This is a genomic window from Flagellimonas baculiformis, from assembly GCF_033441575.1.
Classification (GTDB): Bacteria; Bacteroidota; Bacteroidia; order Flavobacteriales; family Flavobacteriaceae; genus Flagellimonas; species Flagellimonas baculiformis.
Window position 1 is genome coordinate 230,686 of the sequence record NZ_JAUZVW010000001.1, and the last position, 57,671, is coordinate 288,356.

The 57,671-nt window shown below is 44.3% G+C and carries 53 protein-coding genes, 1 other RNA gene and 1 pseudogene (2 of these 55 only partly in view); 26 read left to right on the forward strand and 29 right to left on the reverse strand.

From position 1 onward, the window contains the following. Positions 1–286, reverse strand: partial view of a DNA topoisomerase (ATP-hydrolyzing) subunit B gene (gene gyrB / locus SD450_RS01090; RefSeq protein ID WP_318342809.1) — the 5' end (the start) only. 1,655 nt of this gene lie to the left of the window's left edge; 286 of the gene's 1,941 nt are visible here — the first part of the coding sequence; the start codon lies at positions 284–286; its stop codon lies beyond the left edge, outside the window. Between the two features lie 259 nt (positions 287–545). Further along, positions 546–2,216 carry an asparagine synthase B gene (asnB, locus tag SD450_RS01095; RefSeq protein ID WP_318342810.1) on the reverse strand — a complete coding sequence of 557 codons (1,671 nt, stop codon included), beginning with the start codon at positions 2,214–2,216 and terminating at the stop codon, positions 546–548. 241 nt (positions 2,217–2,457) lie between these two features. On the opposite strand from asnB, the gene SD450_RS01100 reads away from it, so the two are divergent. Further along, positions 2,458–2,988: a DUF2911 domain-containing protein gene (locus tag SD450_RS01100; RefSeq protein ID WP_318342811.1), complete on the forward strand. Its 531-nt coding sequence runs from the start codon at positions 2,458–2,460 to the stop codon at positions 2,986–2,988. 44 nt (positions 2,989–3,032) lie between these two features. Here SD450_RS01100 and SD450_RS01105 read toward each other — a convergent pair whose 3' ends face one another. From SD450_RS01105 to SD450_RS01115, 3 genes are all read right to left on the reverse strand, one after another. Next, positions 3,033–4,652, reverse strand: coding sequence for an amidohydrolase (locus tag SD450_RS01105; protein ID WP_318342812.1), 1,620 nt, complete (start codon positions 4,650–4,652; stop codon positions 3,033–3,035). Between the two features lie 68 nt (positions 4,653–4,720). Next, entirely contained in the window at positions 4,721–6,469 is a 1,749-nt protein-coding gene (locus SD450_RS01110; RefSeq protein WP_404828216.1) for a TonB-dependent receptor, read from the reverse strand. Positions 6,470–6,481: 12 nt separating this feature from the next. Next, positions 6,482–9,505, reverse strand: a complete 3,024-nt coding sequence (locus SD450_RS01115; RefSeq protein ID WP_318342814.1) for a tetratricopeptide repeat protein — start codon at positions 9,503–9,505, stop codon at positions 6,482–6,484. A gap of 147 nt (positions 9,506–9,652) precedes the next feature. Between SD450_RS01115 and SD450_RS01120 the strand changes: the two genes are divergently transcribed. Further along, the gene (locus SD450_RS01120; protein WP_318342815.1) at positions 9,653–10,336 is read left to right on the forward strand and encodes a cell division ATP-binding protein FtsE; all 684 of its coding nucleotides are present in this window, start codon (positions 9,653–9,655) and stop codon (positions 10,334–10,336) included. An 85-nt stretch (positions 10,337–10,421) separates the two neighbouring features. Continuing rightward, a complete protein-coding gene (gene ppgK / locus SD450_RS01125) occupies positions 10,422–11,186 on the forward strand; it encodes a polyphosphate--glucose phosphotransferase (RefSeq protein WP_318342816.1) in 765 nt (254 codons plus the stop codon). Here ppgK and typA read toward each other — a convergent pair. The 5 genes from typA to SD450_RS01150 form a co-directional block, all read right to left on the reverse strand. Further along, the gene (gene typA / locus SD450_RS01130; RefSeq protein WP_318342817.1) at positions 11,183–12,982 is read right to left on the reverse strand and encodes a translational GTPase TypA; all 1,800 of its coding nucleotides are present in this window, start codon (positions 12,980–12,982) and stop codon (positions 11,183–11,185) included. The two genes, ppgK and typA, sit on opposite strands and share 4 nt — an antisense overlap. A gap of 97 nt (positions 12,983–13,079) precedes the next feature. Further along, a complete protein-coding gene (locus SD450_RS01135; protein ID WP_318342818.1) occupies positions 13,080–13,643 on the reverse strand; it encodes a hypothetical protein in 564 nt (187 codons plus the stop codon). Between the two features lie 95 nt (positions 13,644–13,738). After that, positions 13,739–14,116, reverse strand: a complete 378-nt coding sequence (locus tag SD450_RS01140) for a type II toxin-antitoxin system HicB family antitoxin (RefSeq protein ID WP_318342819.1) — start codon at positions 14,114–14,116, stop codon at positions 13,739–13,741. A 2-nt stretch (positions 14,117–14,118) separates the two neighbouring features. Further along, a complete protein-coding gene (locus tag SD450_RS01145) occupies positions 14,119–14,364 on the reverse strand; it encodes a type II toxin-antitoxin system HicA family toxin (protein WP_318342820.1) in 246 nt (81 codons plus the stop codon). Positions 14,365–14,428: 64 nt separating this feature from the next. Beyond that, a complete protein-coding gene (locus tag SD450_RS01150) occupies positions 14,429–15,013 on the reverse strand; it encodes a hypothetical protein (RefSeq protein ID WP_318342821.1) in 585 nt (194 codons plus the stop codon). A gap of 75 nt (positions 15,014–15,088) precedes the next feature. Here SD450_RS01150 and kdsA point away from each other — a divergent pair, with 75 nt between their 5' ends. From kdsA to SD450_RS01180, 6 genes are all read left to right on the forward strand, one after another. After that, positions 15,089–15,907, forward strand: a complete 819-nt coding sequence (gene kdsA, locus SD450_RS01155; protein ID WP_151890510.1) for a 3-deoxy-8-phosphooctulonate synthase — start codon at positions 15,089–15,091, stop codon at positions 15,905–15,907. Between the two features lie 154 nt (positions 15,908–16,061). Beyond that, the gene (locus SD450_RS01160; protein WP_318342822.1) at positions 16,062–18,401 is read left to right on the forward strand and encodes a TonB-dependent receptor; all 2,340 of its coding nucleotides are present in this window, start codon (positions 16,062–16,064) and stop codon (positions 18,399–18,401) included. Between the two features lie 57 nt (positions 18,402–18,458). Further along, positions 18,459–19,175, forward strand: coding sequence for a DUF4198 domain-containing protein (locus SD450_RS01165; RefSeq protein ID WP_318342823.1), 717 nt, complete (start codon positions 18,459–18,461; stop codon positions 19,173–19,175). 13 nt (positions 19,176–19,188) lie between these two features. Further along, positions 19,189–19,521, forward strand: a complete 333-nt coding sequence (locus SD450_RS01170) for a hypothetical protein (protein WP_318342824.1) — start codon at positions 19,189–19,191, stop codon at positions 19,519–19,521. 3 nt (positions 19,522–19,524) lie between these two features. Continuing rightward, positions 19,525–19,824 carry a hypothetical protein gene (locus tag SD450_RS01175; protein ID WP_318342825.1) on the forward strand — a complete coding sequence of 100 codons (300 nt, stop codon included), beginning with the start codon at positions 19,525–19,527 and terminating at the stop codon, positions 19,822–19,824. 4 nt (positions 19,825–19,828) lie between these two features. Beyond that, positions 19,829–21,397: a PepSY-associated TM helix domain-containing protein gene (locus SD450_RS01180; RefSeq protein WP_318342826.1), complete on the forward strand. Its 1,569-nt coding sequence runs from the start codon at positions 19,829–19,831 to the stop codon at positions 21,395–21,397. On the opposite strand, the gene SD450_RS01185 is transcribed toward SD450_RS01180, so the two are convergent. From SD450_RS01185 to SD450_RS01195, 3 genes are all read right to left on the reverse strand, one after another. Further along, complete coding sequence (locus SD450_RS01185) at positions 21,394–21,762, reverse strand: DUF1801 domain-containing protein (protein WP_318342827.1); 369 nt, start codon at positions 21,760–21,762, stop codon at positions 21,394–21,396. The genes SD450_RS01180 and SD450_RS01185 overlap by 4 nt on opposite strands. A 17-nt stretch (positions 21,763–21,779) precedes the next feature. Next, complete coding sequence (locus tag SD450_RS01190) at positions 21,780–22,655, reverse strand: DUF808 domain-containing protein (RefSeq protein WP_318342828.1); 876 nt, start codon at positions 22,653–22,655, stop codon at positions 21,780–21,782. 101 nt (positions 22,656–22,756) lie between these two features. Then, the gene (locus SD450_RS01195) at positions 22,757–23,215 is read right to left on the reverse strand and encodes a COG2426 family protein (protein ID WP_318342829.1); all 459 of its coding nucleotides are present in this window, start codon (positions 23,213–23,215) and stop codon (positions 22,757–22,759) included. Positions 23,216–23,421: 206 nt separating this feature from the next. Here SD450_RS01195 and SD450_RS01200 point away from each other — a divergent pair, with 206 nt between their 5' ends. Beyond that, positions 23,422–24,543: an Sb-PDE family phosphodiesterase gene (locus tag SD450_RS01200; protein ID WP_318342830.1), complete on the forward strand. Its 1,122-nt coding sequence runs from the start codon at positions 23,422–23,424 to the stop codon at positions 24,541–24,543. Here SD450_RS01200 and SD450_RS01205 read toward each other — a convergent pair whose 3' ends face one another. Together SD450_RS01205 and SD450_RS01210 are read right to left on the reverse strand one after the other, a co-directional pair. Continuing rightward, positions 24,544–24,843: a hypothetical protein gene (locus tag SD450_RS01205; protein WP_318342831.1), complete on the reverse strand. Its 300-nt coding sequence runs from the start codon at positions 24,841–24,843 to the stop codon at positions 24,544–24,546. It lies immediately after the preceding gene. Positions 24,844–24,901: 58 nt separating this feature from the next. Beyond that, positions 24,902–26,107, reverse strand: coding sequence for an NAD(P)-dependent oxidoreductase (locus tag SD450_RS01210; protein WP_318342832.1), 1,206 nt, complete (start codon positions 26,105–26,107; stop codon positions 24,902–24,904). Positions 26,108–26,403: 296 nt separating this feature from the next. On the opposite strand from SD450_RS01210, the gene ssrA reads away from it, so the two are divergent. Both ssrA and SD450_RS01220 read left to right on the forward strand, forming a co-directional pair. Next, positions 26,404–26,803, forward strand: a transfer-messenger RNA (tmRNA) gene (ssrA, locus tag SD450_RS01215). Between the two features lie 139 nt (positions 26,804–26,942). Continuing rightward, positions 26,943–27,164 (forward strand): annotated as a pseudogene (locus SD450_RS01220) (tyrosine-type recombinase/integrase); the annotation flags it as partial. A 263-nt stretch (positions 27,165–27,427) separates the two neighbouring features. On the opposite strand, the gene SD450_RS01225 reads toward SD450_RS01220, so the two are convergent. Further along, a complete protein-coding gene (locus SD450_RS01225) occupies positions 27,428–28,072 on the reverse strand; it encodes a porin family protein (protein ID WP_318342834.1) in 645 nt (214 codons plus the stop codon). Between the two features lie 595 nt (positions 28,073–28,667). Between SD450_RS01225 and SD450_RS01230 the strand changes: the two genes are divergently transcribed. From SD450_RS01230 to SD450_RS01250, 5 genes are all read left to right on the forward strand, one after another. Next, the gene (locus SD450_RS01230) at positions 28,668–29,348 is read left to right on the forward strand and encodes a sensor histidine kinase (RefSeq protein WP_318342835.1); all 681 of its coding nucleotides are present in this window, start codon (positions 28,668–28,670) and stop codon (positions 29,346–29,348) included. A gap of 6 nt (positions 29,349–29,354) precedes the next feature. Continuing rightward, entirely contained in the window at positions 29,355–30,119 is a 765-nt protein-coding gene (locus SD450_RS01235) for a LytR/AlgR family response regulator transcription factor (RefSeq protein ID WP_318342836.1), read from the forward strand. Positions 30,120–30,270: 151 nt separating this feature from the next. Beyond that, entirely contained in the window at positions 30,271–30,714 is a 444-nt protein-coding gene (locus SD450_RS01240; RefSeq protein WP_318342837.1) for a DUF6515 family protein, read from the forward strand. 74 nt (positions 30,715–30,788) lie between these two features. Beyond that, entirely contained in the window at positions 30,789–31,481 is a 693-nt protein-coding gene (locus SD450_RS01245; protein WP_318342838.1) for a hypothetical protein, read from the forward strand. Between the two features lie 199 nt (positions 31,482–31,680). Beyond that, positions 31,681–31,908 carry a hypothetical protein gene (locus SD450_RS01250; protein ID WP_318342839.1) on the forward strand — a complete coding sequence of 76 codons (228 nt, stop codon included), beginning with the start codon at positions 31,681–31,683 and terminating at the stop codon, positions 31,906–31,908. A gap of 245 nt (positions 31,909–32,153) precedes the next feature. Here SD450_RS01250 and SD450_RS01255 read toward each other — a convergent pair whose 3' ends face one another. Genes SD450_RS01255 through SD450_RS01280 form a run of 6 tightly spaced genes read right to left on the reverse strand, consistent with a single transcriptional unit; the run spans position 32,154 to position 37,833 of the window. Then, entirely contained in the window at positions 32,154–33,035 is an 882-nt protein-coding gene (locus tag SD450_RS01255) for a DUF6268 family outer membrane beta-barrel protein (protein WP_318342840.1), read from the reverse strand. Positions 33,036–33,046: 11 nt separating this feature from the next. Then, a complete protein-coding gene (locus SD450_RS01260) occupies positions 33,047–33,727 on the reverse strand; it encodes an ABC transporter ATP-binding protein (RefSeq protein ID WP_318342841.1) in 681 nt (226 codons plus the stop codon). Positions 33,728–33,730: 3 nt separating this feature from the next. After that, entirely contained in the window at positions 33,731–34,978 is a 1,248-nt protein-coding gene (locus SD450_RS01265) for an ABC transporter permease (RefSeq protein WP_318342842.1), read from the reverse strand. Then, entirely contained in the window at positions 34,975–36,048 is a 1,074-nt protein-coding gene (locus SD450_RS01270) for an efflux RND transporter periplasmic adaptor subunit (protein WP_318342843.1), read from the reverse strand. Before SD450_RS01270 ends, SD450_RS01265 begins: the two co-directional genes overlap by 4 nt. Before the next feature lie 19 nt (positions 36,049–36,067). Beyond that, entirely contained in the window at positions 36,068–37,405 is a 1,338-nt protein-coding gene (locus tag SD450_RS01275; RefSeq protein WP_318342844.1) for a TolC family protein, read from the reverse strand. Beyond that, positions 37,402–37,833 carry a DUF2147 domain-containing protein gene (locus SD450_RS01280; protein ID WP_318342845.1) on the reverse strand — a complete coding sequence of 144 codons (432 nt, stop codon included), beginning with the start codon at positions 37,831–37,833 and terminating at the stop codon, positions 37,402–37,404. The genes SD450_RS01275 and SD450_RS01280 overlap by 4 nt, the downstream gene beginning before the upstream one ends. 292 nt (positions 37,834–38,125) lie before the next feature. On the opposite strand from SD450_RS01280, the gene SD450_RS01285 reads away from it, so the two are divergent. The 3 genes from SD450_RS01285 (at position 38,126) to SD450_RS01295 (ending at position 40,372) form a co-directional block, all read left to right on the forward strand. After that, positions 38,126–38,485: a hypothetical protein gene (locus SD450_RS01285; protein WP_318342846.1), complete on the forward strand. Its 360-nt coding sequence runs from the start codon at positions 38,126–38,128 to the stop codon at positions 38,483–38,485. 86 nt (positions 38,486–38,571) lie between these two features. Then, positions 38,572–39,624 carry a sensor histidine kinase gene (locus SD450_RS01290; protein WP_318342847.1) on the forward strand — a complete coding sequence of 351 codons (1,053 nt, stop codon included), beginning with the start codon at positions 38,572–38,574 and terminating at the stop codon, positions 39,622–39,624. Continuing rightward, positions 39,599–40,372 carry a LytR/AlgR family response regulator transcription factor gene (locus SD450_RS01295; RefSeq protein ID WP_318342848.1) on the forward strand — a complete coding sequence of 258 codons (774 nt, stop codon included), beginning with the start codon at positions 39,599–39,601 and terminating at the stop codon, positions 40,370–40,372. Before SD450_RS01290 ends, SD450_RS01295 begins: the two co-directional genes overlap by 26 nt. Here the strand turns inward: SD450_RS01295 and SD450_RS01300 are convergent, their stop codons facing one another. Further along, positions 40,373–41,299 carry a zinc metalloprotease gene (locus tag SD450_RS01300; RefSeq protein WP_318342849.1) on the reverse strand — a complete coding sequence of 309 codons (927 nt, stop codon included), beginning with the start codon at positions 41,297–41,299 and terminating at the stop codon, positions 40,373–40,375. Positions 41,300–41,522: 223 nt separating this feature from the next. Here SD450_RS01300 and SD450_RS01305 point away from each other — a divergent pair, with 223 nt between their 5' ends. Together SD450_RS01305 and SD450_RS01310 are read left to right on the forward strand one after the other, a co-directional pair. Then, positions 41,523–42,299, forward strand: a complete 777-nt coding sequence (locus SD450_RS01305) for a sterol desaturase family protein (protein ID WP_318342850.1) — start codon at positions 41,523–41,525, stop codon at positions 42,297–42,299. A gap of 121 nt (positions 42,300–42,420) precedes the next feature. Continuing rightward, positions 42,421–43,194: a hypothetical protein gene (locus tag SD450_RS01310; protein ID WP_318342851.1), complete on the forward strand. Its 774-nt coding sequence runs from the start codon at positions 42,421–42,423 to the stop codon at positions 43,192–43,194. Positions 43,195–43,771: 577 nt separating this feature from the next. On the opposite strand, the gene SD450_RS01315 is transcribed toward SD450_RS01310, so the two are convergent. The 4 genes from SD450_RS01315 to SD450_RS01330 form a co-directional block, all read right to left on the reverse strand. Continuing rightward, positions 43,772–44,629 carry a HipA domain-containing protein gene (locus tag SD450_RS01315; RefSeq protein ID WP_318342852.1) on the reverse strand — a complete coding sequence of 286 codons (858 nt, stop codon included), beginning with the start codon at positions 44,627–44,629 and terminating at the stop codon, positions 43,772–43,774. A 58-nt stretch (positions 44,630–44,687) separates the two neighbouring features. Further along, positions 44,688–45,002: a HipA N-terminal domain-containing protein gene (locus SD450_RS01320; protein ID WP_318342853.1), complete on the reverse strand. Its 315-nt coding sequence runs from the start codon at positions 45,000–45,002 to the stop codon at positions 44,688–44,690. Next, positions 44,999–45,214 (reverse strand): helix-turn-helix domain-containing protein, encoded by a 216-nt coding sequence (locus SD450_RS01325; RefSeq protein WP_318342854.1) that lies wholly within the window; start codon positions 45,212–45,214, stop codon positions 44,999–45,001. The genes SD450_RS01320 and SD450_RS01325 overlap by 4 nt, the downstream gene beginning before the upstream one ends. A gap of 582 nt (positions 45,215–45,796) precedes the next feature. Next, positions 45,797–48,259, reverse strand: a complete 2,463-nt coding sequence (locus tag SD450_RS01330) for a glycoside hydrolase family 95 protein (RefSeq protein ID WP_318342855.1) — start codon at positions 48,257–48,259, stop codon at positions 45,797–45,799. 349 nt (positions 48,260–48,608) lie between these two features. Here SD450_RS01330 and SD450_RS01335 point away from each other — a divergent pair, with 349 nt between their 5' ends. The 4 genes from SD450_RS01335 to SD450_RS01350 all read left to right on the forward strand — a co-directional run bounded on the left by SD450_RS01335 (position 48,609) and on the right by SD450_RS01350 (position 55,701). Beyond that, entirely contained in the window at positions 48,609–49,724 is a 1,116-nt protein-coding gene (locus SD450_RS01335; RefSeq protein WP_318342856.1) for an alpha/beta hydrolase-fold protein, read from the forward strand. 20 nt (positions 49,725–49,744) lie between these two features. Next, the gene (locus SD450_RS01340; protein WP_318342857.1) at positions 49,745–50,932 is read left to right on the forward strand and encodes an esterase; all 1,188 of its coding nucleotides are present in this window, start codon (positions 49,745–49,747) and stop codon (positions 50,930–50,932) included. 60 nt (positions 50,933–50,992) lie between these two features. Further along, complete coding sequence (locus tag SD450_RS01345) at positions 50,993–53,704, forward strand: alpha/beta hydrolase-fold protein (RefSeq protein ID WP_318342858.1); 2,712 nt, start codon at positions 50,993–50,995, stop codon at positions 53,702–53,704. 65 nt (positions 53,705–53,769) lie between these two features. Beyond that, positions 53,770–55,701 carry an SMP-30/gluconolactonase/LRE family protein gene (locus tag SD450_RS01350; protein WP_318342859.1) on the forward strand — a complete coding sequence of 644 codons (1,932 nt, stop codon included), beginning with the start codon at positions 53,770–53,772 and terminating at the stop codon, positions 55,699–55,701. Positions 55,702–55,704: 3 nt separating this feature from the next. On the opposite strand, the gene SD450_RS01355 is transcribed toward SD450_RS01350, so the two are convergent. Continuing rightward, complete coding sequence (locus SD450_RS01355) at positions 55,705–56,919, reverse strand: cupin domain-containing protein (RefSeq protein WP_318342860.1); 1,215 nt, start codon at positions 56,917–56,919, stop codon at positions 55,705–55,707. A 29-nt stretch (positions 56,920–56,948) separates the two neighbouring features. Next, positions 56,949–57,671, reverse strand: partial view of an outer membrane protein assembly factor BamB family protein gene (locus SD450_RS01360; protein ID WP_318342861.1) — the final stretch only. 1,485 nt of this gene lie beyond the right edge of the window; the window shows 723 of its 2,208 coding nt (coding positions 1,486–2,208); its start codon lies beyond the right edge, outside the window; its stop codon occupies positions 56,949–56,951.

The window sequence follows — 57,671 nt, forward strand, 5'->3', positions numbered from 1 at the left end:
CAAGAGCAGAAACTCCTTCTTTTTTGTGCAGATCGACAGGGATACCCCTACCATTGTCCTTAACGGTTATGGAGTTATCTTCATTAATGACCACATCAATCGCATCGCAATAGCCGGCCATGGCCTCATCGATGGAGTTGTCCACCACTTCATATACCAAATGGTGCAACCCCCTGACCCCTACATCACCAATATACATGGAAGGTCTCATACGCACGTGTTCCATGCCCTCGAGGGCCTGGATACTATCCGCCGAGTATTGTTTCTTGTTCGCTTCTTCGCTCATATATTCTTAGTATTTGCCTTGAATTTTTCAAATCCTACAAATATAAGGAATAGCCAGTGGAATTAGGCCATAGAGGGACAATGAACCCCCTAAGTTATCAACAAAATCTGTGGAAAACGAAGGCCTGTACAAATGTTCTGGATCATAACCCGACCACCAACGAAAAACCCCTTGTCGAAGGGGTTTTTCTGACTAATTGAAAATGAAACAAAACAGCATCTTCCTGCTCCATATCGTTGGTTGGTTATTATAGGTTGGGTTATTTTACATAAGCATCGGCATGTACTTTGGCAACGGCCCTACCTGATGGGTCGTTCATGTTCTTAAAGGCCTCGTCCCACTCCAGGGCTATCCTGGTACTGCAGGCGACCGAAGGTTCTTGTGGAACGCTCAGCGCAGCCGCATCCGAAGGAAAATGTCCCTCAAAAATGGAACGGTAATAATATTCCTCTTTGGTGGTGGGTGTCTGTATCGGGAACTTGAAGTGGGCGTTCTGCAATTGCTCATCGGTCACTTCTTCCTGCACCATGGATTTTAGGGTGTCTATCCAACTATACCCTACTCCATCAGAAAATTGTTCCTTTTGTCTCCAGGCCACACTTTCGGGAAGATAGGACTCGAATGCTTTTCGCACCACCCATTTTTCCATGCGCTCCCCGTTGATCATCTTGTCCTTTGGGTTGATTCGCATCGCCACATCCATAAATTCCTTGTCCAAAAATGGAACCCTGCCCTCTATTCCCCATGCCGCCAAGGATTTGTTGGCCCTGAGGCAATCGTACATATGGAGTTTGTCCAACTTGCGCACGGTTTCTTCATGGAAGTCCTTTGGACTTGGTGCCTTGTGGAAATACAGGTAACCTCCGAACAACTCATCAGCACCCTCTCCGGAAAGCACCATTTTGATCCCCATCGACTTGATGACCCTTGCCATCAAATACATCGGCGTGCTCGCCCTGATGGTGGTGATATCGTAGGTCTCGAGGTTGTAGATGACATCCTTTATGGCATCCAAGCCTTCCTGGATGGTGAATTTTATCTCGTGGTGTATGGTCCCGATATGTTTGGCCACTTTTTGGGCAGCGGCCAAATCGGGCGAACCTTCCAATCCCACTGAAAAGGAATGCAATTGTGGCCACCAGGCATCGGCGGTATCACCGGATTCAATCCTTTTTTGGGAATATCTTTTGGCGATGGCCGAGGTCACGGAAGAGTCCAATCCACCGGAAAGCAGCACCCCATAGGGCACATCGGACATCAATTGGCGGTGCACCGCGGCCTCCAAGGCCACTTTGATCTCCTCAATGCTGGTCTTGTTTTCCTTGACGGCATCGTATTCCATCCAATCCCGTTGGTACCATCTCTTGAACTCCCCGTCCGAACTGTGCAAATAGTGTCCGGGAGGAAAAAGTTGGATCTTGGAACAGGTGCCTTCCAAAGCCTTCAATTCGGAGGCCACATAAAAAGTACCGTTTTTGTCCCAACCGATATACAACGGAATGATCCCCATATGGTCACGGGCGATGAAATATTCATCCTTTTCGCTGTCGTATATGGCAAAGCCAAAAATCCCGTTCATTTCATCAATGAAATCCACACCCTTTTCTTGGTAGAGCGCCAAAATGACCTCGCAATCGGATTGGGTCTTGAACGTATATTTTCCTTCGAACTGTTTTCTCAGTTCTTGATGGTTATAGATTTCGCCATTGGCGGCAAGCACAAGTTTTCCATCGGCACTCAACAAAGGTTGTTTCCCTGAGGCAGGATCCACGATCGCCAACCTTTCATGGGCCAAAATGGCCTTGTCATCCGAATAAATCCCACTCCAATCGGGACCCCTATGTCTCACTTTTTTGGACATTTCCAATAATTGGGGCCTCAACACTTCCGTGCTTTCCTTCACATCAAATGCGCAAACAATTCCACACATACAAATATAATTTATTACAATTTTTATACAAAAATGAATATTCAACTTTTGAAATAAAACAATAATGCATATTTTGGTTACATTTTATTTATATAAAATATAAAAATATATTTTTATGAAACTTTTTTAGCGAAAGAGCATATCAATCTGGAGCATTCTGTAAGGTTCTTCAATTTTAACGTCTTTTTATACAAACAACATTGAATAAATTCTAGTTTTGAAAACAACTAAAATCACAATCATGAAAAATCTATTTTTACTGACATTCTTTGCTTTTGCCATGGTTTTTTCCACAGAGGCCACAGCCCAAAAATTCAGCGGTCTGGACAAGAGTCCCTTGGACATCGCTTCTTATCCAGCTAGTTACAAGGAGGCCGATAAGTCCGTCCGTGTGATCTACAGCCGACCACAATTGAAAGGCCGTAGTTTGGCCGACCTTGCTCCTGAAGGAAAGGTGTGGAGAACCGGTGCCAACGAGGCCACTGAAGTTACTTTTTACAAGGATGCCACCATTGGAGGTAAGACCGTCAAGGCGGGTACGTATTCCTTGTTTACCATTCCTGGGGATGATGAATGGACCGTTATCCTGAACAGTAATTTGAACCAATGGGGGGCGTATTCCTATGACAGCGATGCGGACGTAGCCAGGGTTACCGCTACTGCCAGCACTGACGATGAGGAATTGGAAGCTTTTTCCATTGCTTTTGAAGATGATGGTGAAATGGTCATGGGATGGGGCACCACAAGGGTTTCCCTGCCAATCAGTTTCTAATACAGATTATTCGATATGAAAAAGCGGGGCCTTCCCCGCTTTTTTTATTTTACCCTAACACCATTCAAAAAAACTTGCTCCGCCTTTAAACTTGGGATGTTTTCCACAGGGACGGTCATGATGTCATCGCTGAGGATAACAAAATCGGCAAGCTTCCCCGGCTCAATGCTTCCTTTCTCGTTCTCCTCAAAGTTGGAATAGGCCGCCCAAAGGGTCATTCCCTTTAGGGTTTCTTCCCTGGAGAGGGCATCCTTCATCTGGAACCCTCCTTCCGGATACTGTTCTTGGTCCTGTCTGGCCACCGCGGCATAAAATGTCAGGAAAGGGCTTACCTGCTCCACGGGAAAATCGGTTCCCAAAGCCACGATTCCCGCCTTTTCCAACAATGTTTTGTAGGCATAGGCACCCTTTACGCGGTCGGGACCCAGTCTATCCCCTGCCCAATACATATCGCTGGTGGCATGTGTGGGTTGCACGGATGGAATGATCCCATCTTCAAAATAATCGAAATCCTGCATTGATACCACTTGGGCATGTTCCACTTTCCACCGCCGGTCTTCCTTGCCCTGCAAAGCTTTTTGATAGGCCCTGAGCACGACCACATTGGCAGAATCGCCAATGGCATGGGTGTTCATTTGATAATCAGAAGCGGCAATACGTTCGGCCAGGGCACCGATTTCGGCCACAGGGGTGACCATGGCCCCATAATGCCCGGCTTGATCAGCATAAGGGGCTTTTAATGCGGCTCCCCTAGATCCCAATGCTCCGTCCCCATAAACTTTCACGGAGCGGACGTTCAACTTATCTGTTTTGATGATCCCCTTGTCCAAAAAATAGTCCAGGTTGTCCGGTGTGTTGGAAACCATGGCGTAGATCCTTATGGACAAGTCCCCCGCTTGCTGGAGGCTATCGATGAGTTCTATGGTCTGTCTGCCCAAGCCCGCATCGTTGACCGTGGTGAGGCCATGACCCAAACATATCCGTTCGGCATCTTTCAGGGCTTGGATTTGTTGTTCCTTGGTGGGTTGTGGGATAACGGCATCGACCATACCCATAGGGTTATCCACTAAAACACCAGTGATTGCCCCGTTCTTCTTCACAATTTCCCCACCATCCATTTGGGTTTCCATGGTTATCCCTGCCAAATCCAGTGCCTTTTGGTTCACCAGATAGGCATGCCCATCAATTCGTTCCAGAACCACGGGGATGTCCGGGAACAGTTCATCAAGTTTGTCCTTGGTGGGAAACTCCTTTTCTTCCCAATCATTTTGGTCCCAACCTCTGCCGCGAATATAACTGGCGGGACGTTCTTTTTGGAAAGCGGCCACTTTGTCCACAATTTCATCAAAACTGGAAGTACCTACCAAATCCACTACTTGTTGGTTCAGTCCAAGCCCATAAAAATGGCAATGGGCGTCTATGAGTCCTGGGACGATTGTCTTCCCTTCGGCATCCAACACTTCTTTGGCGTTGTATTTTTTTTGGAGGACTTCGCTTTCTCCCACTTCCAGAAACTTTCCATCCTTGATGACCACGGAACTTGCCTTGGAGAATTCTTCATCTACTGTATAGATGTTGGCATTGTGAACGATCATGTCCACTTCTTGCTTGGAGTTACAGGCCAACAAAAGAGGCAATACTAGAATTGAAAGGATTTTTTTCATTCTTGATGGTTTTTCCAAAAATAGGAAATACATATATGTCTTCAAGAATAAACTATTCTCTACGAGCTTTAAAAATCAAACTTGTAGGACACCCCGGCCAAGGCCTGAAAGCCCTGCACCCTGAAATTGGCCCAGTTTTGATAGTTGTTGTTGGCAATATTGGAAGCCTTCACAAAAATGGAAAGTTGCTCATTGAACCTGTACCCCAGATGGGCATTGGCATCAAAAAAACCGTCCAAGGTCACGATGGTCGATGGAAATTCAGAAGGTACTGCACCATCAATGGCCTGCGATATCAAATCGTCCCGTTCACCCACATAAAACAAATTGGCGCCCATGTACCATTGATCGGTAATCTGGTAATCCATGAACAATGATCCTTTGATGGAAGGAAGGTTCCAAGCAGGATTGTCCGTTTCCGTATCATAATCATAAAATTCCGCATTCACCCCCAAGGTAAAGTTGCGGTTGATATCAACATTGATTTCCCCGAACACGCCCAAGGTCTTCATATCATCATAAAACACCTGAAAGGAATTGCCGTAATAATAGCTTTTCTCATCATCCCTGATATTGATAGGGTTCAGCAAAAACAAGGGCCTTCTGTTCTCTGCGGTATAGGAACCTTTAATGTTGTACCCAACATTGGACATCAACTGTCCCTTTAAACCTAAATAGCCTTCATATTGCTGATCGGTCGGCAGAATATCCAAGGTCGGCGACACGTAAGGGTTGTCATCCACAAAATCGTGATACGAGTTTTGCTTCAATTCCCCCTCTATCCCCCCGTAGGCAATCACATTTTCATCCAAAAGACGGTACGAAGCGGTCACGGCTGGATAGATATAGAAATTGCTGTCACTGTTTTCGGTGTCAAGACCATACACAATGTTCGCTCCCAGATTCAGGGTAAGATCATCACGTAGGATGAGGAGACTCGGGGTCACACCGGCCTGCAAATGGCTGTAATTGATCTCCCCGGTATTGGTCGTATTGTTCAATGATGCATTTTTGAAATTTCCGCCCACATAATCCAACTTGGCAGAAATGGTGATCAGCTCCTCGGTAACAGGCAGTTCAAAGGTCGGGTTGAGCACTAAACGGTTTTCCGCGGATTCCGTGGCATCCCAAAAACGCCTCAAAAGCAGGTTCCCTTGTTTGAAAAAGGAATCCTCCATGTTCAAATGGGCCTTTGCCTCTGCATTGAAATAATTTTGCTGTTCGTCCATGGCGGCAACAACATCCTCGCTATAGGCCCCGTTCTCTATCCCATACCAGTTGTACAGTTGGTGCTGAAGCCCTATACTGGCACCCCAATCCATATATCTGTCCCTTTTGGCGTAGGACGCATCAAGTTTTGTATTGTAGAACTCCGTGTCCAAAGGTGTGGAATCCAGATCGCCCCTTGATGAATTGTGGGTCAGGCCAAAATCCAACAGGTCCTCTCCCCTGTTGAACTCCCTGCTGGTATAAAAATCCACCAAGGCATTGTTATAGTTGCCCAGCCCTACCGAAGCATACGAATTGTACAGCGTGGGTGGCGGGGTCTTCTTCACTCCCGATGCCTTTCCCTTGGCCGGGGTAAAGGTGGACGCCACCGGAACGGAAAAAATACTGTAGTCTATCTTCTTTTTTTGCAGCACGATGGAATCGTTCAGATTGGGTGCCGATTTGATCTTGAAGGCATCCGAAACGGTAGGGGAATACGGTTTCACCACCGTTACCGTCTCCGTGCCGATATCATCGGTCTCCTGACCGAAAAGGGTTCCAAAAAGGCTCAAAAAAAGTAATGGAAATATATAGGTTCTCTTTTGCATGTCGTGTCTCATTTAATTTTGGTTGGGATCTACCGATGAATTGCTCTCTGCTTCCTTCGTCTTGATACTGGCCAGTTCGCTCTTGGCCTCGGTGACAATCTCATCATAGTCCGAAAAATTGGAAATCACGCTTTCCAAAATGTAGGTGGCCTGGAAGGCATCTCCCAAATTGTAGAAATTTTTGGCCATGATCACCAATCCCTTTCCGGCCCATGTCTTGTAGGCCGAGTAATCCTTCGCCAACTTCTGTACCGATGTGTTGGAGGCTTCAAAATCACCCTCCTTATTTTTAAAATACGCATCGTAGTACCACGCTTCGGCAGCGAGTTCCCCCGTAGCGATTTTCTTCACATCCTGATAGGCGGTCTTGGCCAGTGCTTCATTTTCTGTGGCGATGGCCGAGCGTGCAATCATGATCTGCGCATCACTCTTGATCCTATCGTCAATTTTCGGCGCCTTCAACACCTTTTCGGCATAGGCTATGGTCTGCCCATAGTCTTTTTGTCCATAATACCCCTTCATCAAATTGGATTGGGCAAAGGTCCTGTTCTCGGAAATATCGGCCGTGCTTTCCAATCGTTTCAGGTAGGGAATGGCGCTTTGATAATCTTGCTTTTCCACATAAATCTCACAGACACGGGTCAATGCCTGCTCGGTATATTCACCGTTCCCTCCATCGGCCACTGCTTTGTACCGTGGCAGGGCCTTGTCTTTTTGCCCCTTGGCAAAATAAAGCTGGGCCAAGGCAAAATTGGCACTTCCGGAATGAAGGCCGTTCGGGAACTGTTTCAAATAGTCCTCATAGCCTTTGATGGCCACATCGGTCTTACCCTCTATCTGCTTCTTTTCAGCCGATTCAAAACTGGCATTGTCAAGTTCAGAGTCGGTCACCTCCACAAAATCCAGGTTTCTGGCCCATGCGGCATATTCGCTCACCCTACCTTCGTCCACATAGACCAATTTGGCCGTGGCCACCGCCTGTTTGGCCTCTTGGGTGTTCGGATATTTCTGCACTACTTCCTTCAACTTATCCAAAGCCTGTTGGTTTCTACTGGCATTATAGTGCACAAGGCCTTGGCGCAACATGCCTTGGGGGGCAAACTTACTTTTTGCATATTCGGCCACAAGACGGTCATAGGTGCGTAGTCCCAAATTCTCCTGATTGTTTTTGATATAGGAATTGCCGAGTTCAAAAAGGGCATCATCCCGCAACGAAGAGGTGGGATAACGCTCCAGAAATTCGATAAGCCCATCGATCTTGGCCGAATTGTTGCCCAAAAATCCACTGCACAATGTTTTCTGAAACGCAGCATAGTCCCTCTCCGGTCCGTTCAATTTGGAAGATGCGTCGTAGGCGTTCATGGCCAACTGATATTTGCTGGTCACGAAATAGCTGTCCCCCAAACGGAGATAACCATCGTTCTTGCGGTCCTCATCAAGGGCGTTGGAATTGACCACGTTCTTGAAATAGGCTATCGCATTGTTGTAATCCTTCAGTTTGAAGTAGCAATAGCCCAGATTATAGTCCAACTCTTGGTATTCCGGCAACGCTTTGGATGCAGGAAGTTGTTGGAATTTCACAAAATCGACCAAGGCTTTTTGAAAACGGTTCAACCGATAGGCAGATTCCGCCTTCCAATATAGGGTCCTTGCCTCAAAAGTTGCATTATCGGCACTTTTCAAGGATTTGGAAAAACGTTCCAAGGCCGCTTCATAATCCCCATCGATAAAAAGCTCCACCCCGCGATAGTAGGCCACTTTTTGATAGGTTTCCTTGCTCGCATAGTTCTTGTTCTTCTCCAAAAGCTGCATGGCCCCTTCAAAATTACGGGAAGTGATGTATGAGTCCACCAAAAGTTCTTGGATCTCCATTTGGTTTTCATCCTTGGGATATTTCTCCAAATAGGAAGTCAACACCTGAGGAACAGGCTCGTAGGCATTGCCTATTTCGTAGCTCAATCTGGCGTAGTTGAGCATGGCATCTTTCTGGATTTCGGGGCTGTAATCCATTTGTGATGCATTTCGGAAGGCATTGAGCGCTTCGGATTTCTTGTCCAACTTCAAATAGCATTCCGCCAAATGATAGTATGCGTTCTGCGACACATTGTTGGACCCTCCAATGATCTTATTGAATTGCTGTATGGCATTCTGATAGTCTCCTTGCTTGTAATGGCTATATCCCAGCAAATAGTAATCGGTGTTGTTGAACTTGCCCCGTTTGCCCTTATAGCCTTCCAAGTACGGAATGGCCTTTCCATATTGTTCCAGATTGAAATAGCTCTCACCAATGATCTTGTTGAGCTCGGAAACTTCCTGCCGGTCCGATTTGGGCAACTGCTTTTCTGCCATGGCGATGGCTTCTTCGAACTTGCCCAGTTTAAAATTGAGGTCGGCCTGGTAATAGGACAGCTTCTCATTGAGCAGCTCTGGGTCCGTGATCTGGTCAAAACGGGCACTGGCCTGATTGTAATCGTCCTGCTCATAGGCAATGTACCCCAAATAATATTTGGCTTGCGATCCATATTTTTGGGAAGTGGAAACCTTGCTCAGATACCGTTCCGCCTCACCTGGCCTGTTGGAAGCATAAAGGGCATAACCGTTGTTGAAGTTGAACCGCTCCTTGTCTGCATAGGACATGGAAGATTCATCCACTTTTTTGTACCATTTGAGGGCAAATGGGTATTTCCCCGTCTCAAAATAATAATCGGCCACGTCCAAAAAAGCGGAATTGCGTTTGGTGGACGTGGGATAGCGCTCCACAAAGTCCTCCATCATTTTGTCCGCTCCGCGCTGGTTCAACCGTATGGCGGCATTGGCGGCATAATAGGCACTGTTGGCCTCCGTCTCGCCATCCTTGGTACTGGCCTTTACCGTTTGGAAAATGGTCTGCGCGGCCTGGTACTGTTGGTTGTTGTACAGGGCCAGGGCATCTTGATAGGCTTTGTTGTCGTGGGTATAAATTTCGGTTTCCTGTGCACTGAGCACAAAAAAAGTTCCCAAAAAAATGGGAAACACAAAGAGGTTTTTTCGATTCATAGTGTTCTACGCTGTTCTCGACTGACTTTAGTCATAACGTCAAAATTAAGGCCAAAGTATGTTTCATACCCTAAAGATGTAAAAATTGATTGATCAATAATGGGGATTATTTTTGAACTTAGTACCTTTATTTCACAAAATGAAGCTATGCCCGAGACCATCGTAAAATTAGAGGACGTTGCCGTATTCCAAGATGAGAACCTAGTACTGAACCATATCGACCTGGAAGTAAAGAAAGGAGAGTTTGTGTATGTGATAGGAAAAACCGGGAGTGGGAAGAGTAGCTTTATGAAGACCCTCTATGCCGATCTTCCCCTCAGGCAAGGGGCCGGGCAAGTGGTTGAATTTGACCTGAAAACCCTCAAAGAGAAGGACATTCCCTTTCTGCGCAGGAAATTGGGCATCGTTTTTCAGGATTTTAAGTTGTTGCCAGACCGGAATGTGAACAACAACCTTCGCTTTGTCCTGAAGGCTACCGGATGGACAGATTCCACCAAGATGGACGAAAAAATCGAGGCGGTTCTGGATAAGGTCGGCATGAAGACCAAGGGATTCAAATTTCCACATGAACTGTCGGGTGGGGAACAACAGCGCATTGCCATAGCCCGTGCCCTGCTGAACGACCCCGAACTCATCCTTGCCGACGAGCCTACGGGAAACTTGGACCCCCAAACCAGCGTCGAGGTCATGAAGGTGCTCCAGGACATCAACCAAAATGGACGTACCATCATCATGGCCACCCACGACTATGCCCTTATCCTCAAATATCCCCACAAAACCTTAAAATGTGACGGAAGCAAGGTTTTTGAGGTGGTGCAAAAGGCGGTATGACCCATATTTCGGGATTAGATACCGGCTAAGTCTTCTCCCCAAAAAGTTTTTTGTTTCTTTGCCTAAACAAAACACACTGCCATTTATGGAAATTCTTGGTATCGATATTGGAGGAAGTGGCATCAAAGGTGCGCTCGTGAATGCCGAAACCGGCGAAATGTTGACCGAACGGTTCCGCATCCCCACGCCTAAATCCAAAAAGCCACAGGCCATGGCCAAAGTGGTGGCCCAAATTGTGGAGCATTTCAATTATACGGGTCCCGTGGGCTGCGGTTTTCCGTCCATAGTGAAAAATGGCGTGTGCTTGTCCAAGGGCAACCTTCATAAAAGTTGGGTGGGCGTGAACATCGACGAACTCTTCACCGAAGCCACAGGACAGGAATTTACGGTGCTGAACGATGCCGATGCTGCCGGATATGCCTCCATGAACTACGGTGTGGGAAAAGGAAAGAACGGACTGGTGATCATGATCACCATTGGTACAGGACTTGGCAGTGGTGCCTTTTTCAACGGGGTGCTCATCCCGAATTTTGAACTAGGGCAGATTCCTTATAAAAAACATATAAAAATTGAAAGTTGGGCCGCTGCCTCGGCCAAGGAAAGGGAAGACCTGGACTTCAAAAAATGGGGGAAGCGCTTCAATAAGTTCTTGAAATTGGTGGAACTGATCGTGAGTCCCGACCTTATCATTGTAGGTGGTGGCACCTCAAAAGACTGGGACGAGTTCAGTCATATCATTGACATAGACACCCCGGTAATCAAAGCGGAGCTGATGAACCACGCCGGAATCATCGGTGCGGCCGTGGCCTGCCTAAGGGAGCAGCACCACGGGCATCTGACCAAAGGTTAAACTACCTTGTTTCGCTTTCTATCTACCTCTTTCAGGTAAATTTTACGGATCCTAAGATGTTTTGGGGTCACTTCGACGTATTCGTCCTTCTGGATATATTCGAGGGCCTCTTCCAAAGAAAACTTGATGGCAGGTACAATTTTTGCCTTTTCATCCGCTCCTGAAGATCGGACGTTGGACAGCTTTTTGGTCTTGGTCACGTTCACCGTCATATCATCGCCACGGGAATTTTCCCCGATCACCTGACCTTCGTAGATATCCTCTCCCGGATCAATAAAGAACTTGCCTCTTTCTTGAAGCTTGTCAATCGAGTAAGGAATGGCGGTACCGTTTTCCATGGACACCAACGAACCGTTCAATCGCTGGGGAATGTCCCCTTTCAGAGGTTGGTATTCCAAAAAGCGGTGCGCCATGATGGCCTCTCCAGCCGTTGCGGTCAACAACTGGTTTCGCAGACCGATGATCCCTCGGGACGGGATGATGAACTCACACAACATTCGGGAACCTTTGGCCTCCATGCTGGTCATCTCCCCTTTTCGCATCGATACCATTTCCACAGCCTTTCCTGAAACTTCTTCGGGCAGGTCTATGGTCAAATGCTCCACGGGCTCACATTTTACACCATCAATCTCCTTGATGATGACCTGTGGCTGTCCAATCTGGAGCTCATATCCTTCCCTTCTCATCGTCTCGATCAATACCGAAAGGTGCAATACCCCACGGCCAAAGACCATAAATTTATCGGCACTGTTGGTTTCCTGTACCCTTAGGGCCAAGTTCTTTTCCAACTCCCTTTCCAAACGTTCCTTGATGTGCCTTGAGGTCACAAATTTCCCATCCTTTCCAAAAAATGGACTGTCATTGATAGTGAAGAGCATGCTCATGGTAGGCTCATCAATGGCGATGGTCTTCAATTGCTCCGGTTTTTCAAAATCGGCCACGGTGTCACCGATTTCAAAACCTTCCATCCCCACAATGGCACAGATATCTCCTGCTACCACTTCTTGTACTTTTTGGCGTCCCAGACCTTCAAAGGTGAAGAGTTCCTTCACTTTGGTCTTGATGATTTTTCCATCCCTTTTTACCAAGGAAATGTTCTGTCCTTCCTTGAGCGTTCCTCTTTGCAGCCTTCCAATGGCGATACGGCCCGTGAATGAAGAGTAATCCAACGAAGTGATCAACATTTGAGTTGTTCCCTGCTCTGGCTTGAACTGGGGCACATGCTCAATGACCATGTCCAAAAGTGGCTCGATGTTCTGGGTCGGCTTTTGCCAATCCGTACCCATCCAGTTGTTCTTGGCAGAACCATAGACGGTCGGGAAATCCAACTGCCACTCCTCTGCCCCAAGTTCGAACATGAGATCGAATACTTTTTCGTGGACCTCTTCGGGCGTACAGTTTTCCTTGTCCACCTTGTTGATGACCACACAGGGCTTCAGACCAAGGTCTATGGCTTTTTGTAGCACGAAACGGGTCTGTGGCATGGGACCTTCGAAGGCATCCACCAACAACAGCACCCCATCGGCCATATTCAGAACTCGCTCCACTTCGCCACCGAAATCGGCGTGCCCAGGAGTATCTATAATGTTTATTTTGGTATCCTTGTACACCACGGAAACGTTCTTGGAGACAATGGTGATCCCCCGTTCCCGCTCCAGGTCGTTGTTGTCCAATATCAGATCGCCCTTGTTCTCGTTGTCTCGGAACAATTGGCAATGGTACATGATCTTATCCACCAAAGTGGTCTTACCGTGGTCAACGTGGGCAATGATTGCGATATTCTTGATTTTGGACATAACCTGATTTTTAAGCGCGCAAAGATACTGCTATTTTCCACTTGTCCGCACTTCCAAATGTTATTTTTATCTTATTGATTTTGTGCGGGTTTGGGTTTTAAAGTCCCACACACCATCGCTTTTCGCTGATGATCCACCCGATACTGAGGTTCACCACAGGGTGGATGGCCCCTTTGAACGGCCCTGCATAGTAGCCCGCACCTGCATCAATGGAAAAGCTGAGCCCTGAATTATAACTGCGTTGGATACCATAGACCAAGCCACCATATCCATGCAGACCATCAACCAGTTGCCCCTCCACTGTTCGCTCGCCAGGTGAAAAAAGGGCTACGGTGGGAGCGATATAATTCCCAGAGTTTCCATAAATGGACCTTCTGCGGTGGTAGCGTCCATCAAAATTGTGGTAATAGCGGTACTGGGCCGTAATGGCCGGGAAAAAATCCAGATTTTCAAGGTCAAGAGGTTCTGTATGGGAAGGCTCCAAGGCCACTTGCCATGCCACCCTAAAGTCCAAGGTACTGTTCACACCCACGCCCATTTCATATTCAAGCCCTGGATTGAAGATGTTCAATTTTACCTGTCGTATCTCACAGTTCTTGCCATATTGGGCATGGCCCATCATTCCGCAGAACAACATCACCAATAAAAAGGAACGGCGCATAGTAGGTCAATTTGGTCATCTTAATAACAGTTACTTTATCAAAATAGTATTCTTGGCCAAAAAGAAAGAGGAGTTCCTTACTCTCATTAATCTATCTAAATATTATAGTTTTCACCGGATTCGTTAAAGACTATGTCTTCATGCTTGATCAGATAATCAAAGGAGATATTGACCACTTCATTGAGTTTTATATTTCGTTTGCTGGCAATGATGGCCAACTCTCTGTGCCTTTTATTGCTGGTACGGACATTGAACATTCCCTTATAAACTTTCTCCGGTTCTTTGCCCAGTTCCTTACAAGTTTCCAAGTAGTCATTGACAGCCTCTTTAAAGTTTTCGTTCAGTTCATCTATTGAAGTCCCTTCATAGTTGACCAAGTCGTTGATCCCCACTATTTTTCCATAAAGAAGCCTATCTTCACTGCTATATTCAACAGTGCCGTAGTAATTTTTATATTTTAAATAACCTGCCATAACTATATATTCAATTTCTCTATAACCTGTTCCAAAACATAAGTTTTTACAATGTTGCCTGGGTGGGGACGGTGGAGATTGATAATGTTTTTGTCATCATTTGAAAATTTGACCCTAGACCCTCCTGTTTTTCCCTTCTTGGAAATTTCAATATATCCATAATGGTTCAACACTTTTACCAGTTCATCCCAAGTAAAATCCCTAGGAATCGTTTTAAGCCTAACAATCAGTTTTGAAATTTTACTCATGGACAAATATAATCCGAAATTTGTAACTAAAAAACAGTTACTTTTTGATACTGACAATTATCACCTAGTCAAATACAGGCTCCCGCGATTTTCTCTTGGTGGCGACCCATCCGAAGGTAAAATGGACCAATGGGCCATAGCCATCGGGAACACCATCCCCTTTGTAGAATCCAGCGCCCAGTTCCGCATTGAAATTGAACCCATTCTTATACGTCCGTTGGATGCCATACACCATCCCATAAAAACCAAGGTTGAAATCCTTTGGACCTTCAATGTTGGTGGACACCCGTAGTTGTGAAAAGAAAATGGCCTGCGCCACGGCAATGTAGTTGCCCGAATTCCCGGAAACATTCTTATCCATGTCAATCCGTCTCTGGAAATTGTGGTAATAGCGATATCGGTTGTTCATGGTCAACCCAAATGCATAGCCCTCCTCATAAGTGGCCGTGGCCAAGCCCAATCCGGTAGAGATGCTTTGGTTCCTGAACAATCCAAATTCGTAACTAAATCCAGGACTGAGCAGGTCGAACCGGACTTGATGACGTTCCAGATTGACAAGGTCAAAGGTTCTGCCCCGCTCTTGAAACTGGGCAAAAACCCCAAAACAGCTTAACATCAATACGGAAAAAATGAGTAGTTTTTGGATCATGTTAGATGGTTTTGATGCCAATAAATCTAAAAAGGTTACCAAGCTTATGTAGTATATTTGTGCAAACTTTAAGATATGGACATCACCAAAATACCCCAGATAAAACATACGGACAGCAACAACTTTTTCCTCTTGGCAGGACCTTGTGCCATAGAAGGGGAAGACATGGCCATGCGAATTGCCGAAACGGTAGTCTCCATAACCGACAAGTTGCAGATTCCCTACGTGTTCAAAGGAAGTTTCAAAAAGGCCAACCGGAGCCGTATTGATTCCTTTACCGGGATTGGGGACGAAAAGGCATTGAAAATTCTCAAAAAAGTTTCCGATACATTCGGGGTACCTACTGTAACGGACATCCATGAAATTTCGGATGCGGCCATGGCCGCCGAATATGTGGACGTGCTCCAAATTCCTGCTTTTTTGGTGCGCCAGACCGATTTGGTGGTGGCCGCGGCTGAAACTGGAAAGGTCGTCAACCTGAAAAAAGGACAGTTCATGAGCCCGGAAAGCATGAAGCATGCCGTGACCAAGGTGACCGAAACCGGGAACGAGCAAGCTATCATCACCGATCGCGGTACCATGTTCGGTTATCAGGATATGATCGTGGATTTTCGAGGTATCCCAACCATGAAGCAATATGCCCCTGTGGTGCTGGATGTGACCCACTCCTTGCAACAACCCAACCAATCTTCGGGTGTAACGGGTGGAAGACCCGCTTTGATAGGCACCATGTCCAGGGCCGGTATTGCCGCTGGTGTGGACGGACTTTTCATGGAAACCCATTTTGATCCAGCAAATGCCAAAAGTGATGGCGCCAATATGTTGGATTTAAGTTTGTTGGAAAAACTACTGACCGATTTGACCGCCATCAGAACTACCATCAACTCACTTTAGCATTCAAATTTCTAAAAACAACTCATTGAATTACAGGTAGATAAAATTTATTTTAAGTTTTATTTATAATTAGTCTAAATTTTCTTTGGCCAAACAAGTGTTGGGATTTACATTTGCATTCGAAAATTTATTTAGACCTATTATAAATAATAAAATGAAGAATATACTACTCATCCTCAGCTTTGTCACATTTTACAGTTCGCTGGCACAGACCGGCAACATTTCTGGCAAAGTGACCGACCAAAGAAACAATCCATTGGCCAATGTGAACATTGCCCTTTCCAACACCAGTCTTGGAACAACTTCGGACAACTCGGGAAATTACCAAATCGAAGATTTGGCCCCTGGGTCGTACACCCTTACGTTTTCCATGATCGGGTACACTACCCAGACCGCTTCAGTTACGGTCAGGGCCAATAGCACCACAAATGCTCCCTGGGTCGTGCTTGCGGAACGGCAGGAACAACTGAACGAAGTGATTGTGGAAGGTCATCAAAACAAATATGTGGAGAACAAACCGTCCACTTCCCTTCGCCTAAAAACAGAATTGGTGAAACTTCCACAAAACATCCAGGTCATTAGCAGTGAACTTCTCCAGGACCAACAGGTCACTACTATTATGGACGGACTTACGCGTAACGTCAGTGGGGTTACCATGTTGGAACACTGGGGCCAATTTGCCCGAATCAACATGCGTGGTTTCCGCTTACCTGCGTTCCGAAACGGCGTGAACGTTCAGGACAGTTGGGGACCTTTGGCAGAAGATATGAACACTGTGGAGCGCATCGAGTTCGTGAAAGGTCCTGCCGGTTTCATGATGTCTGCGGGCGAACCCGGTGGTTTCTATAATGTGGTCACCAAAAAACCAACGGAACAATTCATCGCAAATGCGTCTTTGACCGCTGGAAGTTTTGACTTTTACCGTGGTACTGTTGATGTGGGCGGAAAAGCATCCAGTGACGGAAAACTGCTTTATCGCTTCAATGCCATGTACCAAACCAGCGACAGCCACCGTGGCAATGAACAAGCAGACCGATTTGGATTTGCCCCAGCCTTTACCTATAAGTTTTCGGACAGAACATCGGTAACGGCGGAAATGAACCTTCAGGATGCGGAGTCCTTTTTGGGATCGGCCTACATTTTTGCCCCGGTTGCAGATGGTTATGGAAGTCTGCCCCGCGATTTCAATTTTGTGGATACCAACTACCCCAAGACCGACATCCAGGAAGTTACCTTTTTCTTGAATGCCAAACACGAGTTTTCGGATAATTGGAGCGTAGAGGGGCAATTGGCTTATTTACGCTATGATCAGGAAGGTAATTCAGCATGGATCGCAGGACTGGACAGTGATACCGGGGATGTGGTCAGAACCATCACCCAATGGGATGCACTCTCTGCCGGAAAATATGCCCAATTGTACATCAACGGCGCGTTCCAAACAGGAGGTGTGTCGCACAAAATCCTTGGAGGATTGGACTTTAGCGAAAAAAATTACTGGGCCGATTTCTACACTACCTTTACCGTGGACACCGAGGTACCTTTCAACATCTATGACCCAGTGTATGGTGAAGTGGCCATGCCAGATTTTGACCGATCCACAAAAGTACAATATAGAAGAGGTGGACAACCTTACAGCGCCAACACCCTTAGAGGATATTATTTTCAAGATGAGATTGGTTTCATGGAAGACAAAATCCGCTTGACACTGGCCGGACGATACACCAACCTTTACACCCAGGGCAAAACAGAAAATGATGATGTGGTGACCCCTCGCGTTGGTCTTAGCATTGACCTATTGCCTGATTTGGCCATTTATGGACTTTACGACCAATCCTTTTTGCCACAGGCCGGTATCAGCGCCGATTTGGAGCCTTTGAACGATCCTGTGGATGCCAATGATATAGAGGGAGGTATCAAGAAAACCTTCTTTGATGGTAGGTTGAGGACTTCCTTGGGCGCTTTCCAGATCACCAAAGAGAACATATTGACCACCGATCCCGAAAATCCGAACTATTCCATTTATTTGGGCGAGGTCCAATCAAAAGGTATCGAGTTTGACCTTCAAGGACAGGTAACCCCTGAGCTTAATGTGGTCTTGAACTATGCGAACACCAAGGTCGAAGTGACAAAGGACACCAATCCTGACAGGGTGGGCACACGGGTGGCCGGACACGCCAAGCATGTGACCAACGGATGGCTGAACTATAATTTTTCGCAAATCTCTGCTTTGAAAGGATTTGGGGCCTCATTGGGGTATCAATACCAAGTGGACCGTTCCACTTGGGCCTGGGCTGCCGACAACCAATCCGATCTTCCTGATTATTTCAGGTTGGACGGTGCACTATCATGGAGGAACAGCAACTTTAGGGTACAATTGAATATCAACAACATTTTGGACGAATACCTGTACTCCGGGGCCAATTATGGATCTTACCTGTACTGGCAGTCGGAACCGGGCATCAACGGAAGGATCACCGTAGCCTACACTTTTTGATCAGTAAAAATTCACCAAAGGCCCATACTATCGCATGGGCCTTAAAACATAAACATCATGAAAAACAAGATTTTATTCGTATTTATCGGTCTTTTTGGAGCCATGACGGCGCAAGCGCACTACCTCTGGTTGGAGACCAAAGGCACTGGCAAATTGGGCGAAAAGCATGAAATCCGTGTCCATTATGGGGAATACACCTATGGTGTCATCGAACAAGTACAGGGAGAAGCATTTCCCTTAGTGTCCAAATTCAAGCTATGGCTGATTGCTCCTGATGGATCTAAAACAGAACTCAGCACCGAAGCCAAAGAGGACCATTACGTGGCCTATTTTACGCCTTCCCAAGATGGTGTTTATACCGCAGCCCTAAACAACAATGAGATCAATGTGATCGATTATACCCAATATGATTTTGGCATCTTCAAAACACATTACCATTCCACTGCAAAGGTCCAAGTTGGAAATACCGATGCCGATACCCAAGCCGCCAATCCAGATGGCATTGTGGTAAAACAATTGGCCCACGACGGAAAAGAAATCAAACTTCAAGTACAGTACAAAGGACAGCCTTTGGCCAAAAACGAGCTTCAGGTGTATGTTGCCGATCTTTGGTCAAAGACCCTCTATACTGACGATAATGGGGAAGTCACCTTCGGCCTGCCTTGGGAGACCAAATACATTGTGGAGACCACCACCAAGGAAGAGGTTCCGGGAACCTATAATGGCGAGGATTACCAATTTATTTGGCACTGTGCCACCTACTGCATAAAATAATACGGATACCCATATGGCCACTGGAATCACCTTGTTCGTTTTTATCGGTTTTTACCTTTTGTACGGTACATCCCAAAAGATGGCCATGGCAGGTAATCTCGGCCTTGAAAAATGGATCGGTGGGCATGCAAGGATTTCCAAATACACCGGATCGGCCCTTTTGATTGTTTCACTGGGGCTGAGCTGTCTGTATTGGGGCGCGGCTTCCGGGACGTTCACTTATTTCGTCATCCTGATGACCATTGCAAGTCTGGTCATCCTATTGGCCCCTTTGCGAATATTGAACCCTAGGTTTCTGACCTTGGTCCTTGTGGTATCCATCATCTGCGAAATTGTTTTGTTCTAACCTATGCCAGCCAACAAAAAATACCTGACCCCATCGCCTTGGCAACGGTTTGCCAAGATCACAGCCGCCATTCTAGGGGGGCTAATGGTCTCTGTCCTGTTCCACATGGCCTTGGCCAGTTGGGTCAACCATGTGACCGTGATCATCACCAGCACTTTTTCCGCTTTTATCTTATGGGCCGTTTTGATGGTCGTGGGCTTTCTGGGCAAAAACGGCTGGAAAACATGGGGCATTTATTTGTTGACCTCACTGTTGCTTGGGGTCATTTTTTACTTTGGCAACCAAACCCATCCAATCATCTGACCTTATGGGAAACCGAATCTATAATATTTTGTTCCATACGCACACGGTCAGCGGCATCGTGATCAGTGTGGGCCTATATGTGATTTTCTTTGCGGGATCGTTTTCCTTTTTCAGGGACGAGATCACCAACTGGCAACGTGGGCATAATGTTTCCTTGGCCGATGAGATTCCGGGGAGTATTGATGGCTATTTGAACGATCTTTCCAAAGACCACAACCTGTATGGCAGGGATGTGGAGCTCTACCACTATTTCAACGAACGGAACATATCCGTCAGCCTGACCGCCTCCAAGGATTCCCTGGCCAAAGAGGAGGACAAGGCCCGCGTATTTTTCTATGTGGATACGGAAGACAAGAGCACTGGGGATTACCGGGGTTCGTACCACTTGGGCGAATTTCTATATCGTCTGCACTTTCTGGATCAAATCCCTTACCCTTACGGCAGATATTTGTCCGGCTTTGTGGCCTTCTTTTTCCTTTTTGCCATCATCACAGGGATTTTGGTGCATTGGGACAAGATCATTTCCAATTTTTACACGTTCAGGCCGTGGGCCAAGATCAAGACGATTTGGACAGATGCCCACACGGCACTTGGCGTGATAGGTTTTCCTTTTCAGTTTGTGTATGCCGTAACAGGGGCCTTCTTCCTATTGAAAGGCATCCTGATCCTTCCTGTGGTGATGGGTTTCTACGATGGCGACCAGAACAAACTCTTTGAAGATTTGGAATACAACCATCCCGAATATGCCTTTTACAACGAAAGGCTTGAAGGGCCCATCAGCATAGATCCCTTGGTTGCAGACATTAGGGAGGAATGGCCCGATTTTAGGGTCACGGAGGCCCATATCTTCAACTATGGCGACCAAAACATGCACGCTTCCATCAGCGGATATTTGGGCCGCGGCACCAAACTGAACGGTCTGGGCCATCGGATATACAAAGTTGCGGATGGTTCCGTAGTGGAAGAAAAGGTGCCCCTGACCAACGATTCTTATCTGGACGGTGTCAAGAACATGATGTTCCGTTTGCACTTTGGCGATTATGGGGGTTATGGCCTACGGGTCATTTCCTTTGTGCTCGGATTGGTTTCCTGCTTTGTGATCCTCTCCGGGATCATGATCTGGTTGGTGGCACGGGACAAAAAGAACATCCCTGAAAAACGACGCAAGTTCAACCATCAAGTGGCCAACATCTATATGGCCATCTGCCTATCCATGTATCCTGTGACCGCCTTGGAATTCATCATTGTGAAGTTGGCCAATCATGTGGACATGGCGTTTATGTACCGTACCTATTTCCCTATCTGGTTGGTGGCATCCCTCTTTTTTATCTTCAAAAAGAACATTGCCTTTACCAACAAATGGACTTTGATCACAGGTGGTGTGCTGGGGCTCTTGATTCCCATTGCCAACGGTGTGGCTTCCGGGAACTGGATATGGTCCTCCATTTCCAACGATCAGTACCATATACTTTTGGTGGATCTGCTCTGGTTGTTCCTTGGCCTGACCACTCTTTGGATTGCTTTTTTTAAGCTGAAAACCAAAAAGGGGGAATTTGTGCCGAGCAAAGGTTAATTTTTATAGAACCCTTTGTCCCGAAGTGAATAGGCTTCCTTCAGCACGTCAACAAGAACAGCATCGTCAATTTCCTCCAAGGTAAGATAGCGTAGTGATTTAACCACTTTTCTGTTCTCCGTGTTCATCTTATCCAAATGAAGGGTCAAGTGGGCCGAACTCCAAAAAGCGATATCCACATATTTCTTCTTTTGGGAAACATTCAAATAACAAATGGGCTGTTTGTCCACATAAAAGCACGGGATATTCCATTTGTACTTCATGTCCACCTTCGGAACAACGGCTTCGATGACTGCCTTTAGGTGCATCAAAATGCTCCTGAAAGGTTCTTTTTGATGTAAAATGTACTCTTCGGCCGGGTTCATAGGGGTAATTCTGATCCTTATTTACGCTTGAAAACCTTTTTCACCAATTTCATCAAAAAGACGGCCACAAAACCCACAACCAGGCCAACAACAAAATCTTTCAGCAAAGAGGGAAGTCCTGGAAACAAATGATGGAGGTATTCAATGTTATGGTTGAATATGCCTCCCGACACCAATAAAAGGGCCAAGGTACCCACAACAGAGAGGGCCTTGATGATCTTGGGCAGTGCATTGACCAATACCATGCCCACTTTGTCCGAGAAGCTATCGTCCCTATCGTTCAGCCGGATCAGTTTGTACCCATAATCGTCCATCCGCACGATCAAGGCCACGATACCATATACGCCCACGGTGGCCAACAGGGCCACTACCGACACCACAACGATGCGTGTCACCAAAGGTTCGTTCACCACAGTGCTCAGGGCGATGATGACAATCTCGATGGAAAGGATAAAATCCGTGATGATGGCCTGCTTTACTTTTGCCTTCTCCAACGCTGGCAGATCTTCTTCGGGAACGGGAAGTGGCTCTTCGTCATGACCATGTTCCGCTTCCTTATGGGGAAAAAAGAACTCATAGACCTTTTCCGCGCCCTCATAGGCAAGATACACCCCGCCCAACAACAATATGATGGTAATCGCGGTGGCAAGATAGGCACTCAGCAAAAACGCAATGGGAAGAATGATCAATTTGTTCAAAAAGGAACCTTTGGTTATGGCCCAAAGGACCGGAATTTCCCTATTGGCCAAAAAACCTGTGGCCTTTTCAGCGTTCACGGCCAGGTCATCGCCCAATATTCCCGCTGTTTTCTTGGTGGCAATCTTGCTCATGGACGCCACATCGTCCATAAGGGCAGAAATATCATCCAATACTGCAAAAAAACCAGAAGCCATAGGTGTGTTTTAGGGTTGAGAAAATTTTATTGACCAGAGGCAAAATAAACAAATCCAAGTATAACGAGGCATTAAAAAAACAAAAATACATGCCCTATCCGTTATTGGACCCCTTCCATGGACAACATGGTGGTCGCCCAAACGATTACCGACGAAAGGAAGATCCCAATGGTATTTGCCGCGAAGGCCTCCCTCTTTTTCATCTTAAAAAGATATGCGGCAATACTCCCTGCATACACTCCAGTGCCCGGCAATGGGACCATCACAAAGAGCACTATCCCAAGGAATCCGTATTTCTGGACTTTGCCCCCAGAGCCTTTTTTGGCCCTTTGTCCCACATAGACCGCAGATTTTTTGTAGAAACGCCATCTGATCAAATACTTGTTGATGTGCTCCAAAAAAAAGATCATGATCGGAAACACGAGCACATTGGCCAAAAAGCAGGCAATGAACACCAGATATTCGTTCGCCCCTTGGTAGATGCCATAGGGTATGCCCACTTTGGCCTCCCCAAAAGGTGACAGGCTCCAAAGTGCCGCTATGATCAAATCTTTGTGCAATGTACTGGAATTTTAAGCCGACAAAATTAAATAGGAATTTACACTTTGCCTCTTTGACAACCCTTAAATATTTATTAATTGTGATACCTACGGAAGAGCGGTCACAGGAATAATTGTGTTCTATTTTTAGGTTATCAGTTTGTAAAATCCACTAAAGGGAGTTGAAACATTGCCTGCAGTTCACTAATTTTAACAAAACCACCGCCATGAAGTTCCAACCTCTCCCCCTATTCGTCTGTCTACTGACCGTTTCTCTCATCTTTTCGCAAGAACATACGCACCAAAGCGCCAGGCCCCTTGCTTTTCCAGATGTGCCGGGGTTTAGGACCTTAAAGACCGACCTGCACCAACACACGGTCTTTTCCGATGGAAATGTGTGGCCCACCATTCGGGTCATGGAGGCACTGCGGGACAATCTGGACGTTATTTCACTCACGGAACACATTGAATACCAACCGCACAAGGAAGATATTCCCCATCCCGATCGAAACAGGTCCTATGAAATTGCCCTGCAAGAGGCCAAGGACCATGACCTGTTGGTCGTGCATGGTTCGGAAATCACTCGGCAGGCACCGATGGGGCACAGTAATGCCGTTTTTATCCAAGATGCGAACAAATTATTGAACGATAAGGCCGAAGATGCTTTTGCCGAAGCAAAACGCCAGAATGCCTTTGTGTTTTGGAACCATCCGGCATGGCACCCCCAATCTTCCACGGGCAATCCTATTTTGAGTGATTTTCAAAAAGAGCGTATCCAAAATGGGGAGCTGCACGGTATCGAGGTCATCAATATGGGGGATTATGCGGAAGAATCCTTGGCGTTGGCCCTGGAGCACAATCTGACCATCATGGGCAACAGTGACATCCACGGCCTTATTGATTGGGACTATGCAGAAAAAGGGCATGACCGCCCGATCACCTTGGTCTTTGCCAAGGAAAAAACACCGGAATCCCTAAAAGAAGCATTGTTTGCCGGAAGAACGGTGGCCGTTTTCAATTCACTTTTGGTGGGAAAAAAGAAAAATTTGGTTCCGCTGTTACAGGCTTGTATCCAAGTTGAAAAGGCCCAGTACATCAAGAAGACCTCTATTTTGGAAGTGACACTAAAAAATGTCTCCAGCAGCGACCTTATCTTTGAGAACCAGATGCCCTATACTTTTTATTCCAGTTCCCCTGTGTTCACCGTTCCCGCTGGCGAAACAAAGACCATCAACATCAAAACCTTGGAAAGGAAAAATGGCCTGACCCTCACGTTAAAGGCGTTGGGTGCCTATGTGGCACCAAAGGTGCAACCTGTTGTTGAATGGGAAATCAAAGTAGGGGAGTGATCAGGCGACGGATGGAATATGGGCGCCGTTGATCTCGATATCAAAATCGGGCAGTATTTTTTTGATGCACTCCTTGGGGGTCTTTTCTGAGATCCAGACCCAGTTGCGTTTCACATCCACATCAAAATGATAGCATGAAAAATCGCCACAGCATTCCCCATCTACCCTGGTCAACAAAAACTTGGTAATCCTTGGCCTGAGGCTGTACTCCAAATCGATACAGGCCCTTTTCATGGCCGAGTCGGTATTCCCTGAATATACCCAGTTAAAGTTCACTGTTCCAAATAATAGGACAAACAAGATACTGATAAATAACATATCATTAACAAAAAAACAATGCAAATCGACCAAGGGTAGATCACTCCCTGCCATCCACATACCCCTGAAGGTAGGCAAAGCGTTCGGTGAGTTTCCCATTCTGGGTCATCCGTGCCCGCTCCAATATCCCATCTGCATCGTTGTTAAAGAACGCGGGGACAACATATTTGGAAAAGGCTTCCCCAAATCCATTGCTGGCATCACGGGGAAGTTCGCAGGGTAGATTGTCCACGGCCATGACCGCAATGGCACCTTCTTTTTTAAAGTCGGTCTCGGTCTCGCTTTGGGGGTCATATCCATAGATGGGGTCTGCGATGGTGGACGCCCTAAGGGTCGTGGCCACCGGACCATCAATGTCACAACTGATATCGGCCACCACGCTAATGTTGAAATCCGGGTGCTTTACATCCTCCCGAGTGTACAGGTAGGGAGCACCATCTCCATAAAAATGACCTGCAATGTAAAAATCGGTCACCTTGGCAAAGCGGAAAAAATTGGACCTGTACTCTTGTGGGTTTTTAAAGAAATCGGCCTTGTTGCCGCGAACGCCATCCTTGCGCTTGTTGTATTCCGATGCATCTATCTGGCAATAAACGGGCTCTTGAAAGTTTTTTTTCAGATAATCGTCCACCCCCACTTTTTTGAGTCCCATGGCATCGAGCATTTCCTTGGCCCCGTTGCCTACCCTGCCCCTGCCCGTGAGCAAAATCTTGATGTTGGGAAGGTTGATCTTTTGGAGTTCCGCAATCAATGCCTGTTGGTCCTTGAGCGTTTCCGCCTTTGGCAATTGGTAGCTATCGTGTTTTAGCCCATAGGTCCTAAAGCCATTGTAGGTGCCCACAATGCCAGCGTACCGGCCAAAAGCGACCAATCGCTGTCCCTTGGGGTTTGTGATGACCTCATGGTCGTAGAGTTCGATGTTCTTCTCCAAGATGGCCCGAAGCAAACCGCGGTTGTAGGGCTGTTTTTTAATGGTATGGGAAAAGAAGAAGTATTTTTTGTTGGGAACCAATGCATCGATGGGGACTTCCTTTACGCCGAGAAGGACATCGCAGCTGTCCATATCGGTCACCACTGGGAGGCCTTTTTGAGCATATTCTTGGTCCGAGAACACGCGAATGGGCGATGATTCGACCAAAATTTCGGCTTTTGGGAAATGGGAAAGGACATTTTGACATGCTTCTGGGGACAACACCACCCTCCGGTCTGGCGGATTTTTGCGCTCCCTGATGATTCCGAACTTCATATGGTATTTTGGTATAATTGTTGACCAAAATAAGGGGAAAAGGCAGGGTAAGCAAACTTTTTATTGTTTGATGGATATGCGCTACCTTTGCCGACCGCGTTAGGGATAGAGGCGACATCCTTTTTCTGTCATTTCGAGCAGAGTCGAGAAACAGAAAAAGATACAGCCGATAGCCCGACCCCCGAACATTCGGGGAAACGCTATTAAAACGATCATTGAAAAGAACCGTGAACAAAGGCCCTTCGACTTCGCTCAGGGCAGTTCACCCACGATATGCAAAGCATATCTGGTTCACTGGGGCCGACCGGTTTTGACAGCAAGACCAATGGCGATGTAAGCATGCCGAGCGCTGGGATACAGCTCGTTAATCTCATGTTTCACACTTTTAATTGGCGAAAATAATTACGCTCTTGCCGCTTAATCTGAATCATAGTAAGATTGGCCTCGTCCCTACAAGGTAGGGAAGCGAGATGTCCCTTGGTAGCCCTTGTTGACGGCGACCTTTTTAGGGGCACCAAAAAAGTCAACACAAGGGTGTCCGCTCGCTTTGGCGGTACCTCTAAAACCTAAAGAAGCTAAGTGCATGTTAGGCCGTATCTGGTCAGGCATGCATCGAAAATGAAGCAGATACTAAGCATGTAGAAAGCATGGTTATTGCTTGTTTGGACGAGGGTTCGAATCCCTCCGGCTCCACTGAAACACCATCAAAACACAACAGCAAACCTGTAAATTACTGATTTACAGGTTTTTTTATTTTATACAGCACCTTTTGAGCCCAAACAATTTCAAACGAAGACAGTCAAAGGTCCAACGTCCATTCAGAGGATATCCAGGCCTCTGTGGCATTAAAAAAAATCTCACAACCCATTTGGCTCGGCATACCTTTGCAACCACTGTGACACTTTCAAATGGAGTGCCAATTGAAACGGTAGGACAACTATTGGGGCATAAAAATCTTAGGACTACGCAGCATTATGCAAAAATCATTGATAGAAAGGTGAGCGAGGATATGGCCGCTTTGAAAGAAATCTTAGCCGACCAAAATATTGTAGCTTGATTTAATTATATCATCTCTGCAAGCAAGGTTTGCGGGTTCGAGTCCCGTCTAACCTAAATTCGACTAAAATACCATAAAATAAATTGCTTACCGTGGTTTTTCATTGTCATTGACACCAAAAAGTACCAATTTTCACCATCTAAAAGATGGGCAATCCTCTTGTACATTTGAAATGATTAAATAAAAAACAACGATAAATATATTCAGCCTGATAATTGTATTTGATTTTCTGAAGTCCGTCTTTTAGATAGGGGTATCTACACTCATCTAATGTAACCAATATATGAGAAAGAAAAGCTTTGATTTTTGGCTCCCTCCAAGAACAAATAAGCATTCCCCTCTTTTGCAACATCAGCCAGTCCATAATTATACTTGAAAACAATTTTGCCATTGGGCATATTTATCCCTATTCCACCGATTAAACCAAAATCCATTTTTTCAAATTCATCATTGACCAGTTCTCCATAGCCATAATGGTAATGCATACTATAATCAAAATTGGAATCAAGCAAGAATCCTGTATCCCCCCCAATAATGATATCAATAAAACTCTTAGTATGTATATTTATTAATATTGGGGTTTCAACATAATGTAATTTAAATCGGACCGAACCTTCATAAAAATCATTGATAAGGTAATCTCCCTTACCTCCTTTTCTAGAATATAGGAGTTGGGGTTCAATAGAAACTATTTTGTTCAGTGGAAGGCTTAACGATCCCCCGATAAAAAAACCAAATTGAAATTCCGAATCATAGGACTCGTTATGAAAACCCGTGGCCTGTGGACCAAATGTTATTCCAAAATGCGGCTCATGTATACTGAAAACTGGGTAATACCCCCATTTGTCCTGAGCGGTTACATTACATATGGTTACTGTAAAAATGGCAACTACTATTATTTTGTTCATCGTTTTAAAAATGGATTGAAAATTATTTTTTTCAAAAGTATTTTGGGTGGTATGACTTGAACATCAAAACTAAATTGAAGCGGTAATTTTCAAGGATGAAGATTCCCCATGTCACCTTCAAGGATTTTTTTGAATAATTGCTGACTGATAGCTTCAACTTGTAATCAACTGCTTCAACCTGCCTTTAGGTGATTTCAGCCCAATATGTAACCGTTTCATACGTCTGACCGTAATTTTCAAAATTACCATCTCATAGTTTTGCATCATGAAAAAGGTAAATTGGGGTATCGGCCTTCCATTGACAATAATTATCTCCATTTTGGGATCATTGCCCATATTGTTGCATTTTTCAATTGCCGAATTGAATCTGTTCATTCGATCAACATGTTACAACCTAATCTTGACCCTACTTTCTTGGTTTACTTTTCACAAAGTTTTGGACAGCAAGTATTTTGATTCTTCGAAGAGCAAGGTCACTTATTTCATCCTTTGCAGTTTTATTGCGATAGGCTTTGCAATTCTTTTAAATCTGCTCTTAAACACGATTGTAGGGCCTCCCTTTAAACCATTATTGGATCCAAACAGCACCCGGTTTGTGTTGTTGATCATGTTTAGGGGATTGATGCTGGGAGTACTTATTGCTTTTGTAGTGAACTATTTGGAGGTGATAAGGGAAAAACAGATGAATACCCTAATCATCGAACAACTAAAACAAAAACAGTTAGAGGCCAACCTTTCGTCTTTAAAAGAACAAATGAGCCCGCATTTTTTGTTCAATTCCCTCCACTCCTTGATTTCAATAATACGGACAGATGAATCAGCAGCCATAAATTTTGTAATCCGCTTGTCCGAAGTCTATCGGTACCTTTTGCAACATCGGGAACACCAAACGGTGAGCCTTCATGAGGAGTTGGACTTTATACAAGCATACATTTATCTTCTAAAAGTCAGGTTCAAGAACAACATTCGGGTTACAGTGGACATCCCTTCACAATTTTTTCCAACACGAATCCCTCCATTGACCCTACAATTGTTATTGGAAAATGCCGTAAAGCATAATATAGCCTCCAGGACCATGCCTTTAGAAATTGGAATAGGCATAGAAAACAATATGATAGTGGTCGGCAACAACATACAACCCAAAGTTTCCTTGGAAACTTCTCACGGTTTTGGTTTAACAAGTATGGAGGAACAATATAGAATGTTGGTTCAGGAAAACATTATCATAAGATCTGAAAACCAAAAGTTCAAGGTGCTTCTACCTATTATCATATAAACAACTATGGACATTTTAATTATTGAGGATGAGCCGGGGACAGCAGCTCATTTGGAAAATATGATTGTTTCCCTGGATTCTGAACTTCGGGTTTTGGATGTTATTGACAGTATCTCGGGGGGACAAGTATGGTTCTCTGAAAACAGACAACCTGACTTAATTTTAAGTGACATCCAATTAGCGGATGGCTTAAGTTTTGAATTGTTCAAAAAGGTGGATGTAAGTTGTCCTATCATATTTTGCACAGCCTATGATGAATATGCCATCAATGCTTTTGACACCAATGGCATAGACTATCTGTTAAAACCAATCGATGAGGATAAATTGTCAGAAAGTCTAAAACGCTACCATCAATTGAGCAATCATTTCAACATGACAAGCCCATATTTGAGGCAACTTTTACAAAAGGTAGAAAGCCAACTTCATACCTACAAGACAAATTTCTTGATAGCCTTTCAAAATAAAATGATTCCTTTAGGAACAAAGGAAATCGCCTTTTTTTATACCGTGGATGGAATTACAAAAGTCTTCACTTTATCTGGAAAAGGCTATACAATACCTTTTACCTTGGAGCAACTTGAACAACTATTGGATCCCAAAATATTCTTTAGGGCCAATAGACAATACATTATTTCTTATAGTGCCATTGGTTCAGTTGAACCATGCCTATCGCGAAAAACCAGTGTAAACATTATATCGGAAACCCCTACCCCATTATTGATCAGCAAGAAAAGGAGCCCTGTTTTTCTAAATTGGCTCCGAGAACGGTAAAACCCTGGCTCCGGTCAAAATCCACCTTCAGCAATAAAACTTCAAGAGCCCTATGGGCAACTTTAGCCCACTATTTGTCTGCTTGCACTATTTCGCCCTGATTTTTGAAATTCTGGAATGGTAATATTGCTCATGAAATAAAAACAAGATTATGAAAAGAAATTTTCCCAAACCCAAATTGTTGGTTGCAGCGCTATTGTTCTTTGCAGCCATGTATCAAGTGAGCGCACAGTTGGTCGTTAGAAGATCAATTGCAGTTGTGCACAGACCCGTTCCCATGTTAAGGCCATATGCTCGTTCCGTGGTATACCCTGTTGTTGTTGCTCCGGCACCCTTACCGCGTTATTATGTACCCGTTTTCTATGCCGGTAACCCCTACTTTTATTCCAATGGGGTTTTCTATGTGAAAGTTGAAAATTCAGAGGGATACAAAGTAGTGCTTCCCCCTGTTGGGACCTTAGTGCCCAGTCTTCCAAATGAATCCAGGGAAACCGTTATTGATGGCAAAACCTATTACGAATATGAAGGTGTTATCTACAAAAGAATATTCATCGAGGAAATGGTAAAATATGAAGTGGTGGGATACACCAAATAATAACCAAATTTAAAAAGAATATGATGAAAAAAAGAATCTTAATACTATCCATTTGCTCCCTTCTTTTAATGTTAATGGCAACTCTGCAAGGTTGCGAAGACGATGACGATGTCATTATCATAACCCGCAACTATGCCTATGAAGATGCAGAAGAGGCCATCGCAGTCTCCTTGTCATATGGGACCTATGGTGTGGTGGCCAACATGAACAGGGCCAGCGAAGAAATCCAGGAGAACAATGATTGCGATGTGCTTTACCAGGAAACCGATTCATTCCATGACCAGACATATTCCGGTTACATTAGCTATGAATATGAGTATCAAGAGGAATATATCTGGTCTTGCGAACCTAATTCAACAGTGGATTATAGCCTATCTGCCAGCCAACATTTGGAAGCAGTCAGAGCCAATTATGAGCATGAAATAGCACTTGATTTTGACATTACAGGTTTGGATGAGGGAAGTGAGGCCGAGGCTTATGGAGGAACCTATGATAGAACCGGTGAATGGGAATCCAACTATAATCAAGAAACCTATTCCTTTGAGTTTAATAGTACCCTTATTGAAACTTTGGTTTCCAAAGACTCCAATAAGATCTACGCTGGAACCGCCACATTTACTTTGGTCCAGGACTACAGCTATTCCAATGTTTCGTATACCTACCAAGGGACGGTTGAGTTTGTGAGCGATGAAGAGGCCAGGGTAGAGTTTGACAGTGGTGAGGTGTTCTATGTGGATTTAGGCAATATCAGCATCGCCGAAGATTGATATAACAATTGTTTTTCCCTGAAGTTTTCCCCGATCCCGGGTGCTGTTCAAAGCAGTATCCGGGATTTTTGTTTTAGTCGCTTAGGGCCAAAATTCCGTCGCTTGCGGCGATAAACTTTAGCTTTATGGATGGCACAGAGCGAATATCCCACAGTGTTTCGGACCTGTTGTGCCATTTTGTTTTTCCAGCGAAATACAGATGTCTTTCAGCTGGGAAGTCCCGCATAACTTGAGGGAGACCTGTGTGGAGATATCGAAACAGAGCAAGGTACGTTATTGGAACAGTCAGTTCCGACCTTCGGCCCGTATGGTTTTTCGGAATCATCCAGAGGCGAAGAAAGTTCCGTGGGGAAGCGAGTTTTGGACGGGAGCCTATTTTGTGAACACGGACAGTATGTTCGGGAACGAACGGGCAATATCCAAATAGGTTCGAGACCAGGGTGTTGAAAAAGAATATCTGGTTGGACACGACTCCGGACAAATGCTTCTCTTTTGAGAAGCAACGGATACCCCACTGTTTGGGACGGGGCAGTTTATTTTTCAGGGAAATGGAATTCCAAGTAGTAAAAAGCCCCAAGAAACTATACCTTCTCAGGGCTTTAGGAACTAAAAAAACCAACTACTCACAGTTCAATTATTCCAATATGGGTGCCTACAAATAAAACGATTATGCTAAAAAGAATAAAAAAGTCCCATCTGCACGAACAGACCCTTACTTTCCAGCTCTTCCAAGGGTTCATGCTGATTTGATAATGGTATGGTGACAATGGTCCAGCCGTTGGAATCACCCTTGCCGAACCGCTGATATTTCTGTCCTATGACCCCTCCGGATAATTTTAAGTGCAACCCCTTGTAAAGGCGATATTGGTAAAATAGACCACTATTTAGGTTCGAGTGCCTTATATATTCACTGTTAAAATCCTCTTCCGATAACCGAAAACCATTGACACCTATATTCCATTCCATTCCAACTGAATTTCTGCTGCCCATTGACCAAGTCAGCTTGCCTTCAATGGGGAACTTTCCATTAAAATGGATTTGCTCCTTTGGTTTGTAATCAAAATTGACAAAGGGCAGTAACTGGTTGCCAAAAAGTTGATGGGAGTATCCAATGCCCAATCCCATGGTAAGTTTTTCTGATATTTTTCTGTTTATCCCCACCCCTAGGGAAAAGGTGAAATCTTCACTGGATATATCTTCTAAATCACTGCCCAAGGATATTCTTGAAGCCAAAAATAGGTTATCCGTGTCATTTAGTTTCATTCGCAGACCACTTGGCACCTCAACGAGATAAATCCGGTCCCCGATATTCATGGGAAAATTTTCCAATGATTGGCCATTATAATGAAGGCCTGTGAACAGCATAAGCTTGTCGCCCCTTTTAATGGGCAATACTACTCTGGCCTCCCATTGTGATACAGATCCATCCTCCACGTTTTCCAAGGGGGCATGACTATAGCTTATTTGAACAGGGTTCCCTTCTTGACCCAAACAGGCCAAACTTATGCTGGTCATGGTCAAACCGAACAGTCTTTTGATGTATTTTTGATCCATTGGGGTTCTATTTATGGGAAAATCAACTTGCCGTCCATTAACTCCAGGGTCCTGTCACAATTGTCGGCAAAATCATCATCGTGTGTTACGGCAATAATGGTCTGCCCCCTTTCTGCTGCAAGCTCTCGGAAAATATCAAACACGATTCGCGTGTTTTTGGAATCCAAGTTACCGGTGGGTTCATCACCCATTATTATAGCGGGTTCGTTAATTAGTGCCCTGGCTATGGCCACCCTTTGTTGCTGCCCTCCTGAAAGTTTACTGGCCGATTTTAAAGCTTGGTCCTCTATCCCCAGTAGTTTTAGATTTTCCAATGCTTTTTCCTTTATTTCTTCCACAGGCTTTTTTTCGAGCTTCAAGGCGGGTAGCATTACATTGTCCAGTGCAGAAAATTCAGGGAGCAAGTAGTGAAATTGGAAAACAAAACCAATATGCTCATTTCTGAAAGCGGCCAGTTCATTTTGTGGCTTTCCGGTCAATACTTCACCGTTGATGGTCAACGACCCGTCATAGGCCGTGTCCATGGTGGACAGGATGTACAGCAATGTGGATTTCCCAGAACCGGATTTTCCCGTCAGTGCCAAGAACTCCCCCTTTTTGATATCAAACGAGATGTCCTTTAACACATGGAAGGTCTGGGGTTCATAAAAGTATTTGTTCAGATTCTTTACAGATAGCGCCAAATCATTCATAACTCAACCTCTTATAATTTCCACAGGATCCACTTGTGATGCTTTCTTGGCGGGCAGGTAGCCCGCAATAAAGGTGGTGATCAGTCCAAAGATGAATGCCATGACATAATCGCCGGTACGGTAGGTAATGGGCAATGTTTCCAGGGAGGCAATTTTAAAGGGGATATGGCTGACCAACAAGGAGACCAAATACCCCAGCAAAATGCCTGCAACACCCCCTAAAATTCCAATGATCACGGATTGTGTCAGGAATATTTGTATGATGTCCTTCCCATCAAAGCCCATGGCTTTGAGAATGGCTATTTCCCTAATCTTCTCATTCACTGTCATGTTCATGATGTTGTATATCCCAAAACCCGCCACAATCAGAATCGTTAAAGACACCGCAATTGCAATGATATTCCGTAGCTTATTGGCGGCTTCCAACTGACCATTGGCTTCCTGCCAAGGTTCTACTTTGTATTTTGTCATCTTACCCAGCGTCTGGGACAATTCTTGGGTATGGTTGTAATCATCAAGATTTATCTGGATATCGGTGACATATCCCATGTTCTTGGAAATTAATTGCCGTGCAAATCCAATTCGAATATAGGCCTTGGCGTTGTCTACACTGGCCAGTGTGGTTTCCACAATGCCAATGACCTTGTAATTTTTGGTGATACCCTCTTCGGTGAGCACCACCACGTTATCGTTAAGGTTGAGACTTAGCTTTTTGGCCAACCCACTCCCCAATAAAATGCCATCACTTCTGCGGTTGAGTTCCATCCAATCCCCTTCAATAACATATTGCGATGTACCAAAAAGCTTGTCTTCATTAACCACATCGATACCAGAGAGCATTCCATTGACCTTGGTGGCGCCGTTTCTAAAAAATACATTGATGTTTAGTTGGGGCGTAATCCCATTGATTTTAGGAATAGTGTCCAGCATGTTCAGGATCCTTGCCGAATTCTTGATGCCTTCGGTATATTGGATCACCTTGGGATTTCTAACATTTACCAAGGTATTTTGTTCAACATGACCAGCAAAGAGATTGGTATTATCCTTGGGGATGTCATTATATATTCTGATATGTGCCAAAGTACTGAAAGCCAGTCCCGTTTGTGTATCATTGACCCCTGTCATAAAACTGTTCATAAAGATGTACATTGAAATACCGAAGGTGACACTTAGAATGGCCACCAAAGTCTGTTTCAATCTGGAGGTAAGATGTGCGTTGGCAATTTTATAATTGGTCTTGCTTACCTTCATTCCTTGTCCATTTTGGGTGCTTTGATCACCATATTATCTTCTAATCCATTCAACACCTCAACCCAATTATCGGTTTTCACACCTATACGAATGGGAAATTCCTCATTACCATCTTCCAGAATTACCATACTATCCTTAACCAAAAAAGAAGTTGGAATTACAAGTGCCCCCTTTATGTCAGCAATAACAATATTGGCCTGTAATTGGGTGCCCGTATAAAGGGATTTTGGTTTGTTGATAAAGGTGGCTTCAATGACAAAGGATTGCTCTGCCTCATCAAATGCAGGATATAGTTTGGTTATCTCTGCATCAAAAATGGCCTCTTTTTCGGTGTTCAATGAAATTTTCGCCTTTTGACCCAAAGCCACTTTATCAATATCCTCTTCGGCCACGAACAGTTTTATAATGTCTCCTCCCCCGCCAATTTTTGCGATGCTTTCCCCTCGTTTTACCAACTCCCCTTGTTCTTTAAAAACATTTAAGACCGTACCGCTTATTTGGGATGTAATGAAATAATCTTCATTGTTTTCCTGTTGGACCCTTAACTGGGTTCTTGCATTCTCCAAATTGAGTTGGAGCGATTGCTCCAGTTCCGACAAGGATTTTGTAAGGATGTCCACTTGGACCTTGGAGTTTTCAAATTGGACCTTGGCCTTATCATAATCCAGTTGTGATACGGCATTGGTTTGAAGCAACACCCTGTAACGCTCCATATTCTTCCTGTCAAGTTGAAGTTGGGTTTCCGCTTGATCAATCTGCAATCTCAACTGTGTCAATTGCGGAGAATTGGCATCCACTTTGGCTTTTGCGTCCCTGAAGTTCACCAGGGCATTCTCCAATTGGGCGGATTGTACCTGGTTGGACAATTGGAACAGATTGTCACCAATATGGACCACATCACCCTCTTTTACCAAGGAATGGTTCAGAAAACCTTCAGTATTGGCTGTGACCAAATATTCAGTTGTTTTGGCCACATGACCACTGGCAAAAACCACATCGATAATATCCTTTCTTACCGGGGTTGTGGTGTTTTTGCCACCACATCCTAAAATCAAAATGCTTTTGATCAAGATAAATGTTAAAGCTTTTTTATTCCTCATTGTCATTATTTCTGGAAAGAATTGTTGAATATTGGGTATACACACTGGATAATGCGTTCAAATAGTTGTTCTCCGCCCTTATGTAATCCTCAAAGACTTGGAAATAGGAGTCAAGGGGTATTATCCCCTGCCGGTATTTTTGGAAGGCCAGCTCCAAATTATTGCTGTAAAGCTTAAAACTATCGTAGGTGGAAGTGGTGGTGTACAAACTGATCTCATACTCTTTCAGTAAAAGATCATCGCGCAAGGTGGACTGTTGTATTTCGCTCTCCAAATTCTTTTGGGCAATGGCATGCTCAATTTTGGCAATCTTGGTCCTGGACCTATTGGCAAGCCCGTTAAAAACAGGGACGGTTAAATTCATCCCCAGATAGCTATAATCACCCCATGCCCCACCATCCAAGGATAGCGTAAGATCATCTTGAAATTGCTGTTGCCCGAAATAGGCATTGAACGTGAGTTTTGGATAATACGCCGATTTCTCATCCTTGATTTTCAATCTGGATTGCTCCAATTGATGTTCCAACAGTGTAATGCCCCCATCCTTTGCCAATTCCTTGGGAATTTCAAATGCCTGGTTCGAGTATTCGTAGTCCTCATCCAGTATCAATGAAACACCGGCGTCAATTCCCAATAAGCTTTTTAATTGATGGAGCGACTTCACCAAGGTACTTAGGTTGGAAAAAATACTTTGCTCGACTGCGTTTAAATTGATGGAGGCATGGTTAAGTACCGACTTGTCGATTATACCCTTGTCAAACTTCTCCTTGGTCAATATTCGGATGCTATCGGCTATCGCAAAATCCTTTTCATTGAGTTGCAATGCTTTTTGGGCAATAAGGGCCGTATGATAGTACAGTGCAATCTGTTCGGTAAGCTTCACTTCAAAAAGATCCGATTGCACCTCCGCTATGTCCCTGTCCACCTTGGCCGTTCTTGATTTGATGGTTTTCTGCCAGTCCAACACGGTTTGGGATATGGTTATTCCTGCATTGTAGTTGTAATCCCTCCCAAATTGAACATCAACAAGTTCCCCAGGTTGTCCAACAAGCTCTCCAGGAATCGGGGTGGTGGCAAGTTTAAGGTTGTTTTGGGCTGAAAAACTTCCTGTAACTGTGGGCAGAAGATAACTTTTTGAAAGTTGGTGTTCCGTTTTTGCCTTTCCCTGTTGATGCTCATGGATGATCTTTTCAAGGTTATGTTCATGGGCATATGCCAAGGCTTCCTCAACAGAGTGCAGTACAATGGTATCATTGCCTTCTTGGGAATGCACAAACATCAGTTGACCTAAAAACAGGGTTATGAACAACAAAACTTGAATTCTCATGGTATCCTTGTCCATTTGATACGGGTAGAAAACCAGCCTTTTGTAATGTTTAGGGTCAATACATCCTTGTCATCCGAGAGTTGGGCCTCGCAATTGACCTCCCTATCCTTTTTGGGCAAATAAAGGGTTCCCTTCTTCCACATCCCGCCATCAAAAACAAGATTGGAGATGATATCCATACCCAATAGTTCCTCAGACCGTTTTGAATCTCCCATAGTGTTTTGGGTAGTTTCAGTTTCTCGCTCCGAAGTATCGGGCTGTTTCATCCAAATTATCTTTCCAAAAAAAGCATCCTCTTTTTGATATATCTCGATGTGGGCATTTTCCTTGTCATTAAGCCATACCCCTGTAATATCGGGGCCTTTTACCTGACCAAAGGATTTAGGCAACAATAGCATAAAAAACAAGAATGCCAGTAATGGTTTCATAGATCTGTGTGTTTTCAATTATCCTACAAAAGTGAGTTAGGATCAAGAGGATATAAATCGGGAGCTGTTCGAATGACCCTATTTTATCATTGAAGTGGACATTAAAAGAGGTTAGGCTTTTTCAAAGAGAGTGCTGGACTTCTGAAGCCCCCAATCGATGAAAAATTCGCCACAACGTATCTCTACAGCCAAAAAGTAAAGCTTAAGCCACTGTTTTTGTCACTTCACCCAGATAGCTCAGTTCCAATGTCAGGTCCTGATCTAATATTGCCTTAACTTTAAAATTGACATCATGAAAAAAATAGCTTTTGTATTACTATTGTTATCCGTGACTTTTGGATTTTCACAAGAAAGTGACAATGAATTATTTTCTACCGTTTTGGAGGAGCAAGTTGAAACCCTCAAATTGAGTGGGGAAAAAAAGGAAGCCTTTATTAGCGTTAGTACCAAGTACAACGAAAAAATGAAGGCCATTAAGGCCAGTGAGAGCTCCAGAATGCTGAAGTTCAAGGAATTGAAGTCTTTGCAAGACGAAAAGAACGATGAAATGAAAGAGCTCTTGAGCGAGGAAGAGTACAAAGTTTTCAAGGAACTTCAGAAAGAAAACAGAAGTAAGCTCAAGAATCAATATAAGCAAAGGAACGAATCATAGCGAAGCAACTTTTCATTCGCAATTCCAGGCTTTCACAATCAATAAGTGTGGATTGGGGAAGCCTTTTGTATTTTTAATAAATGGAAATGACAAAAGCAGAAAAAAGGGTATTGATACTAACCTCCGTGTTTGTGTCCATCGCATTGAACGTGCACCGGTTGTTTGTCTTACTTCCAGGGGAGGGACGCAAAATTGGCCTCCCATGGGTGTTCAACGCCCCGGAACTAACCTATCAAATATTCCTTCACTTTGGATTCTGTATGTTCTTTGGTTATTTAAATCTAAAATGGCTCAATTGGAACACCGATGTGGGTAAAAAAAGAAAGGTGAAAAATCTGCTGTCAAATACAATTTTCTTTCTTCTTCTTTTGGGCTTTGCAAGTACTACCCAGTATTTCCTATTTGAAAATGTTCTCAATATCAGGTTTTTTCTTTTGGGCTATTTCTTCCGATTGATCTTAAGTTTGGGGCTCATCTCCATTCTCGTGAAAATAATGCTGCTCAATCGCACCCAAAAACGCAAAGAGCAAGAGAACGAACAATTGAAAATCGCATATTTTAACGCGGAAATAAAAAACCTAAGGGCACAGATAAACCCCCATTTTCTTTTTAATGCCCTGAGCAGCCTATCCGCTTTGGTCAGGGAAAATCCAAGCAAGGCGCAAGATTATATCACACATCTTTCCAAAGTGTTCCGATATTCGCTCAGCAACCATCATGAACAACTCATTGGACTGGACAGGGAGCTTGAACTGTTGGATTCCAACATTCAGCTATTAAAAATGAGGTTTGAGGATGCCTTGGAAATTCATATTGAAGTCCCCAAAACCCATGGCATACGATTGCCCCATATGTCGTTACAGCCCCTATTGGAAAATGCCGTAAAGCACAATTTTGTATCAAAAGAGATTCCTTTGCGGATAGACATTTTTCAAGAAGATGGAGCCCTCCATTTCAAAAACACCTTAAATGAGGCCGTTTACAAAGAGTCCTCTACGGGTATTGGGCTATTGAATTTAAATGAGCGCTATAACATACTGATGGGCAAATCCATCGAAATTGAAAAAACAGTCACCCATTTTACAGTAAAATTGCCTTTAAACAAAACTGAACATGAACATAAACGTTGCCATAATTGAAGACGAGCCGGCCATTGCACGAAATCTGGAATTCATCCTAATGGAGCTGGAGCCAAATATTACTGTATTGAACAAAATGGACAGTGTACAGAGCTCCGTAACCTGGTTGAAGAAAAATATGGATAAATGCGACCTGCTTGTTATGGACATCAGGCTAACGGATGGTCTTTCTTTTGAAATTTTCCAGACCATCAAACCGACCGTACCCGTTATTTTTATTACGGCTTATGACCATTATGCTTTGGAGGCCTTTAAAGTGAATGGGTTGGACTATATCCTAAAGCCCTTCCAAAATGAAGATGTGGCAAATGCCCTTCAAAAGTATAAAAACACACAAGGAAAAGCACCCGAACAGAACAATAAGATCCAGGAGTTGTTGAACTATCTTCAGGCCAGTGAAAACAAATCGTCCAGGGAAGCCTATCTGGTGCATTTCCAAAATAAGTTGATTCCCTTGCCCGTAGAAAAAATCAATTGGTTTTACACAGAACAGGAGGTGGTATATGCCCACACCAGTGATGGTAAAAAATATGTCATTGATTCCACTTTGGACAAGGTTTTGACCGAAATCTCGCCCAAGCTTTTTTATAGGGCCAATCGTCAATTCATTGTACAGCGATGGGCTGTCCGGGACATCGATTTTTATTTCAATGGAAGGCTAATCGTCAATGTGGAACCCAGACCCCACGAAAAAATCATTGTGAGCAAGGCCAAGGCCCCAGAGTTTAAAAAATGGTTGGACGAATGATCAAAGTATAGGTTCCTGTCCAAAAACAACAAGCTCCTTCCGCCGAGGACTGTTTTCAAGAACGGTGTGCATACGTTCCATTTGATCTTTGGTAAAAATGTTCATACAGCCATCATCTGTGTAATCCATATAGTTTTCAACCATCTCCAACTTTTCACAGGTCATTTTGTTAGTGGGACAACCATAACTTGGTTCTGCAGCCAAGGGGGTATCCAAACAATAGTCATCATATTGGCAATCCCCATCTCCCCAAATATGTCTAAGCCCTAGCCAATGGCCCACCTCGTGGGTAGCGGTCCTCCCCAAATCAAACGGGGCAATAAGCTCTGGAAAGCTGCCTTTTTGACTGGAACCAAAATATTTATACCCTATAACAATGCCATCTGTGCTTGATGGACCATTATCAACATTCAACCCGGATAAACCTGACGCGTCCGGAAACTGGGCATACCCCAATAGATCCCTGCTGACAAATCCACCAAAATTTACCGTCCAAATGTTGAAATACTTCTCAGGGTCCCAAATGGTAAAGGGTTTAAGTGTGGTTTCAATAGGATTGCGCAAAAAGCCCTTTGGCCATTCCTCCCGTCCACCGTCAATCCGATCTATGCCCGGTTCAATCAAGGTTTCCCCATTTGGCCCTTCAGTGGCCAAAAAGAATTCGATCAAGGTATCAGCCCCATCAGAATTTTGATTGAACCCATTGGTCCCTGCCATTTTCCTGAAATCCTCATTGAGCACCTCCATTTGTGATCTTACTTGGGCACTACTTATATTGGCCCCACTGCCAACTGACTCACCATTGTGCACCACATGTACTACCACTGGTATCCTATAAATAGTCCGATACTCCACCGTTTCACTTGAATCCTTGGTACAGGACAAAAACAATAGGACTATGGTCGTCCCGACAATACATTGCTTCATTTTTACTTTTTGCTAAAAATATCCCATGGTCTATAGGGGTAAATAGTAAAAACAAGTCAAGCAGCGCATTGCAACGGCAAGACTGAAAAATTTAAGGTTGAGGTGAATGGTGTCTTTTTGCCCGTTGATTTTTAACAAATCTCAACACCCCATATTTCAGGTTCACCCAGTTTCTACCACAATATACTTTCAATTAGGACCAACTTCGCCTTAAAAAGAAATCATGGAGAACGGGTTAAGAGCAGGACAGGGTGGAACAATTTTTTTATTGCTTCTGGTTTTGGTGATTTTAGAGATCATTTGGAGCTGGCGCAAAGACAAAAAAGTATACAATACCAAGGACACCTTGGCCAATCTTGCCATTTTTGTCGGTTTTCAGTTATCAAAGGTTGTATTCTTTGGCTTCCAATATGCCATTATGGGGTACTTGTCCAACTTCGCCCTGTTCCAAATCAAGAGCACATCCCTTGTATTCTTGGTCAGTTTTGTTGCTGTGGATTTTGTGTACTATTGGTACCATAGGTTATCGCATAAAATAAAGTTGCTGTGGGCCTTCCACTTGGTGCACCATTCGAGTTTATTCATGAACCTTACCGTAAGCTATCGTTTAAATTGGTTGAGTGCACTCCTTACCCCTTTTGTGGTAGCCCCCTTGATAATAATTGGATTGCCCTTTGAGCCTATTGCGGTTTCTTTCGGACTTAATCTCCTTTATCAGTTCTTTCTGCACACAGAAGCTGTTGGCAAGTTGGGCTTTATTGAAGGTATTTTGGCCACCCCATCGGCGCACAGGGTACACCATGGCTCCAACGAGGAATATATTGATAAGAATTTTGGTGGGGTGTTTATGATATGGGATCGATTATTTGGTTCCTACCAGCCCGAAACCATTAAGCCCACTTACGGTGTAACCACGGGATTCATCAGCAACAACCCTTTTGTATTGGTATTCAAGGGATTTATGGATTATTTCAGGGGTAAAATGGACTACAGGGGATAACGACAGGTTTACCCCCGGGATTTGCAGGCTCACCTTTTTTCCGCCCGTATTGCCCTTCCAACAGAACTAGTTTAGCCAAAAAAATAAACAAAAAGAAAATTAATCTTTAAACCTTAAAATTATGAAACATCTAATCTTACCAGTGAATTTAACTAAAAGAAACAATCCAGTTTTACTTGGGTTGATGGCACTGGCCTTATCGGTTACTTCTTGTAACAAAGAGGACGACTCGACTGATGGCACCGAAAGTTCCATCACTGAAGAGGAAGCCGCAGAGGCCATCGCTATGTCAGTATCCCCGGAATCTGGCGGAATGATTGAGCAGACCAATCAAGCGATATACACCCTTGAGGATGACAACTCTGCATCCAGTAAAGCTGAGGATTACGAATGTGGGGTGGAATATGGTTCCTCCTACAATATCTCAGGGCAATCGGCCAATGTTACCTACAGTGCCAGCTTGGCTTGGAATTGGATTGTGGATTGTAGTACAGGCAGTATTCCATCTGCTGCGGATTTTGATCTTACAGGAACTTCCAGCTATGACGGTCCAAGGATTTCCTCGGATGCTAGCACTACAGCTACCATTAATATCCAAAACTTGGAGGATGAACAGTCTAGCTATGTTGTAAATGAGACGTTCTCCATTGTGGGGTCGCAAGAATCCTATGTTCGAAATGAAAATGCTTTTACCAGTACCATTGATTTGAGCACTACGGATCTGACCGTTTTAAAATCCAACTACAATATCGCTTCTGGAACAATATCTGTAAGTTTTCATGGAGTTGCATCCAATGGAAACAGTTATGATTACTCTGGCACATTGGTGTTTACCGGTAACCAAACCGCAACACTGACCATGGGTAGCGGAAACACTTATGAGTTGGCTTGGTAGCAGTCTTCAAAAGACACTAATTTGAATACGAGGCCCTTTAATAAAAGGGCCTTTTCCCTTTTTATCATATTTGTTCTTGCCATTCAATCACCAAGTATCTTTTTGGGGACACTCCAACTCTGTAACCCTTCCTAAAATGGAAACGCCGGACATGGGACACCACACTCGCCGGATAAAATTGAGCACCATTAGATCCAAAACAAAAAGCTGATTTTCAAACCACTAATGCCATGTATTGGGTGGCTCAAATTTTCCGATTTGGGTGGTATCAACCACCCGGCTCATTCATTAAGCTTTTGTTCACTATTTTTCCCAAAATCCCCCCTTCATTAAATCGTATATAGCAATTTAAATCCTCGTCCGTGTTAAACCCATTTTTAGGCCTTTTGTCAACTTAGGTCAATGTATTTATGGTAACTATTACCGGCCTAGTCCAATGCATCAAGTAAATCCTTACTGCTGTACACTTGTAACCACTTCAATACAGTTGTCACAAAAAGCATACATAATCGGAAAATATCCGATTATCCAGTCATATAGTTACAATATGGATTTTAAAACACCCCTAAATGATTCGTTAAAACATTCTCAACCGATGTTCCAGTATTTGGGAATACTTTTCTTTCGTGTCATCGGAAAGAAAGGAAATTGATATAAGCTCCCTCCATTGCTCTTTTGCCTTTACCAAGTCCTGTAGTATGTTTTCAATGGTTCTTTCATTCAGTTGCAAACGCTCCTTGGCATAGTAATCTACAAAGTCCGACGCTTTTAAATTACTTTTTTTTCCTTTTAAGGTCAACGCAATTTCTTCTTCAGGATTTTTGATCGTAATGGATGAGTTCAACAGATCATAAGCAGGTGCCAAAGTCGTTTTACCATTCTTTGTAATTAAGGAAAAGTTTTTTAGGTGCATATCCTCATTTCCAGTCACAAAACAATAAACGATTCTTTTGAAAAATTCTACTTTCTCAACCACAGGAAACGTACAAAATTCTTCGATGACAGGCACTAGTTTCTCCATACTAAAACGATACTTGGTATCCCTGGTACTTCCTGTCAATTGGGCAAAATCTTCTGTTGCATATTTTTTCCCTTTACCATATCTGTCAAAACGCTTGATAAAATAGGACAGACTACCATCTTTGCCAAAAACCATCCCATGAAAGGGCACATTAATACCTAGGACCTTGGCCATTCGCATGGTCAGGTCTTCATTCTCCGGCAATTCGGGAAAAATATCATTTTGGGGTTTTATAATGTAAGTCCCAAATTGATCCACTACTTTAAATTCTTGGTCGACTATGGAAATACTCGCACTTAATTTAGGTTGCACTCCTTGTATGGATAATTTCTTTGCCCTGTTTGCTGCCTCTCTCCTCAATTCGGAAGCGGTATAGGGCAAATCATTTAAACCAATTAATTTGGTGGAAATCATTTTTAGCCCTTTCTCACTATATTTTCCAGTACCGCACGGTTCATATGTGATAGGACACCTATTCATCTTCCATAGGTTCTACGGTTACCGCACCCACCAAATCAGCACCGGTGGCCATTAATTGGGAGAAATAATCATTGTGGTCTATTTTGGAAATCCGAAGTAATCCTTCCAACATGACACCTTCGGGCAACAACCCTTCAAAAAAGGGAGGGAACCCATTAAAACTGAATTCCTTTTGACCAACGGGCATGGTCAATGAAATCGCCTGACCATTATAATCATCATAATAATTAAACTTATACTCCTTTGGAGAGACTTCTGTTAAAACACCTGCCCTATTTCCATGGGCATATACCACTGCCTTTCTCATACGTTTTCAGCCAAAGGGCTTTTAAATTCCACTTGTATGTTCAATACTTGGAGCACGGCAAGAATGTTGCTCCAACGAACAGTTTCTTTATTTTTTTCGATATCAAAGATGGTTGTCTTGCCTATTCCGGCCAAATTGGCCAGTTCAATCTGTGTCAATCCTGCTTTCTTGCGATGGTTTTTAACCATCAAACCTAAATCAAAATCGGACATATTTTACTGTTTAAACAGTAAATATAAGTATTTTAACTATTGAATAGGTTATAAAAGCCATTAATTTTATTGTTATTACCGCTATAGCAGTAATTTCACCTATTAATCTCAAATTCTCCAGTCAAACTAGTGCAATGTTCAAAAATTACCGCTAAAACAGTAATTTTATGAGATACTCATATTTCAAAATCTTTATTTGAAAAAATTGACTAGAGGGAAAACACGGTATAATCGTACTTCCAAGCAAAGCTTACTATTGAACAATTTATTTATCCTAATTAAAATAGACAGAATTAAAAAGAACCAATACTTTAGACCATATGCATTCGGTCATTATCCATCATATTTAATTGATAACCAAATATTTTATATTAGGGTGACCTATTCGGTGAGCATAAAATTTCAGAAAGCTTGAAACCTTTTATTTATTGGGCTTTCCAGAGATGGGTTCTAGAGCCTCCGGTTCATGCACAAAAGTTGGAGTAAGATTTAGGACACTTGCAGCTCCAAACTTGATTTAGTTCGCTTAAAGATGAATATTTTATTTGAGTATGGGTTAAATGCCTGTAAGCTTGAACCCTTTTATTTCTTTAAGCTGAAAGTATAAATCTTCCCTTTTTCGGTTTCCATATCGTATAGAAATGTTTTGGGCACTATTAATTCTTCAATGGAAGAGTTCTCAGATACTATAGGACCCATCACTTTGCTGACAGTAAAGAACTCATTCGGATTGTCCCCTTGTGCTATTTTTAACTCTCCCGTTCCGATATACTCAATTTCATTGGGAACCCTGAGCCGCAAATTGCCTCCTAAATTTGATTTTATGGAAGCGGCCACGAGTTTCTTGTTTTTCCATTCCATAGCCACTACTTCAAACCCTCCTCTGGCCCTTAATCCGCCCATGTAGCCGGTATCAAGTGCATCGGGAACGGCCGGGAGCAGATGGACGCTACCGTCCGAACTTTGCAACAACATTTCAGCAATTCCAGCGGTGCACCCAAAGTTCCCATCGATTTGGAACGGAGGATGGGCATCGAACAAGTTGTTATACGTACCGCCGCCCCCTTGATTGATTCCCACTGGGGTCAGTTGGTCTTTAATGAGCTTGTAGGCGTGATTCCCGTCCTGCATTTTGGCCCACCAATTCACTTTCCAGCCCATGCTCCATCCCGTGGAAATATCCCCTCTCTGCAGTAACGTGTTCCTTGCAGCGGCAAACAGTTTGGGGGTGCGATATGGAGAAATCTGATTGGACGGGAAAAGACCGTACAAATGGGAAATATGGCGGTGATTGTCTTCTGGGGAATCCACATCGTCCAACCATTCCTGCAATTGGTTGTGTTTGCCGATCTGCATTGGGGGCAATTTGCTTCGCAATACTTTTAGCGAATCAATGAAAGTGCTTTCCTTTCCCAAAACTTCCATGGCCTGAATATAGGTGTTGAACACATCAAAAACCAATTGGTTGTCCATGGTAGAGCCAGCTGTTATGGACGACCCTTCATGTGCCTCTGGGGCATTTTCGGGGGAATTTCCAGGGGCTATGACTAAATAAGGATACGTGGGGTGTTGCACCAGAAAATCTGCATAAAATTCGGCAGCCCCTTTAAAAATAGGCAGGGCTGTTTTTAAGAAAGTGGTGTCCCCAGTGTATAAATAATGTTCCCAAAGATGCTGACTGGTCCAGGCTCCCCCACCGTTCCAGATCCCCCAAAAGGCACCATCTATGGGTCCGGTAACTCTCCAAATATCAGTGTTGTGGTGGGCCATCCAACCTCGGGCACCATACATGGTCTTGGCTGTTTCCTTGCCAGTTTTCGAAAGTTCACTGACCATTTTTAGGAAGGGCTCGTGAAGTTCGGAAAGATTGGTCCGCTCCGCTGGCCAATAGTTCATTTCCGCATTGATGTTGATGGTATATTTACTGTCCCATGCGGGCTTCATGCTTTGGTTCCATATTCCTTGAAGGTTTGCCGGTTGCCCTCCCGGTTGGGATGAGGAGATAAGCAAATACCGCCCATATTGAAAATACAGGGACACAAAGGAAGGGTCTTGCGTATTCCTGAAATTGGCTAAACGTTCGTCCGTGGGCAATTTTGAAGCCTCCGTTTTCCCAAAGTCCAAAATGACCCTATTGAACAATTCTTGGTATTTTTTGATGTGGTCGGATTTTAAAAGGGCATATTCCTTATCAAAACCTGCATCCAAAAATCCTTTGGCACGTAGCATTTCATCACCGCTCAAATCTTGGTAGGAATTGAAGTTGCTGGCAATCGAAACCATCAAAATGGCTTCGTCTGCCCGCTCCACCGTAATGGAGGTGTCTGTTTGGGTTGTTCTACCGTTTTGAATCTTCAATCCCATGAGGGCGTTGAACTCCACTTTGCCCTCAACACCTTCGTGATCGCTGGTTCTGCCCCAAAGAGAGATTTGGTTCCCTGGATCGGTCTCTATTTTTGCATTGGCATGTGGTGTGGTAAGATTGGCCGTAAAACTGATGTTACCTGGTTGGTCGGCGGTAAGGCGAATGACCAAAAGTCTATCGGCCAATGATGCAAAGGCCTCCCTTGTAAAGGTAACCCCATTGATTGTATAGGATGTTTTGCTGACCGCATTGCTGATATCCAACTCCCTGTAGTAGTCTTGATAGTCCGTGTGGTTGGGGAAGGACAATTCCAGATTTCCTACAGGTTGAAACATTTGGCCATGCGATTTTTTGGTGATGATCTTATCGTTGGCCAATTGTTCCGCTGCTTTATACTCCCCATTAAAAATGAGTTCCCTGACTTTAGGAAGGGCCTCAAGTGCATCTGGATTGTCATTTCTATTGGGGCTTCCGCTCCACACCGTATGTTCATTCAGTTGGAATATTTCTTTGTCCACATTCCCATAGATCATGGCACCCAAGCGACCATTGCCCAAGGGCAGCGCATTTTCCCACGTATCTCCTGAGGGTTCGTCATACCACAGTTTTAAATCATTGGACTGTTGCCCAAAAAATGAAATCGGAAGGCAGAAGAAAATCAAATAAAATGACCATTTCATAATAACAATGGATTGAAATACGGGCAACGAGTTCATGATTAAAGTGTTCAATATACATATGTTATTCCTTGTAGAAAATAATAGTTGTGTTTATGCATACCAATGGTTTGAGCCTATCATGAGGTAGTTCCTCGCCAACCAACCTTATTTTCTGGATTCGAAAGGTCTTCAAGAATTTCTCCCTGATTCATTTTCAATGTGTTGAATAAACACTTATATTGCTGTCAGAAAACACACTATGCAATTTATCCCAATGCACAGAGAATGGCACAGTATAGAATCCAACTATTTCATCAAAACAAATAAATGATCCATTAGCCTCTAAAAAAGTTAACTAAAAACAAACATCATGAAATTTAATGCGGCAACATTAATATTGGCATTCGTTTGCTATACCATGGGCATGGCCCAAACCGATGCGACAAACGTAATCGAAGATTTTAAACCCTCCACCCTCAACCAGCCTGGTAAGGAATACCCCCGGGTCAACTCACAGGGGTATGCACGATTCAAAATAGAAGCACCCGCTGCCGACAGTGTACGGGTAAGCCTTGGCCTTGGCGGTAGAGGCGGAACCAAACTCCATAAAATGGAAGATGGTTCTTGGATGGGAACCACCGAAGGACCCATGGACGAAGGGTTCCATTATTACCATCTGACTGTGGATGGAGGTACATTCAATGATCCAGGCGCCTTGAACTTCTACGGTTCCACACGTTGGGAAAGTGGTATTGAGATACCGGCCCATGACCAAGAATTTTATGCATTAAAGGACGTTCCCCATGGCAAGGTGGAGCAGATTCTTTTTCCTTCAAAAAGTACCGACACATCCCGAAGGGCCTTTGTTTACACCCCACCAGGATATGATAAAGACCAATCTAAAAAATACCCTGTGCTCTATTTGCAGCATGGATGGGGCGAGGATGAAACGGCTTGGAGCAATCAAGGCCGGGCCAACCTCATCATGGACAACCTTATTGCCGAAGGCAAAATTGAGCCTTTCCTAATTGTAATGACCTATGGAATGACCAACGAAATCAAATTTGGAGGGCTGCGCAATTTTGACATTACTCCCTTTCAAACGGTTTTGGTGGATGAATTGATACCTTATATTGATGCCAATTACCGTACCCTTGCCAATAAGTCCCACCGGGCTATGGCCGGACTTTCCATGGGTGGCATGGAGACCAAGATGATCACCCTGAACAAACCAGATGTTTTTTCCTATTATGGTTTGCTTAGCGGAGGTACCTATAGTCCAGAGGACATCAAAGAGAATGCAGATGTAAAGCTGATATTCCTTAGCTCTGGAAGCAAGGAAAGACCAGAAGCAGTAAAAAGTGCAGCTGCCGCCTTAAATGAAGCCGGGATAAAGGCCGTTTCCTATGTTTCCGAAGGAACTGCACACGAATTTCAGACTTGGAGGCGCAGTCTGCATGAGCTTGCCCCACTTCTTTTCAACTAAATCAGGCTAAAGAAAGTACCATGAAAATTGGAAATTCATTTAATGTCACCTTGGCATTTCTATTTGTATCAGCTCTCTGTTTTGGTCAGCAGGCCAATGTGAACCTGGACTATAATCCGCAGGAGGATACCGAAGGACTTATACCCTTTAGTGCGCCGATAAATTCTCCTGAAGTGCATGATGACCAAACCGTTACCTTTCGGGTGAAAGCACCAGAGGCACAAAAAGTGAAATTGAATCCCGGAGCCATCAATACCGCTCTGGGAAAAGGAAGGGAACCCATCCCATTTACAAAAGGCGAAGAGGGTGTTTGGACCTTGACCATTGGTCCTCTGCCTCCAGATATGTATGCCTATCATCTTCGGGTGGACGGTGTGCAAATGGCGGACCCCAGTAATACGTATGCGGCATTTACGGCCATGCCACCCTATAGTGAATTGATCGTGCATGGCGATAGGCCAGCGTACTATGATGCAAAAAACGTTCCGCACGGAAACGTTACCCGTCATATTTATCATTCGGATGTCACCCAGGGAGAACGTGAACTATATGTGTACACACCGCCCGGTTACGATTCCAGTAAAAAGTATCCCGTACTCTATTTATTGGGTGGAAGTGGCGAACGGCCCTCCAATTGGGTGTATGATGGCAGGGTGAATCTCATCATGGATAACTTATTGGCGGAAAACAAAGTCAAGCCCATGATCATTGCCATCCCCAACAACCAAGTGATCCACCGCAACCATCCACAGCATTCCGAACTCACCTTCGACATTTTTGAAAAAGAGCTCAGAAACCATGTCGTTCCTGTGGTCGATGAAAATTACAGCACCATCCAAAACCCTGGTGGGAGGGCAATTTCAGGATTGTCCATGGGTGGGCGCCATAGTATGTTCGTCGGCTTCCGGTCACTCGATTTATTCGCCAATTTTGGAATCCTTAGTGCCGGGGATACGGATGCTGAGACCTCGTTGTCCCACTTTTTGAAAGATCCTCAGGCAAACAACAAGGTAGATTACCTTTTTGCGGGGCAGGGTACCAAGGAAGCCGAAGGTTTTTTCAACGCAAGGGTCCAGGGTCTTGTCGACGCATTAAATAATCATGATATAGAACACGAATACTATGTAGGTGGAAATGGGGGACATGACTGGTCCACTTGGCGTCATCTGTTGTATTATAGATTCTTGCCTAATCTTTGGAAGAATTAACAAAATCCAATTAAAAGAATTTTAAAAATTTAGTTATCCCTGTTAAGAAAAAATAGACCCATGAAAAAATTAGTGACCCATCTTTTTATGTTGGCAACAATGCTAATGTGCTCGGGAAAAATTACGGCACAGAACCCCAATTTTCATATTTATCTGAGTTTGGGCCAGTCCAACATGGAGGGCAGTGCCCAAATAGAGGCGCAGGACACCGTTGACGTCAATGACCGTTTTAAGGTCTTGGCGGCAGTGGATTGCCCTGATTTGAACCGCAAAAAAGGAAATTGGTACACTGCAATTCCTCCTTTATGCCGATGTAAAACAGGGCTTTCCCCTGCGGATTATTTTGGCAGGACCTTGGTGGAAAAATTGCCCGACAGCATAACGGTCGGGGTCATCAATGTGGCCGTTGGAGGTTGCAAAATTGAGTTGTTTGATAAGGACAACTACCAAGAATATGTCGCCACCGCCCCAGATTGGTTGAAAAATATGGTAGCAGAATACGATGGAAACCCGTATGCCCGTCTCGTGGAAATGGCAAAAATTGCCCAAAAAGATGGGGTGATCAAGGGAATCCTTCTGCACCAAGGAGAATCGAATACCGGAGACACCCTGTGGCCCAAAAAAGTGAAGACCGTTTACGACAATCTCCTTAAAGATTTGAATTTGGAGGCTTCAAAAACCCCATTGCTGGCCGGTGAAATGGTCCACGCCGATCAAGGCGGGGTATGCGCCAGTATGAACGAAATTGTGGCCACGCTCCCAGAAACCATTCCCAATGCGCATATTGTTTCTTCAAAAGGAGTCCCCGATGCCAGGGACAACCTTCATTTTAGTGCCGAAGGGTATCGGATGCTCGGCAGAAGATATGCCATAAAGCTGTTGAATGTGCTGCGTAATCAAGCCAATGACCCCATAGCGGAAAAGCATGCACCAAAAGGATTTGATAAGAGCAGAAATGACATCGCAAAGGGAAGGATAGACAGTATCATGTACACGTCTAAAACCGTTGGTACGGAACGAAAGGCTATGATTTATCTTCCGCCCGGCTATTCCAAATCTAAAAGATATCCCGTTTTGTATCTCTTGCACGGAATCGGAGGGGATGAAAAGGAATGGCTGACACATGGCACTCCTCAGGTAATATTCGACAACCTTTATGCAGACGGAAAATCGGAGCCCATGATCGTGGTGATGCCCAATGGGCGGGCCATGAAAAATGACCGTGCGGAAGGGAATATTTTTAGCAGGGACAAGGTGGAGGCGTTCGCCACCTTTGAACAAGACCTTCTAAATGATTTGATTCCCTACGTGGAAAAGAATTTTAAGGTGTACAAGGACAGGGAGCATCGGGCTATTTCCGGTCTTTCCATGGGCGGTGGCCAAACCTTGAACTTTGGTCTCGGCAATTTGGATACATTTGGCTGGGTAGGCGCATTTTCATCGGCCCCCAATACCAAAACCCCACACGAATTGCTTCCCTATCCTGAAAAAGCCAAATCATTGGAGTTGTTATGGATTTCTTGTGGGGATGCAGATGGGCTCATACCCTTCAGCAGTCGAACCAGTGAGTATTTGAGGGACCATGACGTGCCCCATATTTTTTACGTGGAACCGGGAGGTCACGATTTTGAGGTTTGGAAAAATGACCTTTATATGTTCTCCCAAATGCTTTTTAAGCCAGTGAATAAGGATGTACTCAACAAGTACAGTGTCTTGGGATTGCCGGCAAGCACCAATGTAAGGCGAGCACCATATCCGCAGATTTTACCGGATAGCAGGGTGATTTTCAAAACAAAGGCCCCAGAGGCAAAACAGGTTCAGATAGACCTCGGCAAAAAATACGATATGGAAATCGATGATGAGGGATTCTGGACCGTGACCACGGATTCCATCACCGAAGGGTTCCATTACTATTCACTGATTCTGGATGGGGTGGCCGTGGCAGACCCTGCCAGTGAAACCTTTTATGGTATGGGACGAATGGCCAGCGGCATTGAGATTCCGTTCAAGGGAGATGGCTATTATAGCTTGAAGGATGTGCCCCATGGTGATATCCGTATAAAAAAGTACTTTTCAAATGCATCACAGTCATGGCGGGAAATGTATGTGTACACCCCACCGGGTTATGAGGAATCCGACCAAGATTATCCAGTTTTATATCTTTTGCATGGCGGAGGTGAGGACCAAAGAGGCTGGGCCACCCAAGGAAAGACCAATTTTATATTGGACAACCTTATCTCTGAAAACAAGGCGGTGCCCATGATCATTGCCATGTTGGACGGCAATGTTTCCACAGGAGGTGGAGTTGCGGGGTTCAATCAAAATGCATTGATGGCCTTTGAGAACGAACTGAAACAAGGTGCCATTCCCTTTGTGGAGCAAACGTATCGTGTCAAGACCGATGCCCGGAACAGGGCCTTGGCCGGACTCTCCATGGGTGGGCTGCAGACCTTGCATGCGGGCGTCCATAACACCGATATGTTTTCCCATTTGGGTGTTTTTAGTTCTGGCTGGTTTGCCAACAACGATGAATTATCGGGGCCACAATATGAGTATATGCAAAACAATGTGGATAACATAAACAGCAACCTTACCAATTTCTTCATTTCCATGGGAGGAAAAGCAGATATTGCTTACAACAATTGTCAAGTGATGATGAAGAAATTTGATGATATGGGTATTGCATATCAATATAGCGAATATCCGGGAGGGCATACATGGCCAGTTTGGCGGCACGACCTGTATAAATTTGCGCAGCTTTTATTTAAGTAATAAGTCCAAACAAGAATTCATTAAAACGGTCATTGTTGAAAACGAACATTGAAAATTAAAATAGTATGAAAGGTATTTCTTTGAGTCTTAAAGTTGCTTCCACGTTATTTCTATTTATTTTAATTGGTGGTTGCAATTCCTCTTCCAAACCGAAATGGGAAGATCGGAACAACGAATTAATAAAGCAATACGGACTCCAGGTGAGAGAACTGCCAGAATTGCCATCTACAGAAATAAAACCCAGTGTAGAGGTTGGCATCGCCCAAGACCTTCAAAAACTGGATAGTCTACAATTATATCCTGGCGTCATGGCCAAAATTTTCTGGGGAAATGGGAATTTGGTCAGTGTAGTGGAACTGGAACCTAATTCCAGCATCCCAAAAGAAAACTTGCCTGCGGATAGATTTTTGATTGTAACTGAAGGTTCCGTTGAGTTAATTGGCGATGGCAACAAGCACAAAATGATGGCAAGGGAACGGGAAGAACCGGATGGCACTCATAGCGGCACACCGAGAAATGATTTTATTTATCAGGAAAAAGGAAGCCAAAGTGAAATTGTTGCCGGGGATACCGGAGCCAAGGTAATGGAAATTTATAGCCCAAAAAGGCTGGATTACCTTGAAAAAATGGGGGTTGATGCACTTCCTTCGGAAACCAAGGAACGGATATCCAAGAATGAACCGACCGTTGTACCCAATAAAGTTTATGATCTTTTCGATATTCAGTTTACGCAGCTTACCGATGGAATCTATGCAAGATTGGTTTCTACAGGAGGCATGCAGCTAAGTTTTATTTCAGCGGATCCCAACACCAAATCAAAAGCCCATATTCATCCAGAAGAGCAAATCACTGTTCTGTTGAGGGGGACGCTAAAGCAAACCGTCTTGGACCAAGAGATGGAATTGGAACCTCACGATGTAGTCCTTGTTCCAGGAAACGTGGTGCATTCCGGTGTAGCAGGTGAATTGGGCTTTGATGCCCTTGATATTTTTTGGCCCGTTCGGGAAGATTATCTGACCAAGCAACAAGCGTCACTTGAGCGATATCACGAAATTATCCCAAAGGATGCCAAGCCCGAATTGGTGATCGATGGTTCAAAAACAGAACCTACACTTACCTTTAGCGAAGGTCCCAAGTGGATGGATGGGAAACTCTATTTTTCCAATATGTACTTCGACCAAAACTGGAACGCCGACCCCAAAAGGAGTTCCATTGTGGCATTGGACCCTGATGGAACGTACCAAAATATTACGGAAGGCAAAATGCAGGCGAACGGATTGTATCCCTATAAAAATGGCAATTTATTGGTCTGTGACATGATTGGGCACCGGGTGGTGGAAATGACCACATCCGGGCAAGTGGTCCAAGTTATTGCCGACACCTATAATGGCAAGCCCATAGACGGACCCAACGATATCATCACCGATACCAAGGGCGGCATCTATTTTACAGATCCCCAGTTTACGATGGAAGCGGAAAAATTCCAACCGGGCAGGGCCGTTTATTATATTTCCCCTGAAAAAAAGGTGACCCGCTTGGTGGAACCCAATGAATTTGCCATGCCCAATGGAATTTTACTGACTCCCGACGGGAAAACGCTCTACATCAATAATTGTTATGATGACGAATCTTGGTATCCGGTAAACAGTTCAAAGGATAATTTTGTTTGGGCCTATGACGTGAACGAGGACGGTACCATTTCAAACGGTCGGAAATTTGCAGAACTGCGTTTGACTGGAAATGTGCTAGACCGGAAAGGCAAATCCTCCAGTGCGGACGGGATGGCCATTGACACTATGGGAAATATGTATGTGGCCACCTATTTTGGGGTCCAGATATTTGATTCCAAGGGTGCCTTTATCGGTATGATCAACTTACCCTCATTTCCGGTGAGTGTAGGGTTTGGTGATGAGGATATGAAAACACTTTACATGGTCAGTTATGAAAAAGTGTACAAGATTCGCACCAATAGAAAAGGGTATGTCAATTATCTTTAAAGTCTAATTCTGCACATCGTCTCCCATAACATCGTATCCGCGCCATTTGAATTCCTTGGCAAGTCCGGAAGCGGCGGGCCAAGCGATTTGATGTTGATCACTGGCCACCCATTTTCTGCGGTTTTCCTCCGTATCAAAGGATATCTGGATCTGATAGTTGAAATGAGTAGGCTCAGCCTGTATTTCCTTGGCCAAATCCTGTGGGAAAAGCCGAAGTAATTTTGAACTGAGATACCCGTCTTGGACCACCATGGCAGGGACATAGATGGAATAGTACATTTTTTCAAAAGCCTTGGCATTTTCCTTATCCACCACAAAATCCATTTGTAACACCATGGCCTTGGGTATTTCCAAAGGTTTGGCAATTGACAATCCGTTGTTTTTTGAAGCTGCAATCCCAATTAATAGAATTTCAAGATTTTCATTGCCGCTATTTGACCAAGCTATTTCTTCTCCCAAACCAGCATGGAACGAATCATCCTTTTGAATTTTGGCCGTCTCAGAACCAACTGTTACCAATCCGTTCCCGTTGATGACATAATATACTTCTTCAACACCTTCCAACTGGCGATTTTCCGTTGAACTACCTGATGGAATTATCAAGTGGTCCACATAGTTCCAATCCGTTCGAAATATTTCTGGACCAAAAATCCTTCTGTACAAAACTCCTTTTCCCTTATGAATCTCATTGTCTTGTTTCAGTTTATCGGTGTCCAATCGGGAAGAAACGAACGTCGGGACAACATCTTTTTTTGTTCCGGCAAGATCATCCCCCAAATCAAACGCACCTCCTTGTGCTTTTACCTCACTGACCGCAAAATTGAGCCATTTTAAAGGTTTGCTTGAAGCATTATAAATTCCATGGGAATCTCCCAATTTACAGGGAACCAAGGCAGGTCCTTTTATGGTGGAAGTTCTTCCGTTAATGGTAAACTCAGCTTCTCCATCCAAAATAACATACATTTCTTCAATGGAATGGTGAAAATGGTGACCAATACCCGATTTGGGTTGAATGACCCCGGAATGTAGGTACAGGAAATTGGTGGCCAGATCATTTCGGCCAATCAATTCGGTAAAACCCATTTTCCCTGCACCGTCATGTACTTTGGATAGTTCCCTATACGTAGAAGGATCATTATGGACCACTCTTTCGTTAAGGCTTTGGGCCATGCAGATACTGCCCATCAAACAGAACAAAAAACTGAGTATTGGTTTCATAACATTGTATTTGTATCGTTTCATTTAAGCTACTTTTTGTCCGGGATACCATAAACCAGATAGCCCTTCGCCACTGCTCCCGGTTTTTTGGAATGGTCATAACTGTCGTTTCTAAAATCGGAGGTGGCATTGATTACCAAATATTGCTTGCCATCCAAGGTAAACATGCTGGGTTGTGCATTGGTCTCATGGCTCAACGTAGTTTCCCATAGCACACTTCCATCCTCAGCATCAAAAGCATAAACCTTACCCCCTTTTGCCGTGGCAAACACAATACCTGTAGAGGTAATGACCATGCCTTTCCGCTGCGTGCCGCTGGGGGCCCCTTTGGTTTCATCCCCTTGCACATAAAGCGAGTCCACACCAATGGGTCGTCGCCATTTAATAGTTCCTTCATTGAGGTCATAAGCCACAATGGAGGACCAAGGTGGATCAATCAACCCGGGCCAATCCAGACCGTAATCAGTAATGTATTGGTCCTCAGGACGTTCCACGTCTTCAGGGTAATCCTGCATCGGTGCACCGCGCTGTAAATCAGTAGGTATTTTGACTCCTCCAGAAGCCACTACAGGGCCATCCACAGGCTTTTCCTGCTGTCCACCACGGCCAAAACTTCTACGTTCAGGGTCACCTCCAATGTACTGGAACAAGGCTTTCAAGGAAGCTTCATCCACATGCACCAGACCGGGCATTACACCTTTTCCGTTGATTACTGTATTCCTAAATTCCTCATAGAACATATGATGCCCCAG

Coding starts and splice junctions, on each gene's coding strand:
- asnB (WP_318342810.1), bottom strand. CDS start 2,216: ATGTGTGGAATTGTTTGCGCATTTGATGTGAAGGAAAGCACGGAAGTG.
- SD450_RS01100 (WP_318342811.1), top strand. CDS start 2,458: ATGAAAAATCTATTTTTACTGACATTCTTTGCTTTTGCCATGGTTTTT.
- SD450_RS01105 (WP_318342812.1), bottom strand. CDS start 4,652: ATGAAAAAAATCCTTTCAATTCTAGTATTGCCTCTTTTGTTGGCCTGT.
- SD450_RS01110 (WP_404828216.1), bottom strand. CDS start 6,469: ATGCAAAAGAGAACCTATATATTTCCATTACTTTTTTTGAGCCTTTTT.
- SD450_RS01115 (WP_318342814.1), bottom strand. CDS start 9,505: ATGAATCGAAAAAACCTCTTTGTGTTTCCCATTTTTTTGGGAACTTTT.
- SD450_RS01120 (WP_318342815.1), top strand. CDS start 9,653: ATGCCCGAGACCATCGTAAAATTAGAGGACGTTGCCGTATTCCAAGAT.
- ppgK (WP_318342816.1), top strand. CDS start 10,422: ATGGAAATTCTTGGTATCGATATTGGAGGAAGTGGCATCAAAGGTGCG.
- typA (WP_318342817.1), bottom strand. CDS start 12,982: ATGTCCAAAATCAAGAATATCGCAATCATTGCCCACGTTGACCACGGT.
- SD450_RS01135 (WP_318342818.1), bottom strand. CDS start 13,643: ATGCGCCGTTCCTTTTTATTGGTGATGTTGTTCTGCGGAATGATGGGC.
- SD450_RS01140 (WP_318342819.1), bottom strand. CDS start 14,116: ATGGCAGGTTATTTAAAATATAAAAATTACTACGGCACTGTTGAATAT.
- SD450_RS01145 (WP_318342820.1), bottom strand. CDS start 14,364: ATGAGTAAAATTTCAAAACTGATTGTTAGGCTTAAAACGATTCCTAGG.
- SD450_RS01150 (WP_318342821.1), bottom strand. CDS start 15,013: ATGATCCAAAAACTACTCATTTTTTCCGTATTGATGTTAAGCTGTTTT.
- kdsA (WP_151890510.1), top strand. CDS start 15,089: ATGGACATCACCAAAATACCCCAGATAAAACATACGGACAGCAACAAC.
- SD450_RS01160 (WP_318342822.1), top strand. CDS start 16,062: ATGAAGAATATACTACTCATCCTCAGCTTTGTCACATTTTACAGTTCG.
- SD450_RS01165 (WP_318342823.1), top strand. CDS start 18,459: ATGAAAAACAAGATTTTATTCGTATTTATCGGTCTTTTTGGAGCCATG.
- SD450_RS01170 (WP_318342824.1), top strand. CDS start 19,189: ATGGCCACTGGAATCACCTTGTTCGTTTTTATCGGTTTTTACCTTTTG.
- SD450_RS01175 (WP_318342825.1), top strand. CDS start 19,525: ATGCCAGCCAACAAAAAATACCTGACCCCATCGCCTTGGCAACGGTTT.
- SD450_RS01180 (WP_318342826.1), top strand. CDS start 19,829: ATGGGAAACCGAATCTATAATATTTTGTTCCATACGCACACGGTCAGC.
- SD450_RS01185 (WP_318342827.1), bottom strand. CDS start 21,762: ATGAACCCGGCCGAAGAGTACATTTTACATCAAAAAGAACCTTTCAGG.
- SD450_RS01190 (WP_318342828.1), bottom strand. CDS start 22,655: ATGGCTTCTGGTTTTTTTGCAGTATTGGATGATATTTCTGCCCTTATG.
- SD450_RS01200 (WP_318342830.1), top strand. CDS start 23,422: ATGAAGTTCCAACCTCTCCCCCTATTCGTCTGTCTACTGACCGTTTCT.
- SD450_RS01210 (WP_318342832.1), bottom strand. CDS start 26,107: ATGAAGTTCGGAATCATCAGGGAGCGCAAAAATCCGCCAGACCGGAGG.
- SD450_RS01225 (WP_318342834.1), bottom strand. CDS start 28,072: ATGAACAAAATAATAGTAGTTGCCATTTTTACAGTAACCATATGTAAT.
- SD450_RS01235 (WP_318342836.1), top strand. CDS start 29,355: ATGGACATTTTAATTATTGAGGATGAGCCGGGGACAGCAGCTCATTTG.
- SD450_RS01240 (WP_318342837.1), top strand. CDS start 30,271: ATGAAAAGAAATTTTCCCAAACCCAAATTGTTGGTTGCAGCGCTATTG.
- SD450_RS01245 (WP_318342838.1), top strand. CDS start 30,789: ATGGCAACTCTGCAAGGTTGCGAAGACGATGACGATGTCATTATCATA.
- SD450_RS01250 (WP_318342839.1), top strand. CDS start 31,681: ATGTCTTTCAGCTGGGAAGTCCCGCATAACTTGAGGGAGACCTGTGTG.
- SD450_RS01255 (WP_318342840.1), bottom strand. CDS start 33,035: ATGGATCAAAAATACATCAAAAGACTGTTCGGTTTGACCATGACCAGC.
- SD450_RS01260 (WP_318342841.1), bottom strand. CDS start 33,727: ATGAATGATTTGGCGCTATCTGTAAAGAATCTGAACAAATACTTTTAT.
- SD450_RS01265 (WP_318342842.1), bottom strand. CDS start 34,978: ATGAAGGTAAGCAAGACCAATTATAAAATTGCCAACGCACATCTTACC.
- SD450_RS01275 (WP_318342844.1), bottom strand. CDS start 37,405: ATGAGAATTCAAGTTTTGTTGTTCATAACCCTGTTTTTAGGTCAACTG.
- SD450_RS01280 (WP_318342845.1), bottom strand. CDS start 37,833: ATGAAACCATTACTGGCATTCTTGTTTTTTATGCTATTGTTGCCTAAA.
- SD450_RS01285 (WP_318342846.1), top strand. CDS start 38,126: ATGAAAAAAATAGCTTTTGTATTACTATTGTTATCCGTGACTTTTGGA.
- SD450_RS01290 (WP_318342847.1), top strand. CDS start 38,572: ATGACAAAAGCAGAAAAAAGGGTATTGATACTAACCTCCGTGTTTGTG.
- SD450_RS01295 (WP_318342848.1), top strand. CDS start 39,599: ATGAACATAAACGTTGCCATAATTGAAGACGAGCCGGCCATTGCACGA.
- SD450_RS01300 (WP_318342849.1), bottom strand. CDS start 41,299: ATGAAGCAATGTATTGTCGGGACGACCATAGTCCTATTGTTTTTGTCC.
- SD450_RS01305 (WP_318342850.1), top strand. CDS start 41,523: ATGGAGAACGGGTTAAGAGCAGGACAGGGTGGAACAATTTTTTTATTG.
- SD450_RS01310 (WP_318342851.1), top strand. CDS start 42,421: ATGAAACATCTAATCTTACCAGTGAATTTAACTAAAAGAAACAATCCA.
- SD450_RS01315 (WP_318342852.1), bottom strand. CDS start 44,629: ATGATTTCCACCAAATTAATTGGTTTAAATGATTTGCCCTATACCGCT.
- SD450_RS01320 (WP_318342853.1), bottom strand. CDS start 45,002: ATGAGAAAGGCAGTGGTATATGCCCATGGAAATAGGGCAGGTGTTTTA.
- SD450_RS01325 (WP_318342854.1), bottom strand. CDS start 45,214: ATGTCCGATTTTGATTTAGGTTTGATGGTTAAAAACCATCGCAAGAAA.
- SD450_RS01330 (WP_318342855.1), bottom strand. CDS start 48,259: ATGAAATGGTCATTTTATTTGATTTTCTTCTGCCTTCCGATTTCATTT.
- SD450_RS01335 (WP_318342856.1), top strand. CDS start 48,609: ATGAAATTTAATGCGGCAACATTAATATTGGCATTCGTTTGCTATACC.
- SD450_RS01340 (WP_318342857.1), top strand. CDS start 49,745: ATGAAAATTGGAAATTCATTTAATGTCACCTTGGCATTTCTATTTGTA.
- SD450_RS01345 (WP_318342858.1), top strand. CDS start 50,993: ATGAAAAAATTAGTGACCCATCTTTTTATGTTGGCAACAATGCTAATG.
- SD450_RS01350 (WP_318342859.1), top strand. CDS start 53,770: ATGAAAGGTATTTCTTTGAGTCTTAAAGTTGCTTCCACGTTATTTCTA.
- SD450_RS01355 (WP_318342860.1), bottom strand. CDS start 56,919: ATGAAACCAATACTCAGTTTTTTGTTCTGTTTGATGGGCAGTATCTGC.